This is a genomic window from Paenibacillus litoralis, assembly GCF_046244365.1.
Classification (GTDB): domain Bacteria; phylum Bacillota; class Bacilli; order Paenibacillales; family NBRC-103111; genus Paenibacillus_V.
In genome coordinates, this window is the sequence record NZ_CP176395.1 from 4,861,378 (window position 1) to 4,918,094 (window position 56,717).

General features: G+C 49.9%; 57 protein-coding genes, 3 pseudogenes and 1 other annotated feature (2 of these 61 only partly in view). Of the genes and pseudogenes, 11 read left to right on the forward strand and 49 right to left on the reverse strand.

Going from position 1 to position 56,717, the window contains the following annotated elements:
• From ACKGJP_RS20250 to ACKGJP_RS20270, 5 genes are all read right to left on the reverse strand, one after another.
• A protein-coding gene (locus ACKGJP_RS20250) for a GNAT family N-acetyltransferase (RefSeq protein ID WP_409340623.1) crosses the window boundary here: on the reverse strand, window positions 1–58 show its 5' portion. The gene continues 389 nt to the left of window position 1, outside the view; the window shows 58 of its 447 coding nt (coding positions 1–58); its start codon is at window positions 56–58; its stop codon lies off the left edge, out of view.
• 302 nt (window positions 59–360) lie between these two features.
• The gene (locus ACKGJP_RS20255) at window positions 361–1,143 is read right to left on the reverse strand and encodes an SDR family NAD(P)-dependent oxidoreductase (RefSeq protein WP_409340624.1); all 783 of its coding nucleotides are present in this window, start codon (window positions 1,141–1,143) and stop codon (window positions 361–363) included.
• 156 nt (window positions 1,144–1,299) lie between these two features.
• Entirely contained in the window at window positions 1,300–2,136 is an 837-nt protein-coding gene (locus ACKGJP_RS20260; protein ID WP_409340625.1) for a YitT family protein, read from the reverse strand.
• A gap of 181 nt (window positions 2,137–2,317) precedes the next feature.
• On the reverse strand, window positions 2,318–3,238 hold the full coding sequence (locus ACKGJP_RS20265) for an L-lactate dehydrogenase (protein ID WP_409340626.1): 921 nt from the start codon (window positions 3,236–3,238) through the stop codon (window positions 2,318–2,320).
• Between the two features lie 98 nt (window positions 3,239–3,336).
• Window positions 3,337–5,496: a DNA topoisomerase III gene (locus ACKGJP_RS20270; protein WP_409340627.1), complete on the reverse strand. Its 2,160-nt coding sequence runs from the start codon at window positions 5,494–5,496 to the stop codon at window positions 3,337–3,339.
• 385 nt (window positions 5,497–5,881) lie between these two features.
• On the opposite strand from ACKGJP_RS20270, the gene ACKGJP_RS20275 reads away from it, so the two are divergent.
• Together ACKGJP_RS20275 and ACKGJP_RS20280 are read left to right on the forward strand one after the other, a co-directional pair.
• Window positions 5,882–8,044, forward strand: a complete 2,163-nt coding sequence (locus ACKGJP_RS20275; protein ID WP_409340628.1) for a PrsW family glutamic-type intramembrane protease — start codon at window positions 5,882–5,884, stop codon at window positions 8,042–8,044.
• Window positions 8,044–8,373, forward strand: a complete 330-nt coding sequence (locus tag ACKGJP_RS20280) for a hypothetical protein (RefSeq protein ID WP_409340629.1) — start codon at window positions 8,044–8,046, stop codon at window positions 8,371–8,373. Before ACKGJP_RS20275 ends, ACKGJP_RS20280 begins: the two co-directional genes overlap by 1 nt.
• Before the next feature lie 11 nt (window positions 8,374–8,384).
• Here ACKGJP_RS20280 and ACKGJP_RS20285 read toward each other — a convergent pair whose 3' ends face one another.
• The 13 genes from ACKGJP_RS20285 to rnz form a co-directional block, all read right to left on the reverse strand.
• On the reverse strand, window positions 8,385–9,503 hold the full coding sequence (locus tag ACKGJP_RS20285; RefSeq protein ID WP_409340630.1) for an efflux RND transporter periplasmic adaptor subunit: 1,119 nt from the start codon (window positions 9,501–9,503) through the stop codon (window positions 8,385–8,387).
• Window positions 9,504–9,521: 18 nt separating this feature from the next.
• Window positions 9,522–10,400 carry a carbohydrate ABC transporter permease gene (locus ACKGJP_RS20290; protein WP_409340631.1) on the reverse strand — a complete coding sequence of 293 codons (879 nt, stop codon included), beginning with the start codon at window positions 10,398–10,400 and terminating at the stop codon, window positions 9,522–9,524.
• A gap of 13 nt (window positions 10,401–10,413) precedes the next feature.
• Window positions 10,414–11,295 (reverse strand): carbohydrate ABC transporter permease, encoded by an 882-nt coding sequence (locus ACKGJP_RS20295; protein ID WP_409340632.1) that lies wholly within the window; start codon window positions 11,293–11,295, stop codon window positions 10,414–10,416.
• Window positions 11,288–12,712 carry an ABC transporter substrate-binding protein gene (locus ACKGJP_RS20300; RefSeq protein ID WP_409340633.1) on the reverse strand — a complete coding sequence of 475 codons (1,425 nt, stop codon included), beginning with the start codon at window positions 12,710–12,712 and terminating at the stop codon, window positions 11,288–11,290. Before ACKGJP_RS20300 ends, ACKGJP_RS20295 begins: the two co-directional genes overlap by 8 nt.
• Before the next feature lie 122 nt (window positions 12,713–12,834).
• On the reverse strand, window positions 12,835–13,197 hold the full coding sequence (locus tag ACKGJP_RS20305) for a hypothetical protein (protein ID WP_409340634.1): 363 nt from the start codon (window positions 13,195–13,197) through the stop codon (window positions 12,835–12,837).
• A 202-nt stretch (window positions 13,198–13,399) separates the two neighbouring features.
• Window positions 13,400–13,651 carry a YolD-like family protein gene (locus ACKGJP_RS20310; RefSeq protein WP_409340635.1) on the reverse strand — a complete coding sequence of 84 codons (252 nt, stop codon included), beginning with the start codon at window positions 13,649–13,651 and terminating at the stop codon, window positions 13,400–13,402.
• Window positions 13,652–13,818: 167 nt separating this feature from the next.
• Entirely contained in the window at window positions 13,819–14,568 is a 750-nt protein-coding gene (locus ACKGJP_RS20315; RefSeq protein ID WP_409340636.1) for a metallophosphoesterase family protein, read from the reverse strand.
• 141 nt (window positions 14,569–14,709) lie between these two features.
• Complete coding sequence (locus ACKGJP_RS20320; protein ID WP_409340637.1) at window positions 14,710–15,381, reverse strand: FlxA-like family protein; 672 nt, start codon at window positions 15,379–15,381, stop codon at window positions 14,710–14,712.
• 77 nt (window positions 15,382–15,458) lie between these two features.
• On the reverse strand, window positions 15,459–17,144 hold the full coding sequence (locus ACKGJP_RS20325) for a glutamine--tRNA ligase/YqeY domain fusion protein (RefSeq protein WP_409340638.1): 1,686 nt from the start codon (window positions 17,142–17,144) through the stop codon (window positions 15,459–15,461).
• A 73-nt stretch (window positions 17,145–17,217) separates the two neighbouring features.
• Window positions 17,218–17,470, reverse strand: a binding site (T-box leader).
• 726 nt (window positions 17,471–18,196) lie between these two features.
• Window positions 18,197–18,970: a carboxypeptidase-like regulatory domain-containing protein gene (locus ACKGJP_RS20330; protein WP_409340639.1), complete on the reverse strand. Its 774-nt coding sequence runs from the start codon at window positions 18,968–18,970 to the stop codon at window positions 18,197–18,199.
• A gap of 80 nt (window positions 18,971–19,050) precedes the next feature.
• Window positions 19,051–20,925 (reverse strand): stalk domain-containing protein, encoded by a 1,875-nt coding sequence (locus tag ACKGJP_RS20335; protein WP_409340640.1) that lies wholly within the window; start codon window positions 20,923–20,925, stop codon window positions 19,051–19,053.
• A gap of 371 nt (window positions 20,926–21,296) precedes the next feature.
• Window positions 21,297–21,704 (reverse strand): hypothetical protein, encoded by a 408-nt coding sequence (locus ACKGJP_RS20340; protein ID WP_409340641.1) that lies wholly within the window; start codon window positions 21,702–21,704, stop codon window positions 21,297–21,299.
• A gap of 44 nt (window positions 21,705–21,748) precedes the next feature.
• Window positions 21,749–22,675: a ribonuclease Z gene (gene rnz / locus ACKGJP_RS20345; RefSeq protein WP_409340642.1), complete on the reverse strand. Its 927-nt coding sequence runs from the start codon at window positions 22,673–22,675 to the stop codon at window positions 21,749–21,751.
• A gap of 186 nt (window positions 22,676–22,861) precedes the next feature.
• Here rnz and ACKGJP_RS20350 point away from each other — a divergent pair, with 186 nt between their 5' ends.
• Complete coding sequence (locus ACKGJP_RS20350) at window positions 22,862–23,428, forward strand: 5' nucleotidase, NT5C type (protein WP_409340643.1); 567 nt, start codon at window positions 22,862–22,864, stop codon at window positions 23,426–23,428.
• A gap of 84 nt (window positions 23,429–23,512) precedes the next feature.
• On the opposite strand, the gene ACKGJP_RS20355 is transcribed toward ACKGJP_RS20350, so the two are convergent.
• From ACKGJP_RS20355 to ACKGJP_RS20410, 12 genes and pseudogenes are all read right to left on the reverse strand, one after another.
• Complete coding sequence (locus ACKGJP_RS20355) at window positions 23,513–24,295, reverse strand: putative protein N(5)-glutamine methyltransferase (protein WP_409347206.1); 783 nt, start codon at window positions 24,293–24,295, stop codon at window positions 23,513–23,515.
• Between the two features lie 329 nt (window positions 24,296–24,624).
• Entirely contained in the window at window positions 24,625–25,080 is a 456-nt protein-coding gene (locus tag ACKGJP_RS20360; RefSeq protein ID WP_409347207.1) for a GNAT family N-acetyltransferase, read from the reverse strand.
• 53 nt (window positions 25,081–25,133) lie between these two features.
• Complete coding sequence (locus ACKGJP_RS20365; protein ID WP_409340644.1) at window positions 25,134–25,604, reverse strand: SRPBCC family protein; 471 nt, start codon at window positions 25,602–25,604, stop codon at window positions 25,134–25,136.
• Window positions 25,605–25,906: 302 nt separating this feature from the next.
• On the reverse strand, window positions 25,907–26,335 hold the full coding sequence (locus ACKGJP_RS20370) for a hypothetical protein (RefSeq protein ID WP_409340645.1): 429 nt from the start codon (window positions 26,333–26,335) through the stop codon (window positions 25,907–25,909).
• Window positions 26,336–26,362: 27 nt separating this feature from the next.
• Window positions 26,363–26,722, reverse strand: coding sequence for a VOC family protein (locus ACKGJP_RS20375; protein ID WP_409340646.1), 360 nt, complete (start codon window positions 26,720–26,722; stop codon window positions 26,363–26,365).
• A gap of 163 nt (window positions 26,723–26,885) precedes the next feature.
• A pseudogene (locus ACKGJP_RS20380) lies at window positions 26,886–27,122 on the reverse strand (thioredoxin reductase); the annotation flags it as partial.
• A gap of 285 nt (window positions 27,123–27,407) precedes the next feature.
• A complete protein-coding gene (locus ACKGJP_RS20385) occupies window positions 27,408–29,861 on the reverse strand; it encodes a DUF4838 domain-containing protein (protein WP_409340647.1) in 2,454 nt (817 codons plus the stop codon).
• A gap of 256 nt (window positions 29,862–30,117) precedes the next feature.
• Window positions 30,118–30,993: a GyrI-like domain-containing protein gene (locus ACKGJP_RS20390; RefSeq protein WP_409340648.1), complete on the reverse strand. Its 876-nt coding sequence runs from the start codon at window positions 30,991–30,993 to the stop codon at window positions 30,118–30,120.
• Between the two features lie 87 nt (window positions 30,994–31,080).
• The gene (locus ACKGJP_RS20395; RefSeq protein ID WP_409340649.1) at window positions 31,081–31,683 is read right to left on the reverse strand and encodes a TetR/AcrR family transcriptional regulator; all 603 of its coding nucleotides are present in this window, start codon (window positions 31,681–31,683) and stop codon (window positions 31,081–31,083) included.
• 75 nt (window positions 31,684–31,758) lie between these two features.
• The gene (locus ACKGJP_RS20400; protein ID WP_409340650.1) at window positions 31,759–32,211 is read right to left on the reverse strand and encodes a VOC family protein; all 453 of its coding nucleotides are present in this window, start codon (window positions 32,209–32,211) and stop codon (window positions 31,759–31,761) included.
• 132 nt (window positions 32,212–32,343) lie between these two features.
• A complete protein-coding gene (locus tag ACKGJP_RS20405; RefSeq protein WP_409347208.1) occupies window positions 32,344–32,652 on the reverse strand; it encodes an Lrp/AsnC family transcriptional regulator in 309 nt (102 codons plus the stop codon).
• A gap of 33 nt (window positions 32,653–32,685) precedes the next feature.
• Window positions 32,686–32,742 (reverse strand): annotated as a pseudogene (locus ACKGJP_RS20410) (Lrp/AsnC family transcriptional regulator); the annotation flags it as partial.
• On the opposite strand from ACKGJP_RS20410, the gene ACKGJP_RS20415 reads away from it, so the two are divergent.
• Complete coding sequence (locus ACKGJP_RS20415) at window positions 32,741–33,169, forward strand: VOC family protein (RefSeq protein ID WP_409340651.1); 429 nt, start codon at window positions 32,741–32,743, stop codon at window positions 33,167–33,169. The pseudogene ACKGJP_RS20410 and the gene ACKGJP_RS20415 overlap by 2 nt on opposite strands.
• 27 nt (window positions 33,170–33,196) lie before the next feature.
• Here ACKGJP_RS20415 and ACKGJP_RS20420 read toward each other — a convergent pair whose 3' ends face one another.
• From ACKGJP_RS20420 to ACKGJP_RS20430, 3 genes are all read right to left on the reverse strand, one after another.
• Window positions 33,197–33,541 (reverse strand): hypothetical protein, encoded by a 345-nt coding sequence (locus tag ACKGJP_RS20420; RefSeq protein WP_409340652.1) that lies wholly within the window; start codon window positions 33,539–33,541, stop codon window positions 33,197–33,199.
• 115 nt (window positions 33,542–33,656) lie between these two features.
• Window positions 33,657–34,103 (reverse strand): pentapeptide repeat-containing protein, encoded by a 447-nt coding sequence (locus ACKGJP_RS20425; RefSeq protein WP_409340653.1) that lies wholly within the window; start codon window positions 34,101–34,103, stop codon window positions 33,657–33,659.
• A gap of 133 nt (window positions 34,104–34,236) precedes the next feature.
• Window positions 34,237–34,659 carry a DUF4275 family protein gene (locus ACKGJP_RS20430; RefSeq protein ID WP_409347209.1) on the reverse strand — a complete coding sequence of 141 codons (423 nt, stop codon included), beginning with the start codon at window positions 34,657–34,659 and terminating at the stop codon, window positions 34,237–34,239.
• Window positions 34,660–34,899: 240 nt separating this feature from the next.
• Between ACKGJP_RS20430 and ACKGJP_RS20435 the strand changes: the two genes are divergently transcribed.
• Together ACKGJP_RS20435 and ACKGJP_RS20440 are read left to right on the forward strand one after the other, a co-directional pair.
• On the forward strand, window positions 34,900–35,487 hold the full coding sequence (locus ACKGJP_RS20435) for a TetR/AcrR family transcriptional regulator (protein ID WP_409340654.1): 588 nt from the start codon (window positions 34,900–34,902) through the stop codon (window positions 35,485–35,487).
• Window positions 35,488–35,508: 21 nt separating this feature from the next.
• Complete coding sequence (locus ACKGJP_RS20440; RefSeq protein ID WP_409340655.1) at window positions 35,509–36,456, forward strand: SDR family NAD(P)-dependent oxidoreductase; 948 nt, start codon at window positions 35,509–35,511, stop codon at window positions 36,454–36,456.
• A 184-nt stretch (window positions 36,457–36,640) separates the two neighbouring features.
• Here the strand turns inward: ACKGJP_RS20440 and ltrA are convergent, their stop codons facing one another.
• The 3 genes and pseudogenes from ltrA to ACKGJP_RS20455 form a co-directional block, all read right to left on the reverse strand.
• Window positions 36,641–38,032, reverse strand: a complete 1,392-nt coding sequence (ltrA, locus tag ACKGJP_RS20445; RefSeq protein WP_409340656.1) for a group II intron reverse transcriptase/maturase — start codon at window positions 38,030–38,032, stop codon at window positions 36,641–36,643.
• Window positions 38,033–38,540: 508 nt separating this feature from the next.
• A complete protein-coding gene (locus ACKGJP_RS20450) occupies window positions 38,541–40,526 on the reverse strand; it encodes a PAS domain-containing protein (RefSeq protein WP_409340657.1) in 1,986 nt (661 codons plus the stop codon).
• Between the two features lie 217 nt (window positions 40,527–40,743).
• Window positions 40,744–40,884: pseudogene (locus tag ACKGJP_RS20455) on the reverse strand (elongation factor G-binding protein); the annotation flags it as partial.
• Window positions 40,885–41,053: 169 nt separating this feature from the next.
• Here ACKGJP_RS20455 and ACKGJP_RS20460 point away from each other — a divergent pair.
• Window positions 41,054–42,223: a DUF2515 domain-containing protein gene (locus tag ACKGJP_RS20460; protein ID WP_409347210.1), complete on the forward strand. Its 1,170-nt coding sequence runs from the start codon at window positions 41,054–41,056 to the stop codon at window positions 42,221–42,223.
• 253 nt (window positions 42,224–42,476) lie between these two features.
• On the opposite strand, the gene ACKGJP_RS20465 is transcribed toward ACKGJP_RS20460, so the two are convergent.
• From ACKGJP_RS20465 to ACKGJP_RS20515, 11 genes are all read right to left on the reverse strand, one after another.
• Entirely contained in the window at window positions 42,477–42,920 is a 444-nt protein-coding gene (locus ACKGJP_RS20465) for a DUF1801 domain-containing protein (RefSeq protein ID WP_409340658.1), read from the reverse strand.
• 155 nt (window positions 42,921–43,075) lie between these two features.
• A complete protein-coding gene (locus tag ACKGJP_RS20470; RefSeq protein ID WP_409340659.1) occupies window positions 43,076–43,744 on the reverse strand; it encodes a methionine ABC transporter permease in 669 nt (222 codons plus the stop codon).
• Complete coding sequence (locus ACKGJP_RS20475) at window positions 43,737–44,762, reverse strand: methionine ABC transporter ATP-binding protein (protein WP_409347211.1); 1,026 nt, start codon at window positions 44,760–44,762, stop codon at window positions 43,737–43,739. The genes ACKGJP_RS20470 and ACKGJP_RS20475 overlap by 8 nt, the downstream gene beginning before the upstream one ends.
• 89 nt (window positions 44,763–44,851) lie before the next feature.
• Window positions 44,852–45,667 (reverse strand): MetQ/NlpA family ABC transporter substrate-binding protein, encoded by an 816-nt coding sequence (locus ACKGJP_RS20480; protein WP_409340660.1) that lies wholly within the window; start codon window positions 45,665–45,667, stop codon window positions 44,852–44,854.
• A gap of 230 nt (window positions 45,668–45,897) precedes the next feature.
• Window positions 45,898–46,422, reverse strand: coding sequence for a YfiT family bacillithiol transferase (locus tag ACKGJP_RS20485; RefSeq protein WP_409340661.1), 525 nt, complete (start codon window positions 46,420–46,422; stop codon window positions 45,898–45,900).
• 58 nt (window positions 46,423–46,480) lie between these two features.
• Complete coding sequence (locus ACKGJP_RS20490; RefSeq protein WP_409340662.1) at window positions 46,481–46,828, reverse strand: VOC family protein; 348 nt, start codon at window positions 46,826–46,828, stop codon at window positions 46,481–46,483.
• 275 nt (window positions 46,829–47,103) lie between these two features.
• On the reverse strand, window positions 47,104–47,583 hold the full coding sequence (locus tag ACKGJP_RS20495) for a GAF domain-containing protein (RefSeq protein WP_409340663.1): 480 nt from the start codon (window positions 47,581–47,583) through the stop codon (window positions 47,104–47,106).
• A gap of 82 nt (window positions 47,584–47,665) precedes the next feature.
• The gene (locus tag ACKGJP_RS20500; RefSeq protein WP_409340664.1) at window positions 47,666–48,340 is read right to left on the reverse strand and encodes a class I SAM-dependent methyltransferase; all 675 of its coding nucleotides are present in this window, start codon (window positions 48,338–48,340) and stop codon (window positions 47,666–47,668) included.
• A 324-nt stretch (window positions 48,341–48,664) separates the two neighbouring features.
• The gene (locus ACKGJP_RS20505) at window positions 48,665–48,829 is read right to left on the reverse strand and encodes a twin-arginine translocase TatA/TatE family subunit (RefSeq protein WP_409340665.1); all 165 of its coding nucleotides are present in this window, start codon (window positions 48,827–48,829) and stop codon (window positions 48,665–48,667) included.
• A gap of 31 nt (window positions 48,830–48,860) precedes the next feature.
• Window positions 48,861–50,075 (reverse strand): ZIP family metal transporter, encoded by a 1,215-nt coding sequence (locus tag ACKGJP_RS20510; protein ID WP_409340666.1) that lies wholly within the window; start codon window positions 50,073–50,075, stop codon window positions 48,861–48,863.
• Between the two features lie 19 nt (window positions 50,076–50,094).
• Entirely contained in the window at window positions 50,095–51,126 is a 1,032-nt protein-coding gene (locus ACKGJP_RS20515) for a multicopper oxidase domain-containing protein (RefSeq protein WP_409340667.1), read from the reverse strand.
• Window positions 51,127–51,394: 268 nt separating this feature from the next.
• Between ACKGJP_RS20515 and ACKGJP_RS20520 the strand changes: the two genes are divergently transcribed.
• Window positions 51,395–51,808, forward strand: a complete 414-nt coding sequence (locus tag ACKGJP_RS20520; RefSeq protein ID WP_409340668.1) for a hypothetical protein — start codon at window positions 51,395–51,397, stop codon at window positions 51,806–51,808.
• Window positions 51,809–51,818: 10 nt separating this feature from the next.
• On the opposite strand, the gene ACKGJP_RS20525 is transcribed toward ACKGJP_RS20520, so the two are convergent.
• Window positions 51,819–52,487, reverse strand: coding sequence for a sulfite exporter TauE/SafE family protein (locus ACKGJP_RS20525; RefSeq protein ID WP_409340669.1), 669 nt, complete (start codon window positions 52,485–52,487; stop codon window positions 51,819–51,821).
• Between the two features lie 216 nt (window positions 52,488–52,703).
• Window positions 52,704–53,027 (reverse strand): hypothetical protein, encoded by a 324-nt coding sequence (locus tag ACKGJP_RS20530; RefSeq protein ID WP_409347212.1) that lies wholly within the window; start codon window positions 53,025–53,027, stop codon window positions 52,704–52,706.
• Window positions 53,028–53,190: 163 nt separating this feature from the next.
• Here ACKGJP_RS20530 and ACKGJP_RS20535 point away from each other — a divergent pair, with 163 nt between their 5' ends.
• The 3 genes in view from ACKGJP_RS20535 to ACKGJP_RS20545 are tightly spaced (each overlapping or abutting the next) and all read left to right on the forward strand, a layout consistent with a single transcriptional unit that may run on beyond the window.
• Window positions 53,191–54,720: a spore germination protein gene (locus ACKGJP_RS20535; RefSeq protein ID WP_409347213.1), complete on the forward strand. Its 1,530-nt coding sequence runs from the start codon at window positions 53,191–53,193 to the stop codon at window positions 54,718–54,720.
• Window positions 54,717–55,823: an endospore germination permease gene (locus ACKGJP_RS20540; RefSeq protein WP_409340670.1), complete on the forward strand. Its 1,107-nt coding sequence runs from the start codon at window positions 54,717–54,719 to the stop codon at window positions 55,821–55,823. The genes ACKGJP_RS20535 and ACKGJP_RS20540 overlap by 4 nt, the downstream gene beginning before the upstream one ends.
• Window positions 55,816–56,717, forward strand: partial view of a Ger(x)C family spore germination protein gene (locus tag ACKGJP_RS20545; protein ID WP_409340671.1) — the 5' portion only. It continues 331 nt past the right edge of the window; the window shows 902 of its 1,233 coding nt (coding positions 1–902); the start codon lies at window positions 55,816–55,818; its stop codon lies beyond the right edge, outside the window. Before ACKGJP_RS20540 ends, ACKGJP_RS20545 begins: the two co-directional genes overlap by 8 nt.

Genomic DNA, 56,717 nt, shown 5'->3' on the forward strand with positions numbered 1-56,717 from the left:
TCAGCTCGGTACAATCGTACCAATTCTCGCTAGACACTGGCTTTAGAAAAACTCCCACTGAACATTCCTCCCGTATTTGGCTCCACAGAGGAATGAAAGGAACTCCTCTGCACTAAAACGAAACTCTTCTTGTCACAATCACCGTATTTAGGATATTTTTCATACCGCATCACTCCCCTAGCTATCGAAATGAATTCCAATATATTCAATTCAACCTGTTTGGATAAAATCCTTCCTTCCCTTTCAGGATCCGATTTGGGATGATTTTTCTTCACCCCAAACAGAAAATGCCTTCGCCTGCGGCGAAGACATTTCGGTACTAAGGAGGGTCGGGACCCATACAAAATCGTTCTATCGCTTCTAGAGAGCCGCCCCGGTTCCTCCATCTACGTTTACGGCCGTCCCGGTAACGTAAGATGCCGCATCCGATGCCAGAAAGACAATGACTCTGGCAGCCTCCTCGGTATTGCCAATCCGGCCGAGGGGAATCGCATGCCTGGGGTCCTTGGCAAACTCCTCCCAGGTAGAATTCGGAGCCGTTCTTTTCCATACTTTTTCAACCTGCTCGCTGCGGATGGAGCCTATGCATACGGCGTTCACCCGAATCCCGTCAGAGGCCAAGTCTTTGCTCATCGCATTCGTAAGCGCTAACCCCGCGGCCCGGCTTACAGAAGACGGAAGCGAAGAAGCCGAGGGCGTTTTGGCTGCCGATGTCGCAATATTCACGATCGATCCGCCGCCGCATTCGCGGAAATACGGTAAGGCCGCACGGGAACAATGGATGGCGCCGAACAATTTCAAATTCAAATCCTGGTTCCACAGATCGGTACCCACTTTATCGAATGCGCTAGCCGCTGCTGTTCCCGCATTGTTTACCAAAATATCAAGCCGGCCGAAACGCTCTGCCGTTTGGGCTACCGCCCGCTCGCAATCCGACTGCACAGTCATATCGGCTTGAATATAGCATGCATCCGTTCCTGTTTGTTCGGTTATGTAAGCGGCCGCTTCTCTCAACTGTTCTTCGTTGCGGGCACATATCGCTACGCGAGCGCCTTCTTTGGCTAGAAGAAGCGCAGTGTGCAAGCCGATCCCTTTACTTCCGCCGGTAATCAGCGCAACTTTCCCTTTTAACCCCAGTTCCAATGCGTCCAACTCCTTATCGATTTTCTTTTACATTAGCCGGTCCTGCGGATAGAAACAAGCTGCTGCATATTATTGATAGCTTGCTGGATTCTTAACGGCAAAAAAGTCGAAAAGCCTTGATCCTGCCGCCGAGAATGGGGCGTGATCAAAGCTTTTTTACTTCGAAATATCGAGGAACCCTTCCCCGAACACGTCGCGTACGTCGTGAATGGTAATAAACGCATCCTTGTCGATCGATCGGACGATTTTTTTGAGCATGCTCACTTCTTGTTTGCTGATTACGATGTACAGCAGCTCCTGCGGCGTTTTGGAATAATAGCCACGACCATAAATGACCGTAACGCCTCGTTCCATGACCACATTGACTTGTTCCGCAATTTTGTTCTGCTCTTTGGAAACGATCGTAACGGCCTTCTTCGGATTGACTCCCTCAATGATGAAATCCATTACTTTCGTAGCAATATAGAGCATCACAATCGTAAACATCAAGCTTTGCGCGCCGATAATGAAATACGAGGAAAAGGCGACGATCAGATCGAAAAACAATAGCGCGTAGCTGACATTCCAATCCAAGTATTTGTTCATCATTCTGGCTAATATGGTCGTCCCCGCCGTTGTCCCGCCGACCCGAATAATCAACCCAATCCCCGCGCCGGCGAAAACGCCGCCGAATATGGCGTTGATCGTCAGCTCGTCCGAAGCGATATGCCAATCCTCCGTCAGGTATAAAAACAACGAGTGAAAAGCGACCGCAATTATCGTATAAACCGTCGTAGTCTTGTCCAAAAATTTGTAGCCGGCGATCAGTAGAATCGAGTTAAATATAAGGCTTACAAGTCCGGGAGACCAAGCGAAAAGGTAGTATAGAATAATCGTAATTCCCGTTACCCCGCCCTCGCCGAATTCGTTGGGGATAACGAACAGATTGATCGCCAAGGCAAAAAGCAGCGCTCCCGCCATAATGACAACAATATCGATACTTCGTTTTATCATCGAAAAAGTCTCCTCATGCTGCTGCAAATAATCTTCAATACCCCATAATACCATTTGCCGGCCATTGAAGCCAAGTGATCGGGATAGGAAGCATAAACAACAAAAGACGCCAATCCTTCCTAAACGGAAATGGATGCGTCTTTATTCAAAAGTCTGGCTGCGTTCATGCAAACCAATCGAATTAATCGCCTATCGAAATCGACCCGATCAATCCTTTGAGCTTATCGGCCGATACTTGTAAGAGCTTTACTTCATCCTCGGACAGCTTGAGCTTCAGCACCTCTCTCACGCCCCGGCGGTCAACGACACAAGGGACCCCTAGATATACGTCGGAGATGCCATGATATTCGTCGAGTAGCGTGGATACGTTGAGGACGGCTCCTTCATCGCGAAGTATTGCCGTGCAAATCCGGTCGAGCGCCAGCGCGATCGCGTAATAGGTGGCGCCTTTGGCGCTGATGATCTGATAGGCGGCATCCCGGGTATTTGCAAAAATGTCCGCCTTGACCTCCTCACTGATGGAGAGTTCCGTACCGGCCACATTCGCCAAGCTCCACACCGGCAGCTCGGAATCTCCGTGTTCACCGATGATATGCGCATGCACGCTGCGCGGATCGATATTCAACCGATTGCCGATTAAATAGCGAAACCTGGCGCTGTCGAGTAGCGTACCGGAACCGATCACGCGGTTGACCGGCCATCCCGCCTTCTTCCATGAAAAATAACTCATGATATCTACCGGATTGGAGGCGATAAGCAAAATGCCTGCCGAATTAAATTTCAAAACCTCGCCGACGATAGCATCCAGGATGGAGACGTTCCGTTTCAGCAGATCGATCCGGGATTCCCCTTCCTTTTGTGCCGCCCCCGCTGCGATGATAATAATATCGGCTTCCCGGCAATCTTCGTATGTCCCTGCCCACAGCTTGGCGCCTCCAACGAAAGGCATGCCATGATTCATATCCAGCGCGTCGCCAAGCGCTTTTTGATGATTGGCGTCGATCAACACCAGTTCGTCTGCGCGGTTCCTGAGCAAAAGCGTATAGGCGGTCGTCGAACCGACCGCTCCGGATCCGATCACGACGATTCTCGTTTTTTTCATTTTACTCGTCTCCTGTCATATCCGTTTAGGGTTCATGCTCATAAAAATAGCACAGCTCCCTTTTCCTTAATGTGACATTTGTCACAGTCCGGTTTAGGTTACTCTTCCCGCTTCTGCATCGCGGCAAGCAGCGCGTCGCCGAGGCTAGAACCGAGCGATTCCTTGCTGCCGTACTGCTGGACAAGCTGCTGCTGCGCTTTGCGATTCGCCCGTCCGCCGGCTTTGTCATCCAGCATTTCGATTAGATTGCAAGGGCGGCACTGCGCATATTTGCCGCCTTTGCCCGTATGAATTTCCATCCGTTTGCGGCACTGCGGGCAACGCTTGTTCGAGAGTGCCGCTTTAAGCGCTTTGCGGTGGCCGCATTCGCGATCGGAGCATACGAGCATTTTGCCGCGCTTGCCCTTCGTCTCTAGCATAGGCTTGCCGCATTCCGGGCATTTCGACGTCGTCAGGTTGTGCGGTTTATAGACTGCTCCGCTCGTTTTCACGCCCGCCACAAGCTTGGCCGTCTGCTCGCGGATGCCGGCGATGAACGCTTTCGGATCGCCCTTGCCGCGCGAAATTCGCTCCAGCTCGCGCTCCCACTCGGCCGTGAGCTCCGGCGCGCGCAGCTCCTCCGGCGCCAGGTCGATCAGCTGTTGACCTTTGCCGGTCGGTACAAGCAGGCTTTGCTGCCTCTCGATCGTGTCGGTGGACAGCAGCTTCTCGATAATGTCGGCCCTCGTCGCCGGCGTGCCTAGTCCGTACTTCTCCATCTGCGTCAGCAGCGACGCCTCCGTATATCGCCCTGGCGGCTTCGTCTTATGCTCACCAAGCCTCAATCGTTTGACCGGAAGCGATTGCCCCTGCTGCAGCGGCGGCAACGTCTGCGACGATTTCTCCTCGCGGCGCCGCTCCGCTTCTTCGCCTTCCTCATCGTCGTCATCGGCTGTCAGACTCGAGCCTGTCCCGTACACATCCTTCCAGCCCGCTTCCTTCTGCACGCGTCCCTTGGCATGGAACGACTCGCCGTTCACCGTAAGCGTCAGGCTCGTCTCATCGTACCGGTAAGGCGCATAGAATAGCGCGATAAAGCGCCGGACGATCAGATCGTACAGCTTCCGCTCTTCGTTGCTGAGCGCGGCTAAGTTTAGCCATTGCTCGGTCGGTATGATCGCATGGTGATCGGTTACTTTGCTGTCGTCGACGATCCGTTTCGTGACTGGAAGCGGCTTGCGCAGCAGCGGCTTGGCAAGCGGCGCGTATGGTCCGACTGCGATGCTTTCGAGACGCCCCTTGAGCGTCGGTACCATATCCGAGGACAAATAACGCGAATCCGTGCGCGGGTACGTCACCAGCTTGTGCTGTTCATACAGACGCTGAAGCACTGACGACGTCTGCTTGGCGGAGAAGCCTAGCCGTTTGTTCGCGTCGCGCTGCAGCTCCGTCAAATCGTAGGCGAGAGGCTGAGGCTCCGACTTCTCCGTCGTCTTAAGCTGGGACACCGCCGCGCTGCCGCTGCCTGCCTTGACCACGAGGGCTTCCGCCTTCGCCTTGTCGAATAAGCGACCGTCCTGAGCGTCCGCGCCGCGCCACATCGCCGTAAATCCGGCTGCAAGCTCCGCCGTCACCGTCCAGTAAGGCACCGGCTCGAAACGCCGGATGTCGCGCTCCCTTACCATCATCATCGCGAGCGTAGGCGTTTGTACCCGCCCGGCGGCAAGCTGGGCGTTATGTTTGCTGGTCAACGCCCGCGTCACATTGAGGCCGATCAGCCAATCCGCTTCCGCCCGGCATACGGCCGACGCGTACAGATTATCGTACTCGGCTCCCGGCCGCAGCTTGGCGAAGCCTTCCGCGATCGCCTTATCCGTCTGCGACGAGATCCAGAGCCGCTTGAACGGCTTGCGCCATTTCACCAGCTCCATGATCCAGCGGGCGACGAGCTCGCCTTCACGCCCGGCGTCCGTCGCAATGATCAGCTCGCTTACATCGCCGCGCTTGCACAAATCCGACACCGCCCGGAATTGATGCGAGGTTTCGCGGATCGGCTTCACATTCATTTTGCCTGGCAGAATGGGCAGGTCCTCGAGGTTCCACGACTTGTATTTCGGGTCATAATCCTCCGGCTCCGCAAGCTCGACCAGATGGCCAAGCGCCCAAGTCACGATATATTTCGGCCCTTCCATATAGGACTTTTGTTTATTGGTGCAGCCGAGCACGCGCGCGATTTCTTTGGCAACGCTCGGTTTTTCCGCTAAAACCAGCGATTTCATCTTCGTTTCCCCCAAACTTGTAATCTCTGCTCGTCATTATATCATATCTTGATTGATAATCGGTTCCGCCGTTCCGAAACGCGAAAGCGACTTCGTAAGCATAGTACTAGGAAGAAACTCGTTTGCCGAGCAATCGAACAATCATCGGTAGAATTCTTCCTGCAAGACCCTTTTTTTGCTGTAAATGCGTGTGACTTTTAGCTTAAATGAGGCCTGGCGCGCCGAGGACTATTAGAGGGGTAGGCAAGATGATTAGGCGAAAGTAGTCTAGCGGAAAATGATTCTAGCACCTTATGCCGCTTATGGGAATACATGTTATTATTTGGTGTATGCCTGCCTATCACACGCGGTGGAACGCTTCAGACCGTCAACGGAGGAGACCGAAATGAATACGATTTGGCACATTCGCACCGGGTTCCGTGATCTTATTGAGGCCATCTACCGGATTTGCCAAGCATGGATATCGAAAGTTCCGTTTATCCGTGCGGCGTATTTGATTTTGTCGTGGCTTTCGCTGATCGCATTTGTCACTAGCTTGTTTTTCGTAAAAGAAACACGCATCATGATGGTGCAGTATGTATGGTCGTTCTATGTCCTGCTGCAATTTTGGTTCCTATGCCGGAGCAAAACGCTACCATGGAAAGCGGTCGTTCTATTCGTCCTGTCCGGCGTATTCCTTGTCGTGCCGTTTACAACGCTTACGGTTAATGCTCTCCATGCGCTCTTCGGCGGCAAAACCTCCGACACCTGGTCCGTAGCCGTCATAACGCCGATTTTGGAGGAACTGTGGAAGCTCTTGCCGCTTGGCTTCTTTCTATTCTTCTCGCGCCGCGCTTCCTCCTTGAGCTTAAGCGATTATACGCTCATCGGCGCGGGGACGGGAGTCGGCTTTCAACTGATGGAGGAGCTCTCCCGCCGCTGGCTGAATTCCGGCATGATAGCGGATAAATACGGGTATAGCTACACCATGCTTGGCGGAGAAACGATCCATTGGGACTTCTTCTCCCTCTTTCCCGGCCGTTTCGAAGAAAGCTTCCTGCCCTCGCTTATGACCGTCGGACATCCCGTACATACCGCCTTGATCGCGCTTGGCTGCGGAATCGCCTACCGGCTGCGGCAAAGATGGACGAAATGGGTATTGCTGTTCCCAGCGCTGCTCTTGCTCTGGTCCATCCTGGATCATGCCGCCTATAACGGCCAGTACAAATTGCCGGATTGGCTGTTTGACCTGCATGACTGGACCGGAAACGGGTATAAGACGCAGCCGGTGTTCCTATTGATGATCGCAGGCTCGCTGTTCGCCGATTACTGGTCGCTTAACAAAGTCCGGAACCGGCTTCCGAGGCTGCCGAACGAACCTTTTCTCAATCCCTTCACCGAGCTGTGGAACATCCTTTCCTCCCTTTGCTTGAACAGAGGGAAATTCGTTTATTGGCTTGGTTTTTACCGGGAGCGGCGGGAACTGGGGTTTACGATGCTTTATGGGAATGAGGAAGCGGTTGGCAGACAGGAGCATGTCCGGGAAAGGATGAAATTGCTTTATCAGACGCTGACTGGTCTAGCGGCGATCCTGCTTGCCGCCGGTTTGTTTGCAAGCCTTACGGCTTACTCAGGCGTCGACGAGACGGCTTGCTTTGCCTGTATGTTCGATTCGCTGCAAAATTGGTGGGATCGGCTGGAGTGGTATGAGCAGGGCGCGATCGTGCTCGGCGCCCTTGCGCTTTCGCTCCTGTTCGTCGGGTTTTGGCCGGCCCTCGGCATTGCGCTGACCGTATCGGGAATCGCGGGCAGCGGACACGAGATTGCAGGCTATATTCGCGACCCCAAGAAAATACTCACGCCCGAAAATGCGTTAGCCGTAGCAGCGGGCATTATTTTAAGCCGAATCCCCTTCGGCAAAGCACTCGGATGGCTGGGCAAAAAAGGACGAGGCTATGTGCGCAAGCTCCTCGACAAGCTGGGATCCCGGAAGCCGGATGTCGACGTGCCGAATAAGCCTCCGAAAACCGACGGCAAAGGCCCCGGCAAGCATCCCGATGATCCGGACAATCCGAAAAAGCCGGATGAAGATGCGCCGAAAAAAGATAAATCCGAAGACGAGAGCGACGATAAAGCAACAACGGCAGGTAAAAAGTACAACGAGGTCGAAATTGTCGATCATCGGGGAAATCCGCTGGGCGAGTTCGACGAAATCGATCTGGAGAAAGGCGTTTTCTATGAAGATAAAACAGCCAAAGGACTAGATCGCATCAATCCGCGAACGGGACAGCCCGCGCAGACGCCGCAGCAATTTGCCGATAAGCAAATACTGGGGAAGACGCGTACGCGGATTCAAAACCTGCTCGAGAAAGCCGCCTCTACCCGTCCGACTTCAAACGGGTCTCCCGACGTACCCGATCTGCAGGAGATTACGTCGATCCGCGACTTCGTTTTCCGGCTGGATGGCGATACCCCTGAGCTACGGAGCGCCGTCGAGAATAGCTTAAATCAATTGAGAACGGAATTTCCGGATTACACATTTAACGTTCTATTTGGAGGGAAACCGTAATGTCCATTAGTGCATTTATACCCGATCCCGTCGATGGTTTCGAGAAACAATTTCATGTGCCCGTTGCGGCGGAGGCTTTCTTCGCGGAATGCTGGGAGCCTGCGGCGGAAGCATTAGGTTTGCAATGGGTGCCCCTATTCTCTACGGGGATCGACGTCATGAAGGAGGATTTGCCTGCAGTGCTGGATGAACTCGCCCGATTAAAGGAGTGGGCTTTAAGCCAAACCGGCGGAGAACGGATGGAAAAGCTGGCGAGCCGGGTCCAATTGCTGCAGACGGAGCTGCCCAAAGCGCTGCAGCGTGACGGAGCTGTCGTCTATATCGGATAAAATGGAGTCGGTTATTGGGTCAGGACTCGCACTCGTCTCCCCTCCAATAGCGGTTCGCTGCTCTCTACGATCACGGTTTCCTGTTTGAACAACCCCGTGCTGACGGCGGCTGCATGCTCATTGGAGCTAACTACGGTAACATCCCTGCGGCGGGCGTAGAAAGCGTTGCCCAGCGGACCTTTTCTCTCCTCGACCGTGTAAACATAGGTGCCTGACTGATCCTTTCGAACGGCGGCGCTCGAGATAAGCAGCGTATCCGCTTTTCCTTTTTTCGTTATCTTCACTTCTGCCCTCTCTCCGCTTGCAAGCGACGGGTCCTGCAGCAGGACCGTCAACTGAAATACCGTCCATTCATCGGAATCGGTTTGCTCCGTGCTCGCAACTTTACCTTCCATGACGCGATTGTTTTGCCCGGGAAGGCGAACCTCTATCGTTCCGCCAATCGGAAGACCTTCGGCTATATCCGAAGGAATCTTCAAGTCAAGCTGAAACCCCAGCTGCTTGTTGGAAAGCCGGATATCCGGTTCGCCGCCCGCGCTAGCGGGTATTCCTTCTTTAGCATTCACAGCTGCAACAATTCCATCGAAAGGAGCCTTCATCACTTGGTAATCGCTTAGTTTGGCCTGCAAGCCGCTTATGCGCTGCTGTTGGAAGCCGATATCGCTCTTGGTATTGTCCAAAGCGGCCTTGGCGGCAAGGACCGTCCCCTTGTCTTCGGTACGCTCCGCCTGGATATAGTCGTACTCCAGCTTTTCTACCGCCAATAGGAGTTTGTTCAGCGCAGCCTGCTCGTGCAAAACCTGCTGCATGGCTTCGGGGTTGTCGTATTGGACAAGAGATTGCCCTTGACGGACACCGTCTCCCGCCCGCACCAGCACCTTCGTGACGTTCCAGCCCGATTGTCCCGTTAAATCCCTTACCTCTACCGGCTTGATGACGGCGCTGCCTTTGAAGGTTTGATCAAGCTGCCCCGGACCGGCCGCCTGAGTTGTCACCTTCGGCAGCATCAAAGCGTATAGCGTGTTGCTGAGCAAAGTAAAAACCGCTAGCAAGGCGATTAGTAAACCGGTAAGTAGCCCAAGCCAGCGTTTCCGGCTTGCTAAGCTTCCGTCGTTCGTCTGTAATTCCAATTCGATTCCTCCAGATCCCTAAGCCTTAATCCCGGAAAGCTGAACCCCTTCTATGAAATTCGTTTGCGCGTATAGAAACAGTAAAACCATAGGACTCATAAAAAGCACGGACGCGGCGAAGACGACACCCCGAGCTTCCTTGCCGATCTGGGTCAAATAAAGCGATAACGGCTGTTTGACCGCATCCTGAATGAAAATAAGCGGTTGTTCGACCATATTCCAATAATCGACGAACAAGAGAAGCGTTAATGCGGCTATCCCCGGCCTTATGAGCGGCAGCATGATTCGGACGAATATCGTACCATGCCCCGCTCCGTCCATTCGGGCGGCTTCCGTTAAAGAGCCTGGAATATGGATCATAAATTGGCGCAGCAAGAATACGCCGAATGCCCCGAAGATGCCTGGGAGCAGGATCGCCGCCTTCGAGTTCAGGAGCCCCAGCTTGTCCAATATGATATAGTTCGGGACCAGCGTGACTTGGAAAGGCATAAGCATCGTCAAGAGATAGAACAGAAACCAGTTGTCCCTCCCTCGAAAGCGAAGTTTGGCAAAAGCGTAAGCCGCAAGCGATGCAATAGCGGCCTGTCCGACGACGATCGGAACGACCATCCCCACTGAATTCCAGAACATATGAAGGAACTTCGGATTTCGCACCAACACCTCGGCATATTGATCGAGAGATACCCAATCGGGAATCCATTTCAGATTCACGAAGGGTTCCTTTTCCCCTGCCGCTACATTCGTCATCTGTCCGAGCAAATCATAATTGAGTCCAATCTCTTGCTCTGTCATAAGCGAATTCGTAATCGTCAGCACGATTGGAAGGAGGGTTATCAGCGCCCCTGTCCCTAACAGGAGGGTAAGTCCTATCGCAGGCATACGTTTCAAGAGCTTCATCCCGCTTCTCCTCTCATTCCATAAAAGACTGGAACCAACGCTCAATAGCCAGCATGGCGAACACCAAAATAAGGATACCGCCGACCATGAGCGTGGCAGCCGCTGTAAGCTTCTGAATATCCAGCGAAAAGAACATATTGTTCATATAGTGCTGTAGCATGTAAATGCGATCATACGGGTAATCGCCTGCCAGCAGGTAGGTCTCCCGAAATACCTTAAACGAATGGATGATCGAGATCAGTACGACAAAAATCATCGTAGGCGTCAAATAAACGAGAGTGATGTGAAACAGCTGCTGCAGCCTGCCCGCTCCTTCGATCCGTGCCGTTTCATAATACGAGCTGGGAATCGCCTGAAGTCCGGCCAAAAACAAGATCATGTTGTACCCGATGTTTTTCCAGACATACAAGAATGCCAGTACCCCCATAGAGCCTTCCGATTGCATCCAATCCGTCCTGCCCAGATGAAGACTGTGCATCCAGGCATTCAAGGTGCCGTTCCAATCGAAAAAGATTTGCCAGACCATGATGATCGAAGCGACCGGCACGACAAGGGGCAGGATAAAAGACGTCTGCAGCCAATTCCGCATGGGTAACCGCCGATTCAACAGGATGGCAAGGCCCAGGGACAACATAATAAGCAGAGGAACGCTCACACCCGTAAAGAGCAGCGTGTTGGCCGCCGCTTTACGAAACGACCTGCTGCCAAGCAGAGCCGCATAATTATCTAAGCCAACAAACGATCCGTCGATCGTCGAGTCTGTAAACGAGTAAACGATCCCCATCCCAAACGGGATGAGGTAAAACAGAATAAAGCCGGCTGCGCTGGGCGCCAAGAAGATCAACGCTGCTACTCCATCCTTACTCAGCCATGCCGGCAAACGGCATTTATTCATTTAAATAGGTCGTGACCTTGTTCTGAATCAGCTTGGCCACGTCCTTTGCCGATTTCTGACCGCTGAAGTAGGCTTGGCACTCCTTCAAAACGATTTCTTCGATCTTGGACGGCTGGAATGCAACGGAATGAATCGCTTCCGACAAGTAACCTTCCAAGAGCTTGATCTGCGCAGGATCGACCGGGAACGCCTGTCCTTGCAGGGGACCTTCCTCGTAGGCTTTGATCGTTCCTTTTGCCAGGAGATCTTCCACTTGTTTCTCGTATACCCTTCTATTAATGGGAAACCCTGCGCGTTCGGGCGCCAGCTGCAGCTCCTCCGACATCAGGAATTGGAGAAAATCCCACGCCTCTTGCTTCACCGCCGATTTCTCATTGATTCCTATTATTTTATAGGGATAGAAGTAGCCTCCGGCAGCCGTTCCCTCCGCACGAGGCTTGGCGTACAATTTCGCTTGCTTGCCGCTCTCTTTAACCGAAACGAGATAGTCCCAAGCCGAATTCACATTCTGGGGATTGAAATAGGAGCTGGCGCGGCCTTCCGCGAAGACGCCGTCATCGAACATCTTCTTCACCTGCCCCATCATATCGAGGAATGCCGCCGAGTCGAAGCTTGCCGTGCGGCTATCCTCATTGACGAAACGGGGATAGTTTTCTTTCACCATTTCGGTCAGCAGCGACTGCATGGCTTCCGGTCCTGTTGCAGGCATCGCCCCTGGAAATCCGCCGCCCCCCTCGTGGGTCGTTCTTTTTTGGTTCATTTGCAGGAGTGTCTCGGCATACTTGTCCCATGTCCACTTCTTATCATCGAACGATACGCCGGCTTGCTTAATGGCTGCTTCGTCCCCGATCAAGACGTTCAGGAAGAACGCGAGCGGCAAGCTGTAAAGGCCTCCGCCGGTCCGGCTGCTCTCCAGTATATTGTTGAAATAATCGCCCTTGAGGAACGAAGGATCCTTCTTCAGCATCCCGCTGAGATCGGCAAGCAAATGCTGACCCACATATTTCTCGCTCGGCAGCATATCCAGCGAGAGCATGTCAGGGCCTTTGCCTGACAGCATGGCCGTATTCGTCGCCGTTATGTATTTCTTAAGCTCAGCTTCCGTATGTTCATCGTCCGTCTGCACGTACTGCAGATCAATGGTTATATTCGGATGAGCGGCTTCATATTTCATCTTGGCTTGCTTCAATCCGTCATCCGGCCAAAAGGTGGAGAACACGATCGTCGCTTTCCCGCCTTTTGCGGGGTTGTCTTGCGGCATCCCCGTCACTTGAGGAGAGGCAATCTCCCCCGCCATTCCCATATCCGGCACGGATGCTCCTTCTTGGCTGCCGCTGTTCGGGCTTGAGCTGCACGCCGATGCCCCTAGCATGACCAAGCTCAAAAAGAGTCCGATCCGATATTTCGGTTTGTTCATTTTTCATCCCCATCCTTGTCCTGTGATTAGTCAACTAGCCGTTCAAATGTAAGCGGCGGATATCGCCAAGTACGGCCAAGCACAACTTCGCTGTCCGCTCACTCGTTCTCCCACCGATACATTCAAACCGCTTCTTTGGTTATACCCTGTACTTGTATCGGACTTATCGCTAACTTGTAAATTTTTTGTAACCAGCCTCGGTGCCTCCGAATCCGGCCGAGCACGAAAAAACACACCACTAGGTGGTGTGTTCGACAATCGGCGCATGATATTTTTCTTCCCCTGATCATAACCCCTTGCATATACCGGCGCTGCCCGCGCCACCAGGCGAGCAGTCTCGCCAGCGGGTTTTTGGATTCGGAAAGCCGTTCGCCCCGCTCGCCCAGAGGAATCGGATCGAACTTTTCGAACAGCAGGTAGAACAGCATGGAGACGATGACCATACTGATCAGCCACCACTTGAATGCCCGGCTCGGTCGACTCATTATAACGCATATAGGTGAACCAAAAAACGACAGACGTTACGGTCACGCTGATCAACGATGCTGCCGCTTGCTTGACAAAACTCAATCTCGTTCCGATCAACCTGCCAATCATAGCGTTGGTCACCAAAGCCAGGAGCAGAAACTGAAAGTACATCCCTTTTCACCTGCCTGCATCAAAGGTATGAGCATTACAAGATCCGCTCTAGTCTCTGGGGTAATCCACTCTCATAATATCCATGAACGGAACTTTCGAAATTTGCCCGTAACGCTCGACATGCACTTTACCGGTTCTGGAATCCATCGCTACAATTTGCCCGCGTACGTGCTCTTCCACTCCCCACACCGTCAGCACGATTTCGGAATTTTCCTGTTTGGCTTCAACCAACTGATTGCCTATCTCCTCCAACACAAATTCATCTCTGGTTGGTCGTTTCGCTACTTTTGCCTTTGCCACACTTTTTCCTCCCGCCTGTATGATGCAATAATGAAAACTCTCTGTATGAATTTGGGTTTTCCGCTTGCCGTATCTCATTTAAAGCACACTACATTATAGCATAACGTCACGTATTTAGCGCTGACGCGACCTGGATCCCCTTCTCCACACGCCGCCATACGGCGTCATTACGATGTCCGAATCGCCGGCATGCGGGAAACTACCGAATAGGCCTTGTACTCCCCTGCTTCCGTAATTTCCAAACCATTTAATTGCCGGCCAAAACAACATCCTCCATCGATGCCGATTTTATCGTCTCCAAACCAGATGTTTGCCGATTCATGCAGTTTAGTGACCGGCGTATGGCCGAAAACAACGATTTTACCCACTTTTACGGGATGATTGTAGAAAGCGTCTCTTATCCAAATAAAATCTCTTGGCGGTTGTGCCCGCCAGTTCTCACCGACAGCCGGGTCGATTCCCGCATGCACGTATATTCGCTGCTCGTCTTCATAGTAAAGCGGCAACGTCTGAAGAAAATCGATATGCTGCCGGAAACGGTTAATAATATCTGCCTTTGCATCGAAATATCGATCATAATCAAAATCATACTCGTCAAAATCCAGCTCGCAGTAGCTTTGAATGGTAGCAAACCCGCCATTTCGCAAGAAGCCGGAGTCTTTGTTGTGAAGCAGCGCATCAAGAAACATTTGATCGTGGTTGCCGCGCAATGCGATTGCGCCGTGCCGTTCCACCAGGTTGCGAACCTGCTCGATCACTTCTCTGCTTCGTGGCCCCCGATCCCCATAATCCCCCAGAAGAATCAATTGATCGGATTCGGAATCGTAATCGGTCATCGTCAACAGCTCGTTGAATTCGTCGTAACAACCATGCACGTCGGATATAACGAGCGTTCGTTTATTTTTGCCTATTAACATGCAAACGCCCCCCTGCCGCCTAAAAAAGTTTACGTAGATTCTATCATAAATGAATCGGCAGGAGTCAATCGACTACAATAAAGCCGCCCGAAAGGCGGCTTTATTCGCACTCTTATTTTTTGATCCGAGGAAGGAATGACCTCATATCCGAATATCGACTCTCTTGTAACGTTGATCGGTTCCGCTTATCGTGATAGGAGCATCGTTAGCTTCCGGATTTTTTCCTTCAACTTCACGATTGCTATTTTCACCTTCCGCTTCTGCCGCTTTATTAACTTGATTTTGAACGGCTTGTGTCGTTTCACCCGTTTTTTGATCAAGCATCCGTTCTCTGGATTGTATCTTTTGAAGCTCCGCTCTCTTTGATTTCGCTTCGTTACCGTTCTTTTCATCAAATTTGATTTCGCTCTCTAGAACTTTCCCTTTTCCAACCAAGCTGTTTTTGGTCTTGTTCATCGTGATAGATTGGGAATAGGTAGTGCTCGCTTGAATGAGGTGCGACATACCGGCTAAAGAACTTCCCGCATCAGTAACGTCTGCAACGGATGGGACGCTCTTGGCTTGTTGGTTCGTTTCTTGGTTTTCATTTAGCTTTTCTGTTCGCTTCTGCTGTATTTGCACATCAATTTGTTGGATTTGCTCTTGCAGCTGTTTCACTCGTTCTTGCTTCGATTTATGATCGAGTTTGCTCTCGTTCGTTTTTTGTATTTGTTCCTGCAATTGAATTTTCTGTTTCTCTAGCTGTTTTATGCCATTATCATTCGATAGCGGAAAGCTAACATTCGATTTGCCCGACACCGGTGCAATTGCCATGGCGGCACCTCCAAAATATTGAACGTCCTTTTCATATATATCGGTCTATTTGAAAATAATGTTTGGTTCATGTTTTCTCATGCCTTATCTTTATTCCAGGTATCCTTCAAAGGAACAATGCGGTTAAACACGAGCCTGTCAGCGGCGGCAGATCTTGAATCCATGCAAAAATAGCCGTGACGAATAAATTGGAAGGGTTGTTCCGGGCAGGCATGCTCCAAGTATGGTTCCAGCAGGCAATTTGTCACCACAACAAGAGATTCCGGATTGAGGGCACCGGTCCAATCTCCGTTCTCATCATCCGGAAGCTTCCGCTCCAGAAGCAGCTCCTCGTACAGTTGAACGTCGGCCTTTACGGCATGCTCCGCGGAGACCCAGTGAATCGTCCCTTTCACCTTGCGGCCGGTAAATCCGCTGCCGCTCTTGGTAATCGGGTCGTACGTACAGCGAAGCTCCGTAATGTCACCCGTTTCCGGGTCTTTGACCATTTCTTCGCACCGGATAAAATAAGCCCCTTTTAGCCGCACCTCGCTATTCGGACTCAGCCGATGAAAGCCTTTGGGTGGTACCTCCATAAAATCGTCACGCTCGATATAGACGGTTTTGGTAAAAGGAACCTCTCTTTTCCCCAGCGCTTCGTTTTCGCTGTTGTTGTCAATCGTCATCATCTCCGTTTCGTTCTCCGGATAGTTGGTTATGACAACCTTTAACGGCTGCAAAACAGCCATAACGCTTACGGCCTTGGCTTTAAGATCCTGTCTGAGGCAATGGTCCAGCAGCGAAATGTGAACCGTGCTTTGGGTTCGGATACCGCCAATCTCCTCGATAAAGCTGCGAATGCTTTCCGGCGTGAAGCCCCTTCTCCTTAAGCCGCGGAGCGTAGGAAGTCTCGGATCGTCCCAGCCGTTTACGTACTCCCCTTCAACCAGCTGCCTCAAAAACCGTTTGCTTGTCACGACACCCGTTAAGTTCAGCCTGCCGAACTCTCGCTGCCGCGGAGGCTCGGTAATGTCCAGCTCGCGCAAAACCCATTCGTACAAAGGCCGATGGTCTTTAAACTCGATGGAACATAACGAGTAGGTGATGCCTTCGATGGCATCTTGTATAGGATGAGCAAAATCGTACATCGGATAGATGCACCATTCCTTTCCCGTCCGGTAATGCTCTGCGTGAATAATGCGGTATATTACGGGATCGCGCAAGTTTATATTGGGCGAAGCCATGTCGATTTTGGCGCGCAGAACCCTCGAAGCGGCCGGGTAGACGCCATTTTTCATGTTCGCAAAAAGCTCCAGATTCTCCTCGACCGGCCGATTTCGGAACGGACTGTTCCTTCCCGGCTCCGTTAAGGTCCCCCGGTAATCCGTCACCTCCTCCGGCGTCAGATCACATACATAGGCTTTTCCCCGCTTGATCAAGGATACTGCGGCTTTATGGATCTCGTCCGAGTAATCCGAACCGTAATAAATATGATTTCCCGGATCATAGCCGAGCCACTTGATGTCCTCCACGATCGCTTTCACGTACCCGATATCCTCCTTAAGGGGATTCGTGTCGTCAAACCGCAAATGAAAAGATCCGTTATACCTTTGGGCTGTCGCATAATTCGTGTGTATGGCGTAGGCGCTTCCTATATGAAGGTAGCCGTTGGGCTCGGGAGGAAATCGCGTGCGCATCTTTCTTCCGTACGGACTTGACTCAAGCTCCTCGTCTATCAGCCTAAACAAAAAATGATCAACTTGTTTTTCCTTTTCGTGATCCATGGCGACTCCTCCTAATGTACATGAATAGCGGTATTTGAAAACAAAAAAAAATCCCACCTCCAAGACTTCATGTCTTGGGGACGAAATTTTCGCGGTACCACCCCAGGTTCATTAATATGTCGCCATATTAACCTCTTCAAGTACGGCATTGCAAGCAATGCTTATACTTTAGCTCTGTAACGGGAGCTCCCGTCAGACCATCCCCGCTCGCGGTTCCGGCATGCTGCTCAGAGGCTTGATTCGGGGAACATTCTTGGCTCCTTTTCAGCTGCCGGAGCTCTCTGTACAAGAACGGGTTGCCCTACTCTTCTCGTCATCGCGTTTCGATATGGGTATTATGATAACAAATCATTCCCATTTGTGTAAACGGTTATTCCGTGGAGGCTCGATGGAACACATGGACTGGACATGAGAAAAGCCGACGTTGATGCTTTTTCAGCAGCTTCGGCGGCTTTCCCGGAAAACTTATCAAAATAGACTCGGCTGCCGGTCAGCCTGTGGTTGGAGGCTCACTATGGCCTCCGTTCCATAAAGCTACCACGCCGACCGGAGGTTCATTATGTCCTCCGTTCGACAAAGCTATCGTGGTTGGTGGCTCATTGTGGCCTCCGTTCTTTATGCTAAACCCGCCGGTTGGTGGCTCATTGTGGCCTCCGTTCCTTATGCTAAACCCGCCGGTTGGCGGATCATTGTGGCCTCCGTTAGGAATTTTCGCAGCTCCCGCCGCTGAGGTTTGAATTACACTCAAGAGACATGCAGCAACTATCGCTGCTTTACGTAGTTTCTTCATAGATACGATCCCTTCCTTTCACCTTTTATGGATACGAAGCAGGTATTAGATTTCCAAGCGCATGACCGCATCCATCCCCCATCCGAAGATATTCGCCGTCAAAAATCCTTTGCTACTTTGCGTGCCGGCCCTGAGGGATCGTGTCCGGATTCTCCGTCCCTCTCCTTAGACCTTGAATGGATTTCCACATTTCTACCAATCGGATTATATAAGCTAAACGAACTTCGCGGAAGAATGAATTCTTTTCACCCCTGCAGGCAAGCTAGCGGAGTTTGATTTCAAGCTCGCTTACATAGACGGAGGTCGACGCTCCCCTCGGTTTGTCGAATTCGAATTCGGCGAATTCCGCATATTTGCCGACGTAATTCAACCGAATTTGCATGGGGATAGGATCGTGTCCGTCCGGCAGCCATTTGGCAGTCGCCTTATAACGGCCGATCGGCACATTGTCTATTCCAAGACCGCCTTGGACGGGGCCGGCGCGTTTGACGATCGTCTGCCCCGCGCTGCCGTCAATAAGCGAACCGAGCGGCGTAAGCGTCACTTCCAGATCGGTCATGTTGAACTCCGGCAAGCCGTCATCGAACGAAAAATTGGGATAAATATAAATTTGTCCGTCCATTTTGGTCCAAGTAAAATCGCGAACGGCTCCCGTTTTCCCCGCAAGCGGCTGGTCGACATCAGCCGCCAAATGAAACGTGAACGGTTTGCCGTTAAACGTTTTGGTCAGATCCGCACTCATGCGCCAAGTAGTGGCGGCATTGGGTAGTTCGATCCGGTAGCGTCCGGACTCGTCGGTAACGCCAATAACATTGCTGTCGTATAGCAACGTGTTATCCGCAAAGACCGTAACGCCGGAAATCGGTTTCCCTTTCGCGTCGCGAACGACGCCTTTTACGACGAAGGGTTCGATCTTCTCGTTCGATTGTTGTTCGTTTTGTGTTCCCGAAGACGGTTTCTCCTCTTCCTTCGTAAAGCAGCCTGACAATAAAGTTATAAACAGAAGCAAAAGCAGCGACAAACTTACCGTTTTCATTCCGATCACCTCAAAAAAAATCGCTAAACCATCGTACTTAGGAAACAAGGCCTTTACCGTACGGAAAAGGCCTCGGGAAACTACTCGTAAGTTATCGGGGGCTTCGGCTGCTCAGGCTTAGGATACAGTCTGACTTCAAGCTCGGCTAAATAGTTGGATGTCGAAGCCCCTCTCGGTTTATCGAATTCGAATACGGCTGATTCGGCGTATTTACCGACATAATTTAACCGTATCTGCATCGGGATCGGTTCGTGTCCTTCCGGAACCCATCTGGCGGTCGCTTTGTACTTGCCTATCGGTATATTATCGACACCGGCGCCGCCTTGGATAGATCCCCCGCGTTTGACGATTGTTTTACCTTCGCTGCCGTCAAGGAGCTTGCCGATAGGCGTAAGCGTCAATTCCAGATCGCTCATGTAAAAATCCGGCAAACCGTCATCGAATGTAAAGTAAGGATAAACATAAATTTGTCCGCCCGCTTTCGTCCAAGTAAAGTCGCGGATCGCCCCCGTGCTTCCCCCAAACGGCTGATCGACGTCGGCCGCCAAATGGAAGGTGAAGCTTTTGCCGTTCACCGTATCGGTCGCATCGGCGCCCATTCGCCAAGAAGTCGCGATGTGCGGCAGCTCGAGCCGGTAATATCCGTTTTCGTCGGTAACGCCGAGGACATTACTGTCATATAGCAAGGTGTTATCCGCAAAAACCGTGACGCCGGGGGCCGGTCGGCCTTGCGCGTCGCGCACATAGCCTTTTACGACATAGGGTTCGACCGTATCGTTGGACGTTCCGGGTGTCGGTCCGGGATTCGATGAGCCGCCCGATTCCTCGATTTCGATCGTCGCCACGTCGCCCTCTTTGGAATAGGACACCTCGTAACCGCTGTTCTCCGCTACGAATCGCAAAGGCACCAACGTGCTATCGTTAATGATCTGTGCAGGGACCTCCAAGGTAACTTCTTCTCCATTTACCTTTGCGCTGGTGCTATTGATCGTTAACTCGATGACAAGTCCTTCCTTCGTTCCGATCGCTTTTCGGGTCTTTCCGTTGTCGACCCAATCTACCGTAAAGCCAAGGGTTTCAAACAGCTTGCGGAACGGGACTAGCGTTGAACCGTCTTTAATAATAGGCTTGACATTTTCAAATTGAAGCTCTTGCCCCTTATAAAAGATATGAATGGTTGGTCCGTCACCGGGAACAGGCGCAGGCGTCGGCGTAGATTGTGCCGGAGTTGATGCAGGTGTTGGCGTCGGCGTCGACTGTGCCGGAGTTGGCGTCGGTACCGGCTTTGTCGTCGACTGCGGAGTTGGCGTAGCCGTCCCTGAGTTTGTCGAAGGCGTTGAAGTTGCAGCAGGCGAAGGCGAGGCGGATGTCCCTCCGGATGTCATCGGCTTCTTGTACTTGATCGGTTTGGATACGATCGTCCCTTGCGCCGTCTCGATTTCCAGTACATAGTACTGTGTTTCCTTGATCGTTCCGTTGTTACTGGCGTACAGGTCGAATACAAGCTCCCCGCTGAACTCGCCGACAGGTTCATTCACATCATTTCGAAAACCGGGGTTGATGATTTCGCTTTCGTGGGTTGTACCGCTTGCCGTAGTAACCGTTTTGTCTTGCACAATGCCGAGGAGCCAGCCTGTGGTTACTCGATTCGTTCTCCACACGCCTTGCTCACTATCCTTGCCGTAATCGTCCGTCGAGCGCAGCACAACGGCATTAATGACCGTCTTCTGCGCGAGGCTCAGCAGCAGCTTGAAGTGGCCGTCCTTGTTGCCTTCCGGCGTAAAGTCGGCTGCGCCGACGACGTCGAAAGCCGTATCTAACAGGCTGAACTCCTTAATTTCCACGCCGCTCGGCGCGGTCTCTCCGAATGCAGAAGCGATACTTGAAAAAGCTAACGCTCCAGCCAGAGCCGAACACATAACCGCAGATCGCAGTTTATTGCTTACTTTAAACATTGTAACGGTTTCCTCCCTGTTTTCACTTTTACCAACCATTTCCCATACGTTCCCAACTCGCAAGACCAAGTATGACAGCTATGACCAAAAGAAAATATTATCCGAAAGTATACTTTAAGCGTATATAAAGGATAATTCCGCTTGAATCTTCCTTGTGGGGCGGATCGTCATTCTCACCTCCTTGAACTTCAACTCTTCCCTCTGTTTAGGATTATATAAGCATACCTGCCGATGCGGGAGGATGAATTCTTTTCACCCTCATGAAATAAGGGCTTCTCGACGATAGAAAAAACGGACGCAAAAGAGGGGATGCCCAAAAGCCGAATGGCTTTTGGGCATCCCCCGTGCCGATCATGAACCCTCCTGCAGAACTATCTTTTTCTCAACTGCAATCCCGTCCACAACAATAAAGTCGGAACTACAAAAAACCAAAATGTTAGTGCAGGCGCTGGAGAAATTTGAAACATCTGTACCAGTGCAAAGGTAAACGAATGATACGCCAAAAAGATCATCCGATTAAACCCCATTAGACTGGGAAAAAACCAGCCATACAACCCGATCAATGCGCCGATCAAACTAACCGCCGAGACAGAGAGAATGTTTAATGCGACTGTGCCCATTGATTTGAGAAAAATATGGCCAAGCAACACGTACATAGTAAATGATAGCAGCACAACAAATCCGAGATAAACCGGATGACCGCTTAAGGAATACAGCAAACCGGACAAGGCAAGGACAAAAAAGTGAATCCCAAACGAGACAAGGTTATTCCGAAGCATGTTCCCCCTCCTTTGCGATATCCGGTTGATGATTCGTTTATGCTCTACGTCGATTTGGATATGGCAAGCTCTAAATAATCGTTCGCGGCTACGACATTCGGAAAAACGGATTTGACGCTTTCAACAAGCTCGGCAATTTCATCCCTGTCGAAGCGCGAGCTGAAATGAGTGACGGCAAGCCGCTTTGCCCCGGCCTTTGAAGCGATTTGCGCAGCTTGAAGAACGGTCGAATGGCCGTAGGCCGCAGCCTTCTCCTCCATGCCCGCGGCGAAAGTCGCTTCATGGACTAACAAATCCGCATCTTGAGCCAGCCTAATCGCGTTATCGCACGGACACGTGTCCCCAAGTATCGTTAAGATCCTTCCTTTCGCCGGCTGACCGACGACTTCCTCAGAACGAATGATTCGACCGTCGGACAAAGTCACGTCTTCTCCGCTTTTGAGCTTGCCATACGAAGGACCGGGTGGAACGCCAAGACGAGAAAGCAAGGCTATATTCAATTGCCCCGGACGCGGACGCTCCTCGATTCGATAACCGAAGCAACGAATCCGGTGGTCGAGCTCCGCAGCTTCAACCGTGAAACGATCGTCCGAAAAGACTGGACCCTCTTCGATCTCAAAGATCTCAAGCTCATAGTTCAAATGCGCTCCGCTGTTCTGAAATACGCCATCAAGCAAAGCGTGTAAGCCTTTCGGCCCAAACAATTGCAAGGGACCGGCGCCTTCATAGAACGTTCGGCTACTGAGCAGGCCCGGCAAGCCGTATACATGATCGCCATGCAAATGGGTTATGAAAATTCGTTGAAGCTTGTTAAGCTTAAGCTTTGTTTCAAGCAACCGATGCTGCGTACCTTCCCCCGCATCAAACAGCCAGAAGCTATGCTGCGGCTCAGGCAGCGAGAAGACAATGGAAGTGACGTTTCGCTCGATGGTCGGTCGACCGGCGCCTGTACCTAGAAATTGCAGCTGCAAGAGAAGTCCCCTCCGATTCGATGTTATTTAGCGTTCTTAGACTCTTAGAATCGGCAGGGATTCCCATTTTTATGCCGCTATTGACGATACTTCCATCTTTACTATGGTCGATCTAACCTATGGTATAATGGGTTACCGGCTAGCTAGCAGATCAAGTCACTTTTAGTAGAAAGGAGCTGTTCACCCTTGCATATCGGAGTAGATGTCGATAATACCATTCTTGACGCCACTTCCGCTCATTTGCACTATTATAATAAAGCATCGGGTTTGTCGTTTACACCTGACGATGTCGATGATTTTTATTTATACCGCTTATACGGTTGGGATAAGGCAGAACGGGAAGCCGTATATCATCGATATGGGCATGATATTCATTGGAACTCATCGCCATTCCCGATGGCAGTGGAAATCTTACGGCAACTGTTTCATGAGCATCAATTGTCTATTATTACTGCTCGACCGCTCCTTTTTCGCGATGTAACCATGGAGTGGTTGAAACGGCATCAAATCCATTATCATAATCTAACATTTACCGAAAACAAACTCCAAGTATGCATGGATGCAAAGATAGATGTGCTAATTGATGACGGTCCTCACTATGCCGAGGAATTTGCACTAGTCAAAAAGCCCGTTATTTTATACGAACAGCCTTATAATTTGTCCGTTACTAATGACTTCGTATATCGAGCCTCGAACTGGAATGAGGTAAAAAAGCACATTGATGACTTAGAATCGAAACGAAGCTTGATTTAAACCGCCTTCACCATGATATAGAACGAGCTATCTCGCGGATAATCCTTGAGCTCTCCTGCATCGGAGTTGCCCTATTTTCGTCTGCTAGACAAGTCTGGTTCCGATTACGATCGTAGCGTCCAGATCGTCGAAGCTCGACACCTTCGGGATCAGCCCATTTCCTGCGAAAATCTCGGCGGCGAGCGGCGCTTGCCTCCCGCTAGTTTCTACAAGCAGATGCCCGCCCGGCGTCAGCCAGAGCGGCGCTTCGGCCGACACCCTACGGAGGACGTCAAGTCCGTCCGCTCCTCCGTCGAGCGCAATTCGCGCCTCGTGTATACGCGCTTCCGGCGTGAGCAGCCCGATCGCATCGGTAGGTACGTAGGGGATGTTGGCGATCAGGATGTCGACTCGGCCCCGCAGCGTGGCGGGCAGCGGACCGAATAGATCGCCTTCGTATACGCGCCCGCCGGCTGCAGCGACGTTGCGGCGGGCGCACTGCACTGCGGCAGGGTCAATGTCGGCGGCATGCAACTCGATCCGTTCCAGGGTTTCCGCCAGCACTTTGCCCAATGCGCCCGAGCCGCAGCACAGATCTAACACGACTGCTCCGGTCCGGGCGAGAGCAGCGGCCTCGCGAACAAGAAACTCGGTGCGGCGGCGGGGGACGAATACGCCGGGGTCCACTTCAATCCGCAGTCCGCAGAATTCAGCCCACCCGATGACGTGCTCGAGCGGCAATCCGGCGGCACGCCGGTCTACCATCGCGTCGAGTTCGAACCTCGAACGCGCAGCTGAAAGGAGCAGCCGGGTTTCCTCTTCGGCGAAAACACAACCGGAGGCACGAAGTCTAGCGGCGATATTTGCACTTGCGGCAGCTCCAAGTATTACGCCTATTGATCTTGCCTTCCCAGGGGATGCTTCATCATCATCGACATGTTTTGCAGAATCGGCTTTAATCGTAATCATACCTCCATGAACGAAATTGATTTTCCCGAAGTTACATCTCCTGAAGAGAATAGTTGATAGGTATCATTCTATCCCCGACGCCGATTACTGGACAGGTAAAAATTCGTTATAGGGAACTCATCCGATTAAAACCAGCACAAATACATGCAGGTTCGACTTTAACTTTTCTATAAATAAAAACAGAGGGTTCTGCGCCTTTCGGAACAACCCCTCCGCTTCTCTATACGCTAAATTTCTGTCCAGTCCGTTCATAATTCCTTTGTCATAAATACGCTATTGGGGTCCTCTATGTAATCCGAAAACGGCTTGCAATATCGAAACCCGAAACTTTCGTATAGTCTTCTTGCTGGCTCGAAAGCATCCATGGAGCCCGTTTCCAAGCTGATCCGCCGGTAGCCGCGCCGTTTGGCTTCTTCCACAATGTGCTCCAGGAGCCGCTTGGCAACTCCCTTTCTTAAATGTGCGTTAGAAGTTCGCATCGATTTTATCTCGCCGTGCTGCTCGTCAAGTTCTTTAAGTGCCCCGCAGCCAGCTAATTCCTCTTGTTCCCATGCGCTCCAGAATGTAATTTCCGGTTTTCGCAATCCCTCAAGATTTAGCGCGTGCATACTTTCCGGCGGAGATAGCAATGTCATCCCCTTAAGATGCTCACTCACTAATTCAGTCACTTCAGATCCAGTCAAATCGTCGATTTTAATATCCAGAACAATCACTCCGCCGTTATTATTTCATTACTGCCCTTTTTCGAAAAATTTTTTTAGCGCTTCACATGGGCGTCGGGAGCTTTATCCGATACGAGATTCAAGACAATATTATGTTCAAGCAGCGCCTTTAGCCCGCAGAGAACAATCGTAAATCCTTCCGTCGAATCGATGACTTGCTTAACCATGTCATCCCCATCTCCCTTAAAGCCTGCGTTCGTAATCGTGACGAATGTTTCGTTCTCCGCCCGCAGGGTGAAAATCCACTCAACCGTGGTGCCGTCGCCGAATGCGATCAGGATTCGCTTATTTTCCTCGATTGCTTTTACATCGACGTTTGTAGAAGCACCGTACATCTCCCAATCCCACTGGACGCGTCTGCCCGTTTCCAATCTTCCGCTGCTATTGGTGAACCAAAATTTTGAAGTAATCACTGGGTCGATAAATGCCTCAAACACCTCTTCGACCGGTTTTCGAATAAGCATTTCCGCCTTCGCAATCGGTACCTGTTTCAGGGTTGCCACCATGACCTCTCCTTTCCTTTTGCTAAGCTCCTTCTATCCTATCATAGAACCAGACTGCCTTTCCTTTCTCTTTTTTAAACCTTTATTTTAGCATGCCGACTCCGTCATGAATCAGGCTCCGATACATTCTTTCTCTTATTCCGGTGTCCCTCTAATAATTGCCAATTTATGCTGGAATACTGCTAAACCTCATTCTCCAACTTGTCCGGAAGCGGGTTAAATTGAAGGACGCCCCGCAGGAGCGGCCCTTCCGGCAAGGTGAGAAAAGCGATGCGGTTGCCAAGATAGTAATGGATTAGAACTTCCTACCTTCTTTTTATTATTAAATAGATAACAACAATCAACATTACAATTCCAACAATATACGGCAAAAAATCTTGCCAACTATATTTGCTACCCTTATACTCACCTTGATAAATGGCTTTTTTAAACCGTTCTTCGCCCTCTTTAACGGCAATTGCTTCTTTTATGTCAACGCCTATGATTGCAAAGTATTCAGTACCCTTGGGATACCTGTTTGAAAAGTTGCCGGAATAAGTGCCTTCTTGGTCCGAATATTTAGAAACCTTACCTATCTTCGAATCAATTTGTTTCGGATCGACCAGAGTTTCCGAAATGACGTATAGGTTTCCGTCATTTACAACAAACATGTACGCCCATGTCGCATGAGCTGTACTAATATTGAAGCTACACCCTATCAAAAAAACGGAAAGCACCTTTATAAGGGTACTCAATCTTGATCACCCTCTTTATATCCTGCATCAGTTGGATTGTACATGAGCAAGAATGTTAATAAGCTTACCGAAAGGGTCGCGGACATAGAAACGCCTGACGCCCCATGGCTCGTCAGCCGGCCCGTACTCTATCTTGAACCTCGCTTTCTTCATGCGTTCAAACACCGCATCGACATCATCGACTTCAATCGACAGATCGGGAGTAGGCGTGCCGGAGCCTCCCTGTGAGGCGAAACTTATCTGGATGTCCATCTCCTCGTCCGAACCGTACGTTGTGATCCAACCATGATCCATCAATAACTGGAGACCGAGCACGTCCTGGTAAAAGCATTTGGCGGCTGCCGTATGCTGCGTAACGATATTGGCGACGATTCGTTTGACCTTCATATCCTTTCTCAGCCTCCTGCTTCCTTGCGTTTTTGCTATGCGTAGGCATCTATTCCTTTAACTAGTATTGCATATAAGCCTTACGCCCACAAGAAAGTAGCCGTCGTTTGGATTCAAAAAAAGAAGCCACCTCAACTACGACGGCAGCGTCTACGCGACAGGATCAAGTAGATTTCACAAACAAATGCTTCATGATTTCACGGTTTTTTTGTGCAAAAATTTCGTTGTGCGATGAAACCATGCCGTATGCATAAGCGTCAGGCGTAATGAACTGTTTCGCTCTATTCACCGCATTCGCCGCATCCTGGAACGCCCCCGCTATTAAATGTAGCTTCCCGACATGATGCAAAATATCTCCGGCTGCGTATACGCCTGGCACCGAGGTTTCGCTCAGCGGACTCGACCCAAAAGCATTCCATATCGATCTATATATGATAGTAACAGAAATAACCACTAATGATAATCATTCTCATAATAAATAATCCTTAACTTACCGTTTAATGACGATTTCACACATATCTGTTCATTTATACGTTGGTTACATGATCTTTGGCCCATGAGTGCGGAATGGATCGGGCGCGATAGGAAGCGTTCATGAGCGCGGCACTCATCGACAAAAGGCTGCCGTGGCCGGCAGCCTTTTGTGTCATTCGTCGTACGCGAATCATCGGGTTTAACTTAACGGTTACTTGTCTAACCGGTACACGCCGGCATGCTCGAATTCGATCGTATCTTGAGGCTGCAGCAAGCTGCATTGCGTGTGCAAAGTTACTGCATGTACCTCCGCCCCCTCGATCTTTGCCGGAATTTCGGCAATCAATACGAGCGTGCTCCAATGTCCGCCGGTAGCCTGAATCATTACCCGCTCCGACTTGCAAGTGCCCAGCCGCCTCTTGTCGTTCCCGTGCATGTCGAGCTTAAGCTTTAGCTTCGCTGCTTCATCCGCTCCCGGATTCGCACGAAAATGCATAACAATACCGTACAACCCCGCTTCCAAGCGTATGGCTTCTACAAGCTCGCCCCCCTGAACGCCAGGTAACGACACTACCCGGCCGCCGGATGGCCCTCGTTCTGCCGAAAGAGTCGCTTGGCGCCCTTCCGGCGGCAGCTTGATCGATTTCATCCAAGCGATAATTCCATCGGCCTGTTCCGTTGAGGCAGCCGCCACGGTAGACTTGACATCCTTCGCGTTAACGGATGATAAATTCAGGTCACAACCTGATTCATCCAGCAGGATGGCAAGTAACGATAGGAAGCGGCGGGTGTACGGCTCCGTGCTTTCCATCGCAATCCTTTTCGCCCGATCGATCACTGTCGCTGCAGCCTCCGGATGATTCCGGCACCAAGCGATAAGCGAGGCCACCGTAACGCCGTTCATTCCTGTCCATTTCAATCCCCAACCGAGAGGATCCATATGCAGTTTGAGCATTGGATTCGTCTTGAACTCTTCGATAAGCTGATACCGGCGTTCCACCCGACTGAAGTTTAATTCGATTTGCTCAACGGCCAGAAGCGCCGTCTCTTCGTCTGCCGTCCGTACGGCAGTGTCGATGGTCGGATAACTGAGAGCCGATATTTCATAATACTCGAAAGCGCGCAGCATCAGCTTCGCCCGTTCCTTCTGCGGCTCCGTCTTCGTTTTGGCAACGGCCGATTCAAGCAGTCGGCGGCTCTCGGCGATCTCCTCGACGGTAACGAGGGCGAGATAACAGGACTCATAAAACGCCATATAGTTCGTTCTCAAATGGGCTTTCTTCCAGTTGCGGAACCAGCGCGAATCGAAGGAACGCGTATGCCAAAACCGTTCCCAATGCTTGAAATAGCAAGCAAGGTCAAGCGCCGCTTCCGGCCCGACAGCCCGCTCGTACCATTCCGCAAGCAGCGAATCGACGCTTTGATGCGGATTCCACTGCAGCTTGGCCATTACCCACGCCTTAGGACCTTCGCCGGCAAAGTTCGCCCACATTTCCACAAAATGAGCCTTCACGCCGTTTTGCAGCGCATATTGGTAACTCTCCGCCACACGGTGCAAATACATGCGCGGCAGCATATAAGTGCCGCCGTACATATATTCGTAGTAGCCAAGCGACGGAGCGATTTTATTCCAGCTTTCCGTCAATTTTCGTCCCGCTGCTCCCATTTCCGGGTCTTCCCAGGAAAAGCGGTCGTCGGTAATATAGACAACGACATTCGGATGCAGCTTCACATCCGTAGTCGGGTCATATACATCGGCGTACGCGTACAACCCGATATATTTGTCCGGATGCTTCCGCATCACCCCTTCAGCCACTTTGTTCACCCAGCGGAAATAAATATCCGACATGTCGGTATGGCCCAGCGAATTCAACCGATTCGGGTAATCCGGGTGATTAGGATCGTCTTCGACAAATCCGCCGCAATCGTTGACACCGAGCGAATAACAGGTTTCTTCCCGATTCGCGTCAAAATAATCATTGATGTTGCGGATCGCTTCGTCGACGGTCGCTTGAAGCGTAAAGGCCGGCTGCCAATGTTCCCCCGAATCCAGATTCGCCTTAGGCGGATAAAACTCGGGATGACTGTCCTTATACTTCGCAGGCGGAAACAGATTCCATAAGTTATGAAACGGAAAAATACGGCGGTGCAGTCGATTGAAGCGCTTCCATTCCTCAGCTCCAAACGTATCGTCGATATCTCGGGAAAGGAAGGCAGGCTGTTGTCTAATCGTCTCCTCAGGTACGACCAGCTCATGCGACCAAGGCACGTCCTCTCCGATATCGCCGGGCATAAGCCAGCGAACGCCAACGTATCGCTCCAAAAATTCATAAACGCCGAATTGCGTTCCCCACGAGCTTCGTCCTACGATGTCGATCGCGCCATCGGCTGTTCGGATGACGAATCCGTCCGCATCGAGATTCATAAGGGCCGCTTGCACCTGTTCGTTCCGTTCTCCCGCCTCTCCGACTCGAATGAGCACAATCCCTTCCGTTTGCCGATGAGCAATCGCACTTTCGGTGACGACTTCCAGCTCCGCCCCTGTTGCTTTTCTTACATATTCTACGAGTACATCCGCCGCAGCCCTCGTCCGCTCGTCCGTTTTGCCGGTAATGACAACTTTTGCATGGCTGCAACTCTCCCTAACAAGAACAACCTTTCTCATGTTCCCGCCCTCTTCCCAAATAACTATTCAGATTTTTCGGACTTTTCACACTCCTTCATTGTAACATGCGGAATGGCGTAAATATACCAAATTTACCCTTTTGCTTGAGGGTAATATGGGAAAATTCCAGAGGAACGGTTGTCTGGAGCGCACACGCAATAAAACATAAAAGGACGGCATCCGCCGTCCTTTGTGCTCTCCGTCGCTTCCATTTCGCCCTGCTTCTTGCTTATCTTTCTTGAAGGAGCTCCCTTTTCTATAGCTTTTTCATTACCGGTATCCAAATTTCGCTTTTGAATCTCGGGGAGGTCACGTCCTTATTCTCGTTCCACAAGATTTCGGGGCCTTCTCTTAGTTCGTAGCTTGAGGATGGAAACCATTCGGAATAGATGCGTCCCCATACCTGTTGAAGCGTATCCGGGAACGGTCCGATTGCTTCAAATACGGCCCATGTTGAGGCGGCAACTTCAAGTTGGGTTAGATGATCGGGACATTCATTCGTCGTTGCCGCACCAATGTAGTGATCAAACTCTCCTTTCTCCTCCATTCGCTCTTCAGAAAAGTTCGTCGATGCACTAAGCAGTCCCAATGGCTGGACATTAGAAAGCTGTTTCAGCGTATTTATCGTTTCGCCGTCTAGACTTTCCCACATCTTGGCAATCTCCGGGTTAACCCCGTGGAAAATAATAGGAACTCTTTTCATAATCCCTACAATGCGAAACGCTTCTTTTTCTTCAATCCGGTAGTTCATTCCGCTTCCTCCTTTAATGGTCAACTGAAAGGTCATGACAGGAAAAGCTTTAAGCGAATGGCCATTATTTCTGGCTTCCGAGGGGGTTACGCCATGCAATTGTTGAAATGCTCTTGCAAAAGAATCCGGCGAGTTGTACCCGTACTTCATGGCAACGTCAATGACCTTCATGGCATTGTCTTTAAGATCAAATGCAGCTAGAGTAAGGCGTCTGCGACGAATGTACTCCGAAAGCGTAATGCCGGCAAGGAAAGAAAACATCCTCTTAAAATGATATTCGGAGCAACATGCAAGCCTCGCTACTTCTTTGAAGTCGATTTCGTCGGTAAGATTTTCTTCGACATACGCCAATGCGCCATTCATGCTTTTAAGCAAATCCATATCCGTGACCTCCCTTACCAATAGAGTAGCAGGAATGAAATCCATCCATCCGACATTTCGTGCACAATTATGCAGGGTAAAGCCGGTTTACTTCTCTTCAACGGAATCTCTTCTAAATCCTTTGAGCATGTCGGAAACAACCGTCATTGTCTCCTCCAACGATTGTTGGTAATCCGGCATTTGCGCAATCCAGAGCGCCGCTTCGTTCAATGCGCCTGAAAGACAATGAGTCATGGCATCAATCGAAACAGGCTTGAGGCATCCTTGCCCTTCCATGATCTGAAGCTGCCCGCGAAGCAGCCGCATGGCGTTGTTCTCGTCCATCATCCGCCACGTCTCCCAGCCCAAAACAGCAGGACCGTCTATAAGCAAGACTCGCTTGTTTTGAGCCTCGACTGCCCCTGTGACAAATGCACGGCATCCAAAGAACAATTGCTCCCACACGTCTTCGCTTTTTGCCGCTTCCGCTTCAATCCGTTCGGCAATTTCTTTTTGAACCGATTCCAGCACAACGTGAAAGAGACCTTTTTTATTCCGGAAATGATGATAAATGCTCCCGCGCGTTAATGCAGCCTCCTTCGCAATATCCTCTAACGTAGAATCTGCATAACCGTGTTTCGTGAAATACCCTCTGGCGACTTCGATAATCTTGTGAATGGTATCCTTCGTGTCCTCTTTGTTTCTTTTCATAATCGATTGCTTTCTCCTGTTCTTGTCCCCTAACTTCTCTCCGCCCTTAGCTCCATATGGACTCTTACTATCGGATCATGCTTTGCCGCCGTCATTATCAGTTGAACAGACCTTCTCTACGTATTGAGCGCTTTCCGCTTCCGAAGGAGGGATGATCGTAATCACATCAATGAGCACGCCGTTAGGGTCAGAAGTAATAAAATGCCGTTGTCCGAACTCTTCGTCCCGAATATCGAGCTCAAGTGGAAGCTTTTCAGTAAGAATGAGCCTCTTATACTCCTCATCCACATTTTCCACTTCAAAGTTAAGAATCAAGCCCTGCGCTTTTTTTCGGTATGCCATAGGTATGGTCGGGTGTGAAGCATCCAAAAGTGCCAATTCATAAGGGATGTTACCCTTGGACATCTTCAAGCTCACATACCAGTCTGCTTCATATACCGTCTCGAATCCGAAATGTTCCGTGTAAAATCTGGCGCTCTGTGCAACCTTCTCCGTCAAAATGACCGGATAAAAACTCGATGTTATCATAAGCAAAACATCTCCTTTGGAAGTAATTAACACTCATTTTAACATACATACAGAATGTATGTAAACTCCATAAAAAATCGGTATGATGCAAGAGGAGCAATTTAAAACGCGTAAGGTTCGCTTTGGACCGGTTTACAGGATGACCCTGTTCTCCAAAATATTTTTCAAACAAATATGAGACTTGGAAGGACCGATCCGTGCAAGCGAATCTTGAAATTCTGCTAGCTCTTCTACCGATGCCGTCTGTACTTTCATGAGATAGTTATATTCCCCGCTAATGCGGAATAAATCGGTTACTTCCCTTACCTCTGTACAAAAATCGACTAACTCTTGGCAGTGTACCGTCTTTATCAGAATAAAAGTGGTCGTGCCTCTATTCAACTCTCGCATGCGAAAAGACGTACGATACTCGGAAATGATCTTTTTATCTTCGAGTTTCATGATCCTCTCTTTCACGGACGGCTGAGACATCGAGATTTCTTTACTGATTTGAGATATAGGCATTCGCGCATTATGCTGAAGCAATTGCATGATCTTTTTAAAAGATTATCAAGCAACCCTTGCATTTTATGCTCAGGTCTTAGGATTTAAAATAGGCCACCATTGGAGTCTCCCTTCCTTTCGGATTAAGGAGGCTTGCATGCTTGTTTCACTTGATCGAAGAACTTGTATTGAAATATTTGATAACGAAGCGGTTATCCCCGCTCAAGGAAAAAAAGCCTCGACTGAAGAAGAAATCGCTCATGGAGCGTTATTGCATTTAGCGTTTTATGTCCAACATGTAGATGATATGTATGAAAAAGCTCTTGCTCATGAAGCAAAAGCTTTTATAGAACCCGGTCAGCTTTCGCTAGGCGAACCGTCGCTTGTCGTAAGAAACGCTGTGATCCACAGCCCTAACGGCGAAGTGATCGAATTTCTTGAGGATGTTGATTTTGATGTGTCCGGCAAGGACTAAAACTAGTCCGCTTAACCAAGCTGCACGCTATTTTTGTTCCTGATGCCTTCTACTCTCACCTTCACGTAAATTTCCAGCTGTCTGTACGATATTTCCGCTGAGACTTTTGTAGGAATATTTCACACCCGGTTCGTCCTTAAATTCAACAAAAATAGTGATCCCCAAATCCCCGCCCTTGGATCGAACACCTTGAATAGATAATATTTCATCCTCTTTGTATTTTTTAAGGTTTACTAAATAATCCTTAACCTTGTATTCAAAAACGCCTATCTTGTATCCTGTATAGGCATAAAATGTACCATAGAATAAAATCACCGTTAAGATGGCTGCGGCAGCCATCTTAACGTTTTTATGGACATAGATTTTACTCATATATTTCCCCTTCAAAGAGATTTGGCTACACCAAAAGTTTTCTCCATCTGGTTCGCTGCAATACCCTCATCATACACAAAAACCGCCGACCCCATGCCGGCAGCTTTTGTAAGATTTACTTCGAACGCATGTTCAATAATTCTTCGATTAATACCCCGTTAATTCTCAGCCCTTCGATCTTGCAGTCAATTAGGTTTACATGGGTCAAGTCGCAGCCGGTAAACGTACTGTTCGGGATCTCGACGTTCTCGAAAGCGGCAGGTTGATTGTCCGCACCGGCGTTCCGAATCGTTAGCCCGCTAATATTGGCCCCTTCTATCGTAAGCCGGCTCAAATTGGCGTCGCTGATTTTACCGTCTCTCATATTCATGTCGTTAAATAAGCAATGACTTAGGTCCGCATAGGTAACTTTCACGTGGGGTAATGAAATGTCATGAAAGGCGACATGTTCGGCACGGCAATCAGTAAAAACGGAATGGGAAATATCCGAGTTTTTAACGACAAGCTTTTGTTTGGGTTCCCTCTTATCCACTATTTCGATCCATACTTCCTTTTCATTCATGGTCTTCGCCTCCAATTTCACTCGTTAATCCAATTTGAAATGATAAAAGAACTCGCAACAGTCAACCATATATGGTAATTTTATACACATTAAATAATACCGCACATATGTTCGTCTGTAAAGCATGGATTTATTAGCCTCTGTAACTAAAGTAAGGACCGCACCATCCTGTCTCGTGAGTTATTACATAGGTCCAATGAAAAGCTGTGTCGACAATATAAATATCTTTCTCCTGTAAGAAGTCATCAGCCGTTACCGTTCTTACATGTTCAATCAAAAGGGCATCGTCTGTACGCTGATAGAATACATAACAGGCATTCTTTTCCGTTTGATTAAATTCCCTGTCGGCGTCTTCGCCCTTCAAGCAGCCTCTTTTCTTATAACTAAACAAGTGCCATAAATATCCGTTGTGTCCGTTGTCATCATGTAGAAAGATAGATGTTTTCTCTTCCTCCGTCAGATGATTTGCGAAGTTATTTTCCCATTGCTTGCGCAAGTCGACCCCCCAATTCGGCAATGGTTGTATTTGCACTTTTTTACCGCTAAGTAAATCCATAATTGACAATCTTCTTCCTCCTATCATTCAAAGGAAATGTATTAGCCGCAACTTCCCTACTTATATAGACAGCCGCTTCCTGAAAATGTCTCCGATTTACTCCACCGGCATTCGGAAATTCCGATTGAAAAGGTTAAGTTTTTCATGAAAACAGGTTGCACTTTCAGTTAAATGATGGTAATTTCTTTATAGATCATATGATATGTATCATCTGTTATTCAATATAAAAAGGAGCGCTATATGGCACCAAAGTCGAAGTTTACGAAAGACCAGATCATCGATGCGGCATTTGAAATCGCAAGAACCGAAGGCATGGATCGCATAACGATCCGAAAGGTAGCCGATAAGCTGGGGAGCTCCATCGCCCCGATCTACGTGAATTTCAAAGAGGCGGACGAATTGATGCAAGAGGTCGTCAAAAAAACCTTCGCGATTAGCAAACAACTGTTGATGGAACAGGATACAGGGAACCCGTTTTATGACATCGGAGTCGCCAGTTTGCGGTTCGCTAAGGAGTATAGCGTATTGTTTCGAGACCTGGTCATGAAGAAAAATGACTATATGGACGAACAAAATCATGATATGGGCATGCTCGTCGGCCTGATGAAACAAGACCCTCTTCTCGAAGACTTTACGGATGCGGAACTGACGACCATCTTATTAAAAATGAAAATCTTTCAAACCGGTCTTTCCGTCATGGTGGCCAATGCGTTGCTGCCGAACGATTATGACGAGGAAACGATGATCGCTATGTTGAACAGCACGGCCATGGATATCGTCGGCGCAGCTCGAATGCGTAAAGCGGGCCATCTGGCAGATCAAATATAGGGTGCGAACGGGAGGTTCGGCATGAAAGGCCAAATCGTGATCATTACGGGAGCAAATTCGGGAATAGGGAAAGCGGCGGCTTTGAAATTTGCGTCCGAAGGATATCGAGTCATCATGGCTTGCCGCAATTTGGAGATCAGTAAAAGCGTGCAAATGGAAATCATTGACGCCTCGAACAATCGGAACGTGGATCTGATGGAGCTTGACGTTTCTTCGTTCGATTCCATTCGTACGTTTTGCTCCGCTTTCAAAGCCAAATACCCGCGATTGGACATTTTGATCCATAACGCCGCTTACTTAAAGCATGGTGAGAAACAATATAAACTCAGCGCTGAGCATATCGAATTGACGTTTGCCACCAATACATTCGGTCCTTTTTTGATGACGCGCTTATTGATCGATCATCTCCAAAAGTCGTCAGACCCGAGAATCCTTCATGCCTGTACGACGAACATCAAACATTTTTTCGACCCCAAAAGAAAAATCGACTTCGACAACCTGCGCGGCGAATTCCGCGACACGCGTCCTTATAGCGTTTATAAGATGTACGGGGACTCGAAAATGGCGCTATTGATGCTAACCTTCAAAATGGCTGAGGAATTCAAAAACCGGGGAATCAAAATCAATGCACTCCAAATCAACCGCGTCAAATTGTCAAAAGAGACCATTCGCAAAATGCGATCCGTTTGGAAAGTGCTTGCTTGGGCTCAAAATTTGACGAACCCTTTACCGTCAGGCATGGCCGATACTTATTTTCACATTTGCACCTCCGATGAGTATAAGCATGTTTCCGGCCGGCTTATCAATCATAAGAGAGAGCTTGTTCAGCCATCCGTGAACGAAAAGGGGATCGCACAGCTGAAGAACATTTTCGGATCGGGAAGCTTCCCTAACTATGCGACGGACTCTCAAAATGTAGAGAACATTTGGAACCTGAGCATGACGCTTACAGAAGGCTACTTGATCTAAAGCGAAACAGACGGCTATCCTGCCGTACACCGCCTGTTTCACCACATTACCACGTCCTCGACCGGCTTCGAACACCTTGAATCAAGCATTGCAGGCGGCGAAATAATCGAGTAAGAGGGGGCAACTAACCCCCGTCTTCTCACACCACCGTACATGCGGGTCCGCATACGGCGGTTCCAAAAGGTTAACGAAGCTCCAAATAACGTGAAAGCAGACTTTTCAGCCCTTTCGCTTCCCAATAGGAAGTTGGAAGGGCATTATTTGTGTTTCGAGACATTTCCCATACGCCTCGCCTTGAATTGGCCATGACAAAGCAAGCCCACTCCGGTACGCCGAGTGCTCGAAGCTCGCGAATTCGAGTGCGCACCCGTTTCCACTGCTTCCATAGGCACATGCGCAGCCTTCGACGTATCCACTGGTCGAACTTCTCGCAATGGTTCTTGGCTGCGGCCAAACGAAAATAACCAATCCAGCCGATGAGGTAACAGTTTAGCTGTGTAATGCGGCTTTCCATCGACATGGACCGCGTTCGGTTCGTTAGCTCTCGGACTTTCTCTTTGAATCGGGAGAGCGTTTGTGGAGCTAGACGAATCGTCGCTTTCTTGTCTCTCAGGAAGCTAAAGCCCAGAAACTTGCGGTTCCAGGGCCTGTCTACCGCACTTTTCTCTCGATTCACCTTCAGTTTCAGCTTTCCTTCTACGAAGCGAGTCACCGATTCCATCACACGCTCACCTGCACGTTTACTGGCCACGAAGATGTTGCAGTCGTCCGCATAGCGGACGAACCGCAAGCCTCGTTTGGTTAGTTCTTTGTCCAGATCATCCAGTAGAATGTTCGCCAAAAGCGGACTCAATGGACCGCCTTGCGGCGTTCCTTCTTCCGTTTTCTCTAGTGCCCCATCCGACATGACTCCGGCACTTAGATAAGCACGAATCAGTCTCAAGATACGCTTGTCCTTCACTTTTCGTGCTACTCTTGCCATAAGCATGTCATGATTGACTCGGTCAAAGAATTTAGCCAGATCCATGTCTACGACCCATCTGAGGCCGCTTTGCACGTAGATTTGTGCTTGTCTTACGGCGTCGTGCGCCCGTTTCCCTTGGCGAAACCCATAACTGTACCAAGAGAAATCTGCGTCGAAGATCGGGTTCATGACTTGTAGAAGCGCCTGCTGGAGGAAGCGGTCCATCACGGTCGGGATGCCGAGCAGCCGTACGCCGCCTCCGGGTTTGGGGATTTCCACCCGTTTGACTGGCGCGGGTCTGTACGTTCCCGCGAGGAGGTCGGCTTTCGCCGCGTTCCAGTGTGTTTTCAGGTAAGCTTGTAGCTCTGCTACCGTTACACAGTCCACGCCGGGAGCTCCTCCGTTTTGCACCACTCGTTTGTAAGCCAGTCGAAGGTTGTCTCCTTCGAGCATTCGCTCTAGCAGGTCGTTTTGGTCTTCGCGAGAGGAAGGGGCGACTTGTGCCGTCGAAGAACTCGGCGCTCCGGCATACCCTGACGGCTTCACCGCTTCTCTTTGCCGCGAGCTCTCTTGTGAGATTTTCTGCTGTCTTTGCTCATCGTTCGAACGCATCGGTTTCCTCTCTCCTTTCGGTTCGGCCCTTCCGCAAGCTGTTGCAACAACTAGCGTACTATGGCCTCTGCTGACTCCTGCGGATTCAGCAGAGCCTTTCGGCTCTGGTTACGAAATCACTTCGCGTGTTCCGCAGGCCTCCCCAGATAAGAACGTCATCTTTCCGCCCGCGCTCGCCCAAGTTTACGGCTGCAGCCCTTGGCAGCTTTGGATTTTGTCTTGTAGTGGAGACTCATCCGACTGCGGCCGCCTCAAATTGGATTCGTGTACCTCAAGCCGTGCGTTTGCCGTAAGCTTCCTTCAGATTCCGCCTCGCGACGGACACCCTTGCTCTTGGCTAATGGTAGGCGCTTGCCAGCCCCCATTCCGGACTTTCACCGTAGAGATGACGCCCATGCTGGGCGTACAATCAAAAAGCTTGCTCCGGTCGTCGTCCGGGCAAGCTTTTCTGTTCCATCGGAACGAATCGAAACCGATCCGTTCCGCTTTCGCATGGGCTGAAGGCAGCTCAGCCCGCCGGGGTAGCGCTCTGGCTCTCAAGGACCGTATGCGCCGCTCGATTCGCTACATACTTGTCCATAACCGCAATGAGCTGGTCCCTCTGCACCGGCTTCATAAGAAACTCAGCCGCGCCGAGCGAATAACCGAGCTGTCTGTCGCTCGTCATGGACCATACCACAACCGGAATATCCGCGAGCTCCGGCTCGTTTTTGAGCGCGGTAAGCACATTCCACCCGTCCATGCTCGGCATGAGAATATCCAAGCAAATCACTTTAGGGCGCATTTTTTTGGCCAGCCGCAGTCCCTCCGGACCATTATCCGCGAATGCGAGGGTCCAGCCGGTTTTCGCGAGATACCGTTCCATCAATTCCTGATTATAGGCTTCGTCGTCAATAAGCAGGATACTGACCTGACCGACCTCTTCAGCGGGATTCGCCGTTGCATCCATCTCGGGAGGTGGCGATCCTTTCGGTTCGTCAGATGCAGCGGGCAACCAGCAAATAAAGGTCGTACCCGCGCCAAACTCGCTCATCACTCGGATATCTCCGCCCATGAGTTGGCTAAAGCGCTGGCTGATCGCGAGTCCCAGGCCCGTCCCCCCATATTTCCGCGTCGTGGAAGCGTCCGCCTGCGTAAAGGGTTGAAACAGCTTGCCAAGCTGCTCCGGCGTCATGCCTATTCCGGTATCTTGGACGCGGAAGCCGTAACCGGGCCTGCCGTCTCTGGATTCCTTGCAAACCTCGAACGTGATCGAACCGGCCTCCGTAAACTTATTCGCGTTGCTCAACAGGTTAATCAGAATTTGCCGCAGCTTCATGACATCGGCCTTTATTTCTCCTTCTTCCTTGCAGATCGTGAGAATCCTGTTTCCTTTCCCCTCAACCAGCGGCCGTATCGTCGTCATCACGTCCTGAATCAGATCGGGCAAGCTGCATGTCTCCAAATGAAGCTCCATCTTACCGGATTCGATCTTGGAAATGTCAAGAATATCGTTGATCAGCGCGAGAAGATGGTTGCCGGCTTTGCTGATCTTCGCTAAGTCCTCGACGAAAACCGGCTGGCCGAGCTCCTCCGCTTCCTCCTGCAGCATTTCGCTGTAGCCGATGATCGCATTAAGCGGCGTTCGCAGCTCGTGGCTCATGTTGGCCAGAAACTGGCTCTTGATCAGATTGGCTTTGATCGCTTCATCATGCGCTTTGGCAAGCTGCTTCGTACGTTCGGCAAGATCGGCTTCCGCCTTGACTCGATCGGTAATATCCGTTCGGATCGATATAAATTGATGGGGCGTTCCGTCGTCATTAAGAAAGGGCACAATGGTCGTGTTCATCCAGTATTCGCTGCCGTCCTTGGCCCGATTTTTGACCTCGCCTTTCCAGACATTGCCTTGTTTGATCGTATCCCACATGCCTTTGAAAAAAGTTTTCGGGTGAAAGCCCGAGTTGATAACCCGGTGCGTCTTTCCGATGAGCTCTTCCCGATCGTATTTCGAAATTTCGCAGAACTTTTCATTTACATAAGTAATAATGCCATTATTGTCCGTTATAGCCACAATCGAGGAAGCATCCAGTGCATTTTCAATATCGCGCAAACTTTCCATCGTCTGAATCAGCTTACTTTCATTATACTTGCGCTTAGTAATATCCGACCCAATCGCGACATGCTGATAGACGACTCCTTGCTCGTTCACGAACGGCACTATAGTCAGGTTTATCCAATACTCGCTGCCGTCTTTGGCCCGATTTTTCAGCTCGCCTTTCCATACTTGCCCTTGACCGATCGTTTCCCATAGCTCTGTAAAAAGCGCCTGAGGATGAAAACCGGAATTTACCGTCGTATGGGGCAATCCGATGATTTCGTCCCTCGCAAACTTGGATATTTCACAGAAAAGATCATTGGCATAAGTAATGATTCCTTTATGATCCGTAATGGAAACGATCGAAGAGGCTTCCAATGCGGCTAATGCATACCTGACATCTTTAAGATCCGTGAACATCTTTCTTCTCCTATCCCGCTATGGAATGAATGCTTCCGTTATCCGTTCCGCTTCGCATCGCGACCGCAAGCGCTGGGAACGTTATACAAGAATAGCAGCGTGCAGCGGCAAAATTACCATTATATGCTTATATTATATCTCATTCTCTCCTACTAATTAACCTGCTTAACAAAAAAAGAAACCGCCGGAATGCTCCGGCAGCCTCGAGTGATTGCTATTATTGCTTTCGCTCCCCCATAACGTCATGATTAAATTTTTCCAGTACGGAAACATCCGTTATGTTCTTGTTGCACACTTCGCTGTCCACGCACAAGTAGTTGCCGATCGCCTTATAGTAGTCAGGCGAAGCGTTAGCCGGCATCTATTTGGTAATCGCAACCTCGCTTGACGGTTCAATCGGCAGACGAGACGGCCAACCGTTAGGAACTTCGGCACCAACCCTTAGAGCGCGTAATAGGATAATCTTATACTCGTCGGCTCGAATAAAGCGTTCTTAAGGGAGTAGAGCTTCATTGATAATGAATAACATGATAAAGCGGATAAGCAGGTTCAAGCAAAGCCGGCTCCCCCACATTTTGTCCATCAAAAAAGAACTTCAGGAAAAAAGTGGAAAAATAAATCAAAGTACGGCGAATGATTCGAACTTGGCCTTGAAGGACCGTAGCCTTATTCATCGGATCAAAGAGAGCACGCGGCAATGGAATAGGAATAATGTAACCCGGACGATGGCTTACTATGACTTCTATTCGCGGTATCCCGAAATTCATTGGGCCTTGCTCGGGCATATGGTGTCAAGAAACGGTGGCTGGAATATGACGGATTTGAAGGGGGAGTTCCTCTCCCGGTTATTGCCGGAAGGGGGGCGTAAACCGTTTTTTGCGTTTCTGGAACGCGGCAACTGGCTGATCTTTCAGGATGTCTATCCCCAGTTTTTAATATATGAGGAAAGCTTAAACCGTCGGGAGAACCTGTTTTACCTCCTGCCGTTTTTCCATGTATCCACGTTCATGGAGACGATGTGGAATCATTTTTGGAAGATGGGAGACCGCTATCTGTTGGCTGTCGCTCTTATCATTAACGAACAAAGCTATCTCGAACAAAGAGTAATCCGCAACCCTTATTACCAAAAAAACGTGACGCATACGATCGAATTCCAATTGCAGGATCTGTTAAGCTTGAATCAGATTCTTTTTCCTTTTTACAAGCGCAGAGAACATCCTTCCTTGCAGAAAACCGATATCATCGGACAAACGCTTCATCATTTCGCTTCCCTGCACGATCGCATTATGCTGGGCAAACGGTTGTACTCGATTATTTTTCACGATCCGGATAAGCTGCGCAGCATATCGGACTGGGCGTCGAAGCATCCCCATACGGGATCGCGCAAAGACTACTGGCCGCATCTTTTTAACGACGTTAACGAATCCTCACCAAGCGTTCCCTATGAGCGTCGTCTGGAGCATTGCCGTTTAAGAGCAGGCGCAGCAAGATTCTATAGTCCCGTTTTACGACATGCCTGGAGCGATGTTGAACATGAGAAGACGGAGGAAGAGGACTGGTTTAAGGATTGGAAAGTCGTTCGTTATTTCCTCGGTCAGGAAGAACAAACGAACGGCCAAATCTTCCATGCCTATTGCGATACGTTGGAGAAACTGGAGCTTGCGGTTCTGGCGAAAACATCCCTCTTTCGGCGGTGATATATACCGTTCTTTCTCCACTCTCTCGGATTTAAGCCGAACTTAGGAATACAGACTCCTCCAGCCGGACTTCGCAAGCAAGCATGACTTCCTCGCCATCATAACTCATCTTATCATCCATACGCCGAGTAAATGTGAGCTGGCATTGATTTCCGCTTATGTGAAACGACTTGCCCGATATCTTGAACTCGCTATTCCCACTGATTGTGCGCATGCATCTTGACTTGAAGCACCTCCATCGCACAGTATCCTGCTACGAGCTCGTCATTTCGACCCACTTGGCAACGACGGCTGCAAGCTTCTCCCTCTTGGCGTCCACATCGTTCATGTCGGTTAATGTAATGATGGCTCTGTCGCCGGCAGCCCAATTCAAAAGACCGGTTTGATCCTCAAAAAGCGGCCCCTTCCCGGCACGCTCTTTTACTTGGGCTCCGCAATGAAAAACCAATCGAAAAAACCCTTTCCCTTGCAATTGAAAGGTCACTCGATCTTCGTCATGGAAACAGAAACTCGGCGCATTCCATTTGATATGTTCCGTAATGTGTTCATTTGCGCTTAAAATGATGCTTCGAACCTCCATAATTTCCTTCTTGAGAGGATGTTCGAGATTGTCAAGAAATTGTAAAACTTGCTGATGTCCGGGCAGCTTCGCCGATTTCTTGCCGGTTTTTACGGGCTCCTGCTTATTCGTTGTCATGAAAAATTGACCTGCTCCTTCCCGCTGCGTTCCTTCGTTCCCATTAATGGTTCGCTAAGATCTCGGAACTACCTGCCGGTATAGCGGACAAATTTGCAACACGAACGCGAACGTGATTTCGCAGCGGATCGGCTTCCGATCAAGCATCGGGCGATTTATCGTTTGTCCGCTTTGGAAGCAAAGTAATCGCCGATAAATTGCAGAATGAATACGAAAACCAGGATGAGTCCGGTAGCGGCAACCGTAACGTCGTTATGACTTCGTTGAAATCCTTCCATATAGGCTAACGTCCCAAGTCCGCCTGCTCCGATCACTCCTGCCATTGCCGAAAAACCGACCAATAAGACGGCTGTAACGGTAATACCCGATAGGAGAGCGGGAAGCGATTCCGGAATGAGCACCTTGAGAATAATGGTACGGGTTCTGGCTCCCATGGCTTTTGCCGCTTCGATGACGCCTTTATCAACCTCCCGCATAGCAATCTGCACCAGCCGGGCATAAAAAGGCGCAGCGCCGATAATAAGCGCCGGTAAAGCGGCCTTTACCCCCAAAATGCTGCCTACGATTACCTTGGTGAACGGGATCAGTAAGATCACGAGAATAATAAAAGGGATCGAACGAAACACATTGACGAAGGCGGACAACGCCATATTCACCCCTTTATTTTCCCACACATTGCCTTTTTCCGTCAAAAACAATGCCGTTCCCAACAGCAAGCCAAGCACAAAGGTTGCGGCAAGCGAAACAAGGGTCAAAACCATCGTTTCATAGGCAGCGGTCAACAACCTTTCGGCATTCACATTGGTAAAATAAGATTCAATCATGCGTGATCACCTCCACATCCACTTGCCGATCTCGAATATAGGATATCGCTTTTTCGACTTCATTCTTATCCCCTTCGATATAAACGAAAAGCGTGCCATAGGCGCCTTTTTGCGTTTGCGACAGCTTCCCCTGCAAAATATTGATCGTAACGGAAGCATGACGAATGACATGGGTAATGACCGGTTGTTCGGCCGCTTCGCCATAGAATGCGAGCCTCAGCACCTTGCCGTTCGGATACCTGTCGGAAATATGCTCGATCATGCCGAAGGTTTCTTCCGTTTCGGCGACCTGTTTCACAAATTGCTTCGTGACGGCTTGCTGCGGCCTTTTAAACACTTGCAGGACATCGCCTTGTTCCACAATGCTTCCGCTATCCATAACGGCTACCCGGTGACAAATCTTGCGTATTACATGCATCTCATGCGTAATAAGGACAATCGTTATTCCCCATTTTCGGTTAATGTCCACCAGCAAGTCCAGAATGGAATCCGTCGTTTGCGGATCCAGCGCCGATGTGGCCTCATCGCAAAGCAGCACCTTCGGATTGGCCGCTAAAGCTCTGGCAATGCCGACGCGCTGTTTTTGTCCGCCGCTTAGCTGGGAAGGATATGCATGCTCTTTTCCTTCTAAACCAACCAGTTTCATAAGCTCACGGATCCGTTCGAAGCGATCGGCCGGACTTACGCCTGCAACCTCAAGCGGAAAGGAGATATTTTCCTTAACGGTACGCGACCACAATAAATTAAAATGCTGGAATATCATCCCGATTCCTTGACGGGCATTGCGCAGCTTGTTTCCTGTCAGCCGATCGATACGGTTTCCGGCTACCTCGACCGTTCCTGTGGACGGCGTTTCGAGCCCGTTCAGCAAGCGGATCAGCGTACTTTTTCCGGCGCCGCTGTATCCGATCATGCCGAAGATCTCCCCTTCTTCGACATGCAGATTCACATCGTTTAATGCCGTTACTTCGGCTTTGCTTGACTTGTACACTTTTGTGACGCCTGTTAACGTAATGATCGTTCCCACCCCGTTTCTCTAAAATCCGAAAACACCCTTCTGCAGCTGTGACAGAAAGGCGTCGGCTTACCGCTTCAAAATACCTTACGCTATTTACCGGTTACAGGCATAACCGCTCCTTTGTATTTTTCGTTAATGAAGTTTGCGATCGCTTCGGATTTCAGCACGTCCATAAGCGCGACGATTTCCTTGCGCGTTTCATCGCCCTTGCGGACTGCGATAATGTTGGCATACGGCGAATTACCGCTTTCCAGAATAAGCGAATCCTTTTGCGGATCCAGACCGGCATCGAGTGCGTAATTCGTGTTGATCGCAATGAGATCGGCTTCGTTATTCTTATAGGCTTGCGGGAGCAAGCCCGGATCGATTTCGGGTAAAAACTTGATTTTTTTCGGATTTTCCGCAATATCTTTATCCGTTGCCGTGATCTTATCGACGCCGTCCTTCAGTTTGATCAAACCCTTCGACTCCAGAAGCATCAAGATGCGTCCGAATTCCGACGGATTGTTGCTTTTCAGAAAGGTCGCCCCTTCTTTCACATCCTCCGTCTTTTTATAGTTGCGTGAATAAATGCCGAACGGTTCTATATGCACGGCGCCGGCGCTGACCAGCTCAAACCCGTTATCCTTTACCGCCTTGTCCAAGAAAGGAATATGCTGAAAGTAATTCGCGTCGATTTCTTTCTCCGCCAATGCTTTGTTCGGCAGCACGATGTCTTGGAAGGGCTTGATGACGAGGGTAATGCCCTTTTCTTTCAATAAAGGCTTGGCTTTCTCCAAAATTTCGGCATGGGGCACATTCGCGGCGCCGACAATCAGTTTGCCGGGCGTACCGCCCTTGCTTCCGCATGCGGCTATGGCCAACATCAGTACCGCTACTAGGATAACACCTATGATTCTTTTCATTCCGCTTCTCTCCCCTTATGCATACGCTTCTGTTCCTGCGCGGCCGTTTGTATCAGGTAATCTTTAGTAATCTACTGATTTTAGTCGGAATAGTAATTGAACCGACCCTGGCCGCCGTGGTTTCCTAGATCATATATTCCGCACTACGGAAAACTACGAAAACCTATTTATCGCTCCGGAAATGTTTATCGTCGGGAAATTCGAGCGGGTAAAGTGAAACGAATATATCCCTACCAACCGCTTCTGTCCTTCAAAGCGCTTATCTGCGAGATGTGATGCCGATTGTGCCAGACAAATCGTTGCACGGCAATATCGACCGTGATCAGTCCCAGAGCTTGCGTGGACAATTTTCTACCGAAATCTTCCGGACTCAAACGGTGCAGCAGGATGTAAAAGCGACTGTGAAGCGCTTCTAAAAGAGATAACGACGTTTGAACGGGAACGTCCCGATAGTCGCTTAGTTCCGCAAATAAATCTTCGCGATAAGAACTCGCAACGGGTTCGTCCTCCGTTAATGCCCGTTTAAGCCGCAAGTAAGCGTTCATGTCATTATCCGCCATGTGATGCACGACTTGCCGGATGGTCCATCCCCCGGGACGATAAGGGGTTTCAAGTTGATGAAGGTCGAGGTTTGTCAATACTTCGCCAAGCGACCTGGTAAGATCCGGAATTTGCTTTATACAACGGTTTCGTTCCTCGGATGTCGGGTCGATATTGCCTACGAATTGACCAATCGGGTAACGGAATGGATCCACTATTCAATCCTCCTCAAGAAGCTCCTGCATGAATGAAACCGTTAACGGATTCGAAGCGTTACTCAAACCATTGAGTGATTCCGATCGTATTTCCATCTAAATCGATCAGCAAAAACTCGGCATGATCGGATCGGCGAAGCATGTCCGTCACTTTAATGCCGTTCGCCTTTAAGGTTTTATGAAGGTCTTCTGCATCGTTAACGTATAATCCAAAATTAGGCTTTGCCATCGGAGAAGCTTCGTCCGACTTGAGGAGATGGAGAACATTTCTCCCGTTTACGTGAAGCTCGGCGAAATCATTAAAATCGTGCGGACCGAGAGTGAATCCGAGATGGGTGCAATACCATGAGCTTGATCGTTCTAAATCCTTCACACGCAGCATGATTCCATATTTCCCAGTTAACACCTTGTGTCATGCTCCTCCCTTTTCCATATACAACTTTCACATCGAAGCTGATAGTGGTTGTTTGTACCTTCTGTTCTTTCGGGTATTTGTTCGGCGTTAGGCCCAAATGGACTATGTATTCGCTGTCAAATCCGGCATCCCTCCCTCGCAACGACATCATAAGGATAAATTTTACATGCATTAAAAAAAGCCGCGATATACGCGGCCAGGAAACAGGCTGTTGCAGGTGTTTATCCGTTCCTATCGGTCCGGATGATCCTATCGGTTCTTTATTATTACAGGAATTCGCACAGCTGCCGGACGAATTTCTCCAAGTAAAGCTGATCAAGCTCGTCAAACCGATCGAGCTTCGGGCTATCGATGTCAAGCACGCCGATTATCTCGTCGTTCTTGATGATTGGAATAACGATTTCCGATAGCGAAGCTGCATCGCATGCAATATGACCAGGGAACTCATGCACATTGGCGACGCGGACGGTCGTTCTTTCGTTAGCCGCCTTCCCGCACACCCCCCGGGTTAAAGGAATGCGGACGCATGCGGGCATGCCTTGAAAAGGGCCTAGTACAAGCTCCCCGTCCTCATACAAGTAAAAACCGACCCAATTGATCGATTCCAAAAATTGATTCAACAAGGCGGATGCGTTCGACAGATTGGCAATCCTATTCGTTTCGCCGCTCAGCAGCGCTTGCAGCTGACGAATGACCAATTCGTAATTTTGCTCGCGCGGACCGTTATATTGCTCGGAATGAAACATAGGCTGTCTCCTTTCATCAATTGAAGAAGATTATCCCACATGGTTTTACGCCCCGTCAACGTAGAATGAATGCCATCTTCTCTTAAACCCTTTTTCTTCCGACAGTGCAAAACCACTTTGGAACACTAGGTGCAGCACCGGTCGGCATGGGCTCATCCACCCGCAAAATATCGAATCCAGAGGCTTGAAATCCATTGATATATTCGGAAACCGGACGATGATAAGCACCTAAAATGGAACGTATCGTACCTTCGCCCTCGGACTTCCAGTATTGCGGCGCGTAATGGGAAACCTTTCTCCCGCCTTCCTCTAACGGATAACTGAATGGCGATTGAAAGCAAGGATGCATAATGGTCCATATCATCATACCGCCGGGGACAAGAACACGATGAGCCTGGTTAAAGACCGCCATAAAATCCGGCACATCCATCAGCATTAAATTGGACACAACGAAATCCATGGAGTGATTAGCAATACTTGTTAAACTCATGGCGTCATCTTCTATCCACTCGACGGCGTCCGACTTGACTCGTGCCAGGGAAAGCATCTTTCCACTCAGATCGATCCCCGTTACTTTAGCCCCGCTATTCGCCAGTTGAACGCTGAGGACGCCCGGTCCGCAGCCAATATCGCAGATACGCTTTTTATCGGCTCCGCCGTATTCCTTTACTTGATCCAAAATATACACGTATCTGTCCAGCCCGTCATGCTTTACGATTTGCTCGTACATCTCCGCAATGACATCGAAGCTCCCCATAATCATCATCCCTTTGTTCGAAAGTGGATATGGCCTGCTTTCAGCTTACATGGGAAAATAAGCTATGTATAATAGTCAAAACAGAACGAAACGTTCGATTTTTTAGATTGTTCAACAACGAAAATATGCCGATAACAGAACTTTCATTGGTCATCTTTCATTCAAAATCCTTCAAGTCTTTCGATCAAGACGCGAAAAACACCCGTTAGAATAGTGTCAAGGAGCGGCGTTCTCCCCTTGTCTACCCGTATGGGTGTTTTTGTAGCATGCACGTAAGTTCAGTTGATACCATTCACGGAGAATCGTGTCGTTACGACAATCGTCCTATAGATGTTTCTTTTCGTCGTCGTCCAAAATATCCTTGCCGCCATTCCGGAACTCGCGAATCGTCGCCCCTATCGCTTTCCCCAGCTGCGGCAGCTTGGATGGGCCGAACAACAAGAGTGCAATAAACAGAATCATCAAAAAACCGCTAATCCCTATACTCATCGGCATTCCCCTCAACCTCGCTCTTTAATTTCTAAAATTTAACCAACATTGCCGTCACATACATAAGGACGATTCCAAGCGTAAGCCCGCCAAAATTACGCCAAGACATCGCCGCATAACCCTTCTGTGCGGATTCCTTCAGAATCATCTTGGAAATGACGAAAATGACTTGCAAGATTGCGCCTGCTCCTATACCGAAAAATAATGCGGCCAAGGTCGGATCAAAGACAAAGCCTCCCGTCCACGTGCCCAGAATAGCCGGTCCGCCCGCAATGGCGGCCAGAGACAGGAACGTTTTCCAGGTCGGACGATCTTTCAACAGCGGGGCAGCGATTCCGACGCCTTCCGTAATGTTGTGCAGCGTGAAGCCGATGACCAGAAACGTCCCGAGCGCTGCCTCCCCGGCAGCGAAAGCGGCGCCGATGGCTAGACCTTCGCCGAAATTATGGAGGCCGATACCGCCCGCTAATTTATACGATACTCTTCTGCCATCCTCGGTTTTTCCGGACATTTTTCTCTCGTTCATTTGATCGACAGCGATTAGAAATAGGAAGCTGAGCAGCGCCCCGAACCAAACCAGCCCCGTCCCTTGAAAGACGCCCGGCGCTTCGGCCGCCAGTTCGAATCCTTCCTCGAAGGTATCGATAACCAGGAAGAACAGCAGTCCAACCGTCAATGCAAGGACGGCATGCATGCCGCGCGCCGAGAAACGCCGCATAAACGGATACCATAGAAGACCCAAACCGACCGGGATAATTCCGACATAAAATCCGATGAGCGCATATTGATAAAAACGCCCCTGATCCGGTACCGGCGTCAGTGCCGCAGCCGCAACTTCGCCTGTAAAGATAAGTCCTTTGGACGTAATGAACTTGATTTCATGAGGATCGCCCATTACCCACGGATACGGAATGTGAACGGTCGTCCTTTCGAAGCGCTTCAGCGTGGAGCTCGGCTCAAATGCCGCATTCCAAAAGGCATCGTCGACGACAATTTGCGCAATCGTCACTTCCTCCGGTCCGGAGTTTAATACTTTAACTTCAAAGCCGTCTTCGGTAACCTTAATTTTCTCGACGTTCAGCACTTCCACCGGCGCCGCCGGTTCGTTGTCGATGCCGGTTCCCATTAGCCCGATTGCCGTAACCAAAGCGATCAGCAAAACGATCGGCAAAATACCGAGAACCATCATTTTCCCTTTTCCGTTAGGCGCCGGCTTTCGGATTGCTTGCTTTTCCGTGTTCAACATAGCCCCTCATCCCTCCTAATTACTCCGCAACAAAGAATCCCATCCAGCCCAGTTCGGCGAATTCGCTTTGATGTGCATGAAACATGTACTTGCCCGGCGCTGGAAAAACGATTTCCATAATCCCGCGTTCTCCTTGGCACTGCATGATCGTATCCGTATAATTCGGACGCGCTTCGGGATCCGCGCCGGTAGAGTAATAATTGAAAAAGTTGGCATGCAAGTGGAACGAGTTGATGACATCGAATTCCGTCAGATTGCTCAAGTAAATGCGAACCATCTCTCCTGCTTTAACTTTGATCGGTTCTTGCTGGTAAGCAAAGGCATAACCGTTCACCGTGTACACCTCGTTCTCGCCGTCGAGATCGAGATCGAATCCGTTCATGACCATGCTGAATTCCTTAGCTGCGGCTCTCGGTTTCTTCGGGTCGATAATGAAATTCCCGTAAAGTCCCTTGTGAATGTGTCGCACCAAGGGCGCAACATGGCAATGATACACATGCATGCCCGCAGGCTTGGCTTCAAACTCGTAGGTGAAAGAGTCCCCCGGCAAAATCGCTTCCAATCCGTCCATATCCGTCGGGTGAATGCCATGAAAATGAATCGAATGCGGGTGACTGGAATGATTCGTAAACTTAACCCGGAGAATGTCCCCTTCCGTACATCGGATCGTTGGCCCGGGAATCGTTTCGTTGAACGTCCAGCCGGGGAACTTGATGCCTTTCGCGATTTCAACCTCCGTTTCAGTCGAAACGATCTCGTATTCCCGTACCGTTTTCCCATCGGCCGTTTTACTGACCTTGCCGTAATCAAAATGAGTCAATGCTTTTTGCGCCATTTTCAATCCTTCGGTCGCTTCGGTTCCCGGATCAAATCCGTGCTTCATTCCGGCGTGAAGATTGTCTTTCATCGCCTTATGACCGTCATGATTCTCCATCGCTTGAACCGGACGTTGGAACCAGGACCCCGGATTCAGCAACGTACTGCCTACGAAAGCAGCAGCGCCGGCCGCCCCCATTTTCAGCAGATTTCTTCGAGTAACTTTGTCTCCCATCGACATTCCGCCTCTCCACATTTTGTACAAGAGAAAATATATTTACCTAAGGCAAAAATAAGGTTAAAAAAATATTTTTTAGCTATAGGTTAAAATGTTTCCCTAATCCAACATCTATATTTTTATAATAAGCACAACCAGCCAATTTGTAAACGGTCTTGATAAAAGATTTTCCAGACGCTCGTCTGTGCGGCATTTGTGGGGCATATTCATTCGTTTACGCCGATACATTGTAAAGAATCAGCCTACTTCGAACGGGAGGATCGCGATGAAAACAAAAACGATTCTCAGCGCAGCGATCTGTATCCTTCTCCTCGCCGCTGCCGGATTCTTATGGAAAGCGTCGGCTCAGTACCCTGCCGAAACGGTCGTTCGCTCCGGCGATTACCGGATTGTCGTCAAACTCATCCCGCTTCAAGCCAAGGTGCTAAAGCCAACGGCTTTGCAGGTTTCCGTATTTGACGCGAACGAACAGCCGGTCGATTCGGCCAACGTCTCGATTTCCTTATTCATGGCCCGTATGTTTTGCGGAACGGTTAGCGTAGAAACCGCCTCGAAGGGCCAAGGCGTATTCGGCGGAGAAGCGATCGCGCTTATGCCGGGTTCGTGGACCGCCGAGGCCAACGTAACGATTGACGGGCAAACGGTTGTCGCCCGACATGTTTTCGAGGCGGTTCGCTAAGGGCATTTTTTCACCATAACCAAGGATGCAGGGAAGGAATCCACCCGTTAGCCGAAAAGCCTCTTAAAATCGATAGAATGCCCATTGCGGTCATGAGAACATTCCCGGCTTTGAGCATGAACAAGCGATGCGATTTGCGGATAACGGCTGCCAGAAGACCGACGGCAAGGAGCGACGGAATCGTCGATAACCCGAACACCGCCATGATCGCTGCGCCGTTCCCGGCGCTTCCGCTGGCGGCTGCATGCATTTGCATGGCGTAGGTGAGACCGCAAGGAATCAAGCCAAATAGCAAGCCGCTGAAAAAAACGGCTCCCAGCTCCCCCATCGACCGGAATCGCGTCAACAAGGATTGTTTCATGGTATGGGGCATATGCAGCGGCAGGCTGATTTTCCATACCATCCACAACAAAATCAAGACGCCCCCGAGTATACTCGCTGCACCCTGCAGCCCTGTCCATTTGCCTGCCGTGTCCACAAAAGAGCCCATCATTCCCATAAATGCCCCAAGCGTCGTATAGGTCATGACACGTCCAATATTGTAGGCAATCAAAATAGAAACGGGCCTTCCTTTACTTTGAATGGCCAGCCCCGATACGATACCGCCGCACATGATCATGCAATGCGGAGCACTCAGTACGCCGGCTGCCGCAATGACCCCTAGCTGTTGGCCGATCATCCTTCTCCTCCTCGCCGGTTTTCTTAGGTCAGCTGACTTGGCAATAAGCAAAACCGCTTGCGCTCGAAGCCATTACATGCAGCTTACACCACCCTATGCGGCTATCGCTCATAAAAGCATGACTCGCAGGAGCTATTTGCTAAATTAATGCATGACACGCCAAAAAGCGGTTCGCAAAGACGCTGCAAACCGCATTTCGCCATCCAACACTCAGGTTCAGTCCTCTTGGTATTCCCGAAAAGCGCCGAATTCGAATAAATCGTCCTCTCCACATTCATCTTGCAAAGCACTCGTTTGAGCTAACCAATCTTCCCGCTCCTCAAGCGTTTCAGGTCCGATTCCCGCCAGGGTCAGATCTCTTTCGAAGGTAACTTGCGGATGTAGCGCGAAAACCCTGGAACGGATCCTCCGGTAACAATCGGCGGCTTTAACGAAATCTCCCTTATTCCTTCGATATAATCGCGCGGCCAGTTCGGCACGCTTCAGGTGCCCTTTTGTCCGGCGAAACCTTCCCTTTTGTTCGCGTGCGTATCGCTTGATCTTGCTTCATCCAGTCCCGACACCTACCGTTCCTCCCGAATATTTCCACATGATTTGGAAATAGTAACGATGAATATTTCTGCAATATGGTGCTTGAAAGGCGGGGGACAGCTTGTATCGTTTTACTACGCGAACACGAAAAACGGACAAGTCTCGAACAGGCATGAAGATGCCGAGTTCTTCCGTCAAGCAGTTTGCTTCCATTCCTCTATCTTCCGAAATCAAGGTTAACATCGAAACCATAAAGAATGTTTTAGGCGATCCGCACGATCTGATCGTCAGAGAATTTACCCTCGCAATCGCGGATCATCCTAGCGCCATCATCTGCATGGACGGATTGATCGATTCGACGATTATTCACGACAAATTGGTTAAACATATGCAGTTGTTCGTACCGCTAACCGGCACGAAGATTCCGGAAGCGGCAAACGAGATCGTTCCCTTTTTATTGAAGGAATTGCTGCCCGTCATTGAAATAACCGTCGGCACTACGCTGGAGGATGCACTGACGCCTATCCTCTCCGGCGATACCGTTCTGTTCATTGAAGGGACGGAGCAAATCATCATCGTGGACAGCAAAGGCTGGAAAGGCCGAGGCATTGAAGAGCCCGTGTCGGAAGGCCTGGTCCGCGGACCGCGGGACGGATTTACGGAATGTATACGCGACAATAGCGCGCTCATCCGCCGAAGAATTAAGGATCCTATGCTTCGCTACGATAGTAGTAAAGTCGGAAGGCGCAGCAAAACGGAAATGATTATTGGTTACATAGAGGGAATCGTCAACCCCGATATCGTAAGCGAAGTAAAACGCAGGCTCGCTACGATCGATATCGATGCCGTCGAAGAGTCCGGCTATATCGAGCAATGGATCGAAGACAACTTTATGTCCCCTTTTCCGCAAGTTCAATCGACGGAGAGGCCGGATAAGGTGGCGGCGGCTCTTCTTGAAGGAAGAGTTGCGATCTTACTCGACGGCACGCCTTTTGTCTTGATTGCTCCGGTAACGATGAGCATGCTGCTCCATTCGCCAGAAGACTTCTATGAACGCTGGATGGTTGGCTCTCTTACCCGATTATTAAGGTATATAGGCGCTTTTTTTGCCGTCTTCTCTCCAGCCCTTTATATCGCACTGATCGCTTTTCATCCGGGCTTGATCCCTTCCGATTTGGCTTTTTCCATCGCTGCAACCAGGGAAGGGGTTCCTTTCCCCGCTTTCGCGGAGTCGGTGCTCATGGTGACGACAATGGAGCTGCTGCAGGAGGCGGGGATTCGTCTGCCGAGACCGATCGGACAGACGGTCGGTATCGTGGGAGGCTTGGTTATCGGCGAAGCGGCCGTAAGCGCAGGGATCGTGAGCCCGGTTATGGTCATCGTCGTAGCGATGACGGCCATCGCTTCTTTTGCGATCCCCTCCTACAACATGGCGCTTGCTTTCCGGATCATCCGTTTCGGCGTCATGATGGCTGCGGCCATGTTCGGACTTTACGGCGTCGTTCTTTCCTTCATTGTCATCTGCATTCACCTTTCCAATTTACAAAGCTTCGGCGTCCCTTATTTAACTCCGTTCGCCCCTGATTTGTTGAAGGATTGGAAGGATTTAATCTTACGAAGCCCCATCGCTGCTTTGAAGAAGCGGCCGGAAATGCTGCAGACCGTCGACAAAACCCGTATGGGGAAAGGAGATTCGCCTTGAATAGTTGGACGTATGCCGGCCCTAAAACAGGAAAACGGGAAATGGTTTTCAATATCGCCAATATGACGATCGGCGTCGGTATCCTGACCTTTCCGCGTACGCTGGCAAAAAATACGTTATCCATCGACGGCTGGATATCCATCTTGATTGGCGGTCTATCTTCATTCCTGATCGCTTGGTTAATCGCCAAGCTTGCCGCCCGATTTCCGAAGGAAACGTTTCCCGATTATATCGGGCGTATTGCGACGAAGCCCGTCGCTTATGTCGTGACGTTTAGCATCATCGTTTATTTCATTTCCTTCGTCGCTCATGAGGTGAGGGCGCTCGGCAATATCGCCACGCAGTACTTATTCTCCACAACGCCCGTCGAAGTGATCACGCTTGTCTTTTTGCTGGTAACCCAATACGCGGTTCTCGGTTCCAGAACGGCGCTCCTGCGCCTGAATCTGCTGTTTTTGCCGATCGTTCTTCTGGTTATTTTGATCGTTCAAGGCTTTACGATACGGCTTGTCGAGCTGGATAATTTACAGCCTTTGTTCACCTCCAATTGGAAGGATATTTTTACCGGCGCTAAGGATGTAAGCCTCTCGTTTACCGGATTTGAAATTTTGTTGTTCTATTCGATGTTCATGAAAAAACCGGCCGATGCGCCCAAAGCGGCAATTATCGGCTTATTGGTGCCGCTCGTTTTGTACTTGATGATTTATACCTTAACGATTGGGGTATTTTCCGCGGATGTAACCAAAAACTTGACGTATCCAACCATTGAACTAACCAAAGAAGTGGAAGTGCCCGGGGGCATTTTCGAGCGTGTGGAGTCGCTATTTTTCACCATCTGGATCATGACGATTTTTAATTCGACCGCTATGTATTTGGACGTCGCCCTGCTATCGCTCCATTCGCTATTTAAGCGGGTCCGTAAAATCACGTTTGTTCTTATCGTATCTCCGGTCATTTATTTTCTTTCCATGCTGCCGCAAAACCTGGTGGACTTTTTCAAGTTTGGCGATAGGCTAACCTATTTCGGTTTTCTAGTCGTTTACGCATGTCCGATTGCTATGTTACTAATCGCCATCATGCGAGGAGTGAAAGGAAATGAATAAAAGGCTGACGCTTGTCGTCTTCCTCTTCGCTTCCGCTCTATGCACATCCGGATGCTGGGATCAGATCCAGATCGAGGAACGCGGCTTCGTGATCGGTGTGGCGCTCGATAAGCCCAAAAGCCGGGAAGCGGAAAAAAGCGCGGAAGCGGAAGCGCCCGGCAGGTCTAAGGGCAAACATCGTGTCGTCGCCACCCAGCAGTTTGTCATTCCCGGGGGAATTACGGGCATTGGCAATAAAGGAGGAGGGGCGAGCAGTCCGGACCAAGCATTTTTGAATCTCACCTCCGAAGGGGACTCTCTACTCGAAATATCCCGAACGATGGCAACGCGAACTAGCCGTTCGCCCTTTTATCAGCATATGAAGCTAATCATCGTTTCCGAGCAGATCGCCAAGACCAAGGGACTTTTCGCCGACGTGCTGGACTTCTTTCTCCGCGACCCCGACTCCCGTCGAAGCGTAAAGGTGATTATAGCCAAAGGGGAAGCGAAGGGCGTAATCGAGGTTACGCCGAAGAACGAACGTTTGCCCGTTATGTATATCAACTCCGTTTCGGAGAACGTCGAAAAAAGCGGACGCATGCTGCCCAAATCGCGAATCGGCGAAGTTCATGAATATTTGCTGAAAAGCACCAGTTTCGTGCTTCCGCGAATTACGGCGAACGAAAACGAAGTAAAAGTAGCCGGCGCTGCCGTATTTCATGGCGCTGACAACCTCATGGTCGGCTATTTGGGCGAAGAAGAAACGGAAGGGCTTAATTTCTTGACGGGCACAATCAAGGGCGGGATGCTGAAAATCCCTGTTCACGACAACATGGTTTCCTTCAACATTCGAGGAGCGAAACGGAAAATATCTGCCCATATCGACGATAAGGAGCATATTCGCTTCGACATTAT

Excerpts from the sequence above, each read along its gene's own strand:
- ACKGJP_RS20270 (WP_409340627.1), bottom strand. The coding sequence starts at position 5,496 with ATGAAATCGCTGGTTTTAGCGGAAAAACCGAGCGTTGCCAAAGAAATC.
- ACKGJP_RS20505 (WP_409340665.1), bottom strand. The coding sequence starts at position 48,829 with ATGAGTATAGGGATTAGCGGTTTTTTGATGATTCTGTTTATTGCACTC.
- ACKGJP_RS20480 (WP_409340660.1), bottom strand. The coding sequence starts at position 45,667 with ATGAAAAGAATCATAGGTGTTATCCTAGTAGCGGTACTGATGTTGGCC.
- ACKGJP_RS20405 (WP_409347208.1), bottom strand. The coding sequence starts at position 32,652 with ATGAAACTCGAAGATAAAAAGATCATTTCCGAGTATCGTACGTCTTTT.
- ACKGJP_RS20515 (WP_409340667.1), bottom strand. The coding sequence starts at position 51,126 with ATGGGAGACAAAGTTACTCGAAGAAATCTGCTGAAAATGGGGGCGGCC.
- ACKGJP_RS20450 (WP_409340657.1), bottom strand. The coding sequence starts at position 40,526 with ATGTTCACGGATCTTAAAGATGTCAGGTATGCATTAGCCGCATTGGAA.
- ACKGJP_RS20430 (WP_409347209.1), bottom strand. The coding sequence starts at position 34,659 with ATGGATTTACTTAGCGGTAAAAAAGTGCAAATACAACCATTGCCGAAT.
- ACKGJP_RS20440 (WP_409340655.1), top strand. The coding sequence starts at position 35,509 with ATGAAAGGCCAAATCGTGATCATTACGGGAGCAAATTCGGGAATAGGG.
- ACKGJP_RS20500 (WP_409340664.1), bottom strand. The coding sequence starts at position 48,340 with ATGGGGAGCTTCGATGTCATTGCGGAGATGTACGAGCAAATCGTAAAG.
- ACKGJP_RS20435 (WP_409340654.1), top strand. The coding sequence starts at position 34,900 with ATGGCACCAAAGTCGAAGTTTACGAAAGACCAGATCATCGATGCGGCA.
- ACKGJP_RS20520 (WP_409340668.1), top strand. The coding sequence starts at position 51,395 with ATGAAAACAAAAACGATTCTCAGCGCAGCGATCTGTATCCTTCTCCTC.
- ACKGJP_RS20315 (WP_409340636.1), bottom strand. The coding sequence starts at position 14,568 with ATGTTAATAGGCAAAAATAAACGAACGCTCGTTATATCCGACGTGCAT.
- ACKGJP_RS20325 (WP_409340638.1), bottom strand. The coding sequence starts at position 17,144 with ATGGATCACGAAAAGGAAAAACAAGTTGATCATTTTTTGTTTAGGCTG.
- ACKGJP_RS20320 (WP_409340637.1), bottom strand. The coding sequence starts at position 15,381 with ATGGCAATTGCACCGGTGTCGGGCAAATCGAATGTTAGCTTTCCGCTA.
- ACKGJP_RS20470 (WP_409340659.1), bottom strand. The coding sequence starts at position 43,744 with ATGATTGAATCTTATTTTACCAATGTGAATGCCGAAAGGTTGTTGACC.
- ACKGJP_RS20280 (WP_409340629.1), top strand. The coding sequence starts at position 8,044 with ATGTCCATTAGTGCATTTATACCCGATCCCGTCGATGGTTTCGAGAAA.
- ACKGJP_RS20290 (WP_409340631.1), bottom strand. The coding sequence starts at position 10,400 with ATGAAGCTCTTGAAACGTATGCCTGCGATAGGACTTACCCTCCTGTTA.
- ACKGJP_RS20260 (WP_409340625.1), bottom strand. The coding sequence starts at position 2,136 with ATGATAAAACGAAGTATCGATATTGTTGTCATTATGGCGGGAGCGCTG.
- ACKGJP_RS20295 (WP_409340632.1), bottom strand. The coding sequence starts at position 11,295 with ATGAATAAATGCCGTTTGCCGGCATGGCTGAGTAAGGATGGAGTAGCA.
- ACKGJP_RS20420 (WP_409340652.1), bottom strand. The coding sequence starts at position 33,541 with ATGAGTAAAATCTATGTCCATAAAAACGTTAAGATGGCTGCCGCAGCC.
- ACKGJP_RS20525 (WP_409340669.1), bottom strand. The coding sequence starts at position 52,487 with ATGATCGGCCAACAGCTAGGGGTCATTGCGGCAGCCGGCGTACTGAGT.
- ltrA (WP_409340656.1), bottom strand. The coding sequence starts at position 38,032 with ATGCGTTCGAACGATGAGCAAAGACAGCAGAAAATCTCACAAGAGAGC.
- ACKGJP_RS20340 (WP_409340641.1), bottom strand. The coding sequence starts at position 21,704 with ATGCTTCGGAATAACCTTGTCTCGTTTGGGATTCACTTTTTTGTCCTT.
- ACKGJP_RS20375 (WP_409340646.1), bottom strand. The coding sequence starts at position 26,722 with ATGAAGGTCAAACGAATCGTCGCCAATATCGTTACGCAGCATACGGCA.
- ACKGJP_RS20395 (WP_409340649.1), bottom strand. The coding sequence starts at position 31,683 with ATGAAAAGAAACAAAGAGGACACGAAGGATACCATTCACAAGATTATC.
- ACKGJP_RS20330 (WP_409340639.1), bottom strand. The coding sequence starts at position 18,970 with ATGAAAACGGTAAGTTTGTCGCTGCTTTTGCTTCTGTTTATAACTTTA.
- ACKGJP_RS20385 (WP_409340647.1), bottom strand. The coding sequence starts at position 29,861 with ATGAGAAAGGTTGTTCTTGTTAGGGAGAGTTGCAGCCATGCAAAAGTT.
- ACKGJP_RS20460 (WP_409347210.1), top strand. The coding sequence starts at position 41,054 with ATGATAAAGCGGATAAGCAGGTTCAAGCAAAGCCGGCTCCCCCACATT.
- ACKGJP_RS20265 (WP_409340626.1), bottom strand. The coding sequence starts at position 3,238 with ATGAAAAAAACGAGAATCGTCGTGATCGGATCCGGAGCGGTCGGTTCG.
- ACKGJP_RS20300 (WP_409340633.1), bottom strand. The coding sequence starts at position 12,712 with ATGAACAAACCGAAATATCGGATCGGACTCTTTTTGAGCTTGGTCATG.
- ACKGJP_RS20465 (WP_409340658.1), bottom strand. The coding sequence starts at position 42,920 with ATGACAACGAATAAGCAGGAGCCCGTAAAAACCGGCAAGAAATCGGCG.
- ACKGJP_RS20365 (WP_409340644.1), bottom strand. The coding sequence starts at position 25,604 with ATGGTGGCAACCCTGAAACAGGTACCGATTGCGAAGGCGGAAATGCTT.
- ACKGJP_RS20425 (WP_409340653.1), bottom strand. The coding sequence starts at position 34,103 with ATGAATGAAAAGGAAGTATGGATCGAAATAGTGGATAAGAGGGAACCC.
- ACKGJP_RS20535 (WP_409347213.1), top strand. The coding sequence starts at position 53,191 with ATGAAGATGCCGAGTTCTTCCGTCAAGCAGTTTGCTTCCATTCCTCTA.
- ACKGJP_RS20400 (WP_409340650.1), bottom strand. The coding sequence starts at position 32,211 with ATGATAACATCGAGTTTTTATCCGGTCATTTTGACGGAGAAGGTTGCA.
- ACKGJP_RS20495 (WP_409340663.1), bottom strand. The coding sequence starts at position 47,583 with ATGTTTCATTCCGAGCAATATAACGGTCCGCGCGAGCAAAATTACGAA.
- ACKGJP_RS20335 (WP_409340640.1), bottom strand. The coding sequence starts at position 20,925 with ATGTTTAAAGTAAGCAATAAACTGCGATCTGCGGTTATGTGTTCGGCT.
- ACKGJP_RS20275 (WP_409340628.1), top strand. The coding sequence starts at position 5,882 with ATGAATACGATTTGGCACATTCGCACCGGGTTCCGTGATCTTATTGAG.
- ACKGJP_RS20415 (WP_409340651.1), top strand. The coding sequence starts at position 32,741 with ATGATCTTTTTAAAAGATTATCAAGCAACCCTTGCATTTTATGCTCAG.
- ACKGJP_RS20510 (WP_409340666.1), bottom strand. The coding sequence starts at position 50,075 with ATGTTGAACACGGAAAAGCAAGCAATCCGAAAGCCGGCGCCTAACGGA.
- ACKGJP_RS20305 (WP_409340634.1), bottom strand. The coding sequence starts at position 13,197 with ATGAGTCGACCGAGCCGGGCATTCAAGTGGTGGCTGATCAGTATGGTC.
- ACKGJP_RS20390 (WP_409340648.1), bottom strand. The coding sequence starts at position 30,993 with ATGGATTTGCTTAAAAGCATGAATGGCGCATTGGCGTATGTCGAAGAA.